This is a genomic window from Streptomyces sp. NPDC048751, from assembly GCF_043198595.1.
Taxonomy (GTDB): Bacteria; Actinomycetota; Actinomycetes; order Streptomycetales; family Streptomycetaceae; genus Streptomyces.
This window is the reverse complement of sequence record NZ_JBICUX010000018.1, coordinates 114615-167169: the sequence shown is the minus strand read 5'-3', so window position 1 is coordinate 167169 and position 52555 is coordinate 114615. Positions and strand designations below refer to the sequence as shown.

Below are 52555 nucleotides of genomic sequence, written 5' to 3'. Positions count from 1 at the left end.
GCGCCCTCCTCACCGCGATCCCCACCCTCATCGTGTACTTCGCACTCCAGCGCCAGTTCGTCAGCGGCCTCACCCTCGGCGCCAACAAGGGCTGAGCCACACGTCTCCCGTACCTCCCACACCTTCCGGAGTACCACCAGTGAGCACCGAACGCCGCCTCCGCCTGCCCGGCATCGCCTACGGCGGTGACTACAACCCCGAGCAGTGGCCCGAGGAGGTCTGGGCCGAGGACATGCGCCTGATGCGCGAGGCCGGGGTGACCATGGTCAGCGTCGGCATCTTCTCGTGGGCGTTGTTGGAGCCCGCCGAGGGCCGGTACGACTTCTCCCGTACGGACCGGCTGCTGGACCTGCTGCACGAGAACGGCATCGCCGCCGATCTGGCCACCCCGACGGCGGCGCCACCCGCCTGGTTCTTCCGGGCCCACCCGGAGGCACTGCCCGTCGACCGCGACGGCCGCACGCTCTCGTACGGCAGCCGCCAGACGTTCTGCCCGTCCAGCGCCGCCTATCGCACGGCCGCCCTGCGCATCACCCGCGCTCTGGCCGAGCGCTACGCCGGCCACCCGGCCGTCGCGATGTGGCACGTCCACAACGAGTACGGCTGCCACAACGCGGCCTGCTACTGCGACGCCAGTGCCGCCGCCTTCCGCACCTGGCTGCGCCGTCGCTACTCCGACGACCTGACGGCCCTCAACCACGCCTGGGGCACCACCTTCTGGAGCCAGTGGTACTACGACTGGGACGAGATCATCCCGCCCCGCGCCACCGGCGCCGACCCCAACCCCACCCACCGGCTGGACTGGCGGCGCTTCTGCTCCGACGAACTGCTGTCCCTGTGCACGGCGGAACGGGACGCTCTGCGGGAGGCGACACCCGGCGTCCCCGTCACCACCAACTTCATGGTGATGCAGAACTTCGACGCGCTGGACTACTGGCGCTGGGCACCCGAGTTGGACATCGTCTCCAACGACCACTACCTGATGTCGGGCGACCCGGAGTCCGAAGTCGACGTCGCGCTCAGCGGCGACCTGGTGCGTTCGCTGGCCGGCGGGCCGTGGCTGCTGATGGAGCACTCCACCGGAGCCGTCAACTGGCAGCCCGTCAACCGCGCCAAGCTGCCCGGCGAGATGCGCCGCAACGCCCTCGCCCACGTCGCCCACGGTGCCGACGGCATCGCCTTCTTCCAGTGGCGGGCCGCCAAGGCGGGCGCCGAGCAGTGGCACTCGGCGATGCTGCCGCACGCCGGCACCGACAGCGCGGTGTGGGAGGACGTCGTCCAACTCGGCTCGGATCTCAAGGCTTTGGCGGAAGTGCGCGGAAGCACTCCGACCGCCCAGGTCGCGGTGGTGTGGGACTGGAACGCCCGCTGGGCCCTTGAACTGCCTTCCCAGCCCAGTGGCGAGCTGCGCTTCCAGGACCTTGTCCGGGACTGGTACCGGCCCCTGTGGCGGGCCGGAGTGGCCGTGGACTTCGTACGCCCCGACGCGGACCTGTCCGCGTACCGCCTGGTGCTCGTGCCCAGCCTCTATCTGGTGGACGACACGGGCGCGGCCAACCTGGCGGGCTTCGCCGAGCGCGGCGGCACGTTGGCGGTGGGGTTCCACAGCGGCGCGGTCGACGAGAACTGCCACGTCCGGCTCGGCGGCTACCCGGCTGCCTTCCGGGACGTCCTCGGCGTGCGCACCGACGAACTCTTCCCCCTGCTGCCCGGGGAGACGCTCCACCTCACCGGGGACGTCCCGGCGGGTGCCACCGCCGACCTGTGGTCCGAGCGCGTCCGGCTCGCGGGCGCGGCGCCGGTCGCCTCCTACGGGGACGGACCACTGGCGGGCGGACCGGCCGTCACCCGGCACACCCCCGGTGCCGGAACCGCCTGGTACCTGGCGACGCGGCCCGACCCCGCGACCCTCGCCGCCCTGCTGGACCGTATCCGCGACGAGGCCGGGGTCCAGCCGGTCCTCGCCGCTCCGCAGCCCGGCGTCGAGGCCGTCCGGCGGAGCGGCGCCGACGCCGACTACCTGTTCCTGATCGACCACAGCGGGAGCGGTGCCGAAGTCCCCGCGGACGGCGTCGAGCTCCTCACCGGCAAGGCCGTCAGCGGTTCCGTGACCGTCCCCGCAGGCGGTGTCGCGGTCGTGCGCGAGGCGCGCTGAGGCACGACGAGCACCCGGACGAGGCAGGCGCTCACCCCGGATCCGCGGCGAGCGGGTTGGGCAGCGGCAGGTAGCGGGCGTCGGCGCCGTCCGCGCCCGTCCAGCGCAGCAGGAGGTTCGTCTTGCCGGGGAGCGTCGGGGCGGTGAGGAGGTCGGTGATCTCGGGGAGGTCGTGGCGGCCGAGGGCGCGGCGGGCGAGGGCGCGGCGGGCGGCGGGCCAGGGGTCGAGGCCCGGGTGGTGTTCGGCGAGGGCGCCGGCGATCTCGGTGAGGTGGTTGACGACCAGGCAGTACACCAGGCGCTCCCAGCCCGCGGCGCGCGAGACGTCCGGCAGCAGCTTGACGCCCTCGGCGTCCCGGAACAGCGCCTGCGCGGGGACGCCGTCGGCGTCGACGGCGACCAGGGTGTTCTGGAGGTGTGCCTCCAGGACGACCCCGTGATCGGCGAAGGCCGCCAGGGCGGGCGGAACGACCGCCTCCAGGTACGCCTCCCACCAGGCGCCCGCGTCGGTGGTGTCCTCCAGGGGATTTCCCGCGAAGCCCTCCACCAGGCCCGCGGCGAGCAGCGGGGTCGTGCCGGGCCGCAGATGGGCGCGCAGGCCGTCCCGCACCAGTACGGCGAGTTCCTCGAAGGCGAAGTCCACCGTGCGGTGGCCGCGGTCGCTCAGCCAGGCCGCCGGGCCGTCGGACTTCGCGAAGGCCTCGCGTGCGGCCCTGTCCGTCCGCTGGAGCTTGCGCAGGTCGTGGCGCCAGAGGCGGCGGATGTCGTTGGTGATGCGGACATCCAGGCTGAACTTCAGGAAGAGGTCGCGGTCGGGGGCGTAGAGCGTGCGGATCGCGGCGGTCGGCCAGGCCTCGAACGCGGTCGTGCCCAGACGGACGAGCCGGCCGTCGGCGAAGGCCTCGGCCAGCTCCGGTCCGAGCAGGTCGAGCTGCCAGGGGTGGGCGGGCAGCAGCCGGTAGCCGGGCGGGGCCTCGCCGAGGGCGTCGAGGGCGGCGGTGTCGCCCTCCTCGACGACGGTGTCCTCGCGCACGCCGAGCAGCACCAGCGGGAAGCGGGCGTACGCCTCGGGGGCGTACGGCAGCCAGGTGGCCACGGGTCCGCCGCCGCGGGCCTTGGGCGCGGGGTGGTAGGGGTGGCCGGTGAGGAGGGACTGCTCGGAGCGCAGATACGGGTCGTCGGGCGGGGTCGCACCCGCGCGTGCGGCCAGCAGCGCGGCGACCGCGTCGCGGCTGTCGATCATCTCGGCGGGCAGTTCGTGGTTGGACAGGCCGGTGTGGTGGCGCAGCTCCTCCGTGACCAGCTTGACGAGTTCGGTGTGGCCGAGCGGGTGCCAGACGCCCGCCGTGTACACCTCCGGCCCGGCGGGCCGCCGCCCGCCCCGCACCCGCAGCAGCCGCCCGCCGGGCAGTCGGTACACCCGGCGTCCGTCTCCGTCCGGCAGGGGCTCGGCCACCTCCCGCAGGAGACAGTTGAGCAGCGGCGCCGCGGCGTACACGTCGGCGCGCCGGGCGAGCCGCGCTGCGGCATCATCGTGCGCCGGGGCGTCGTCGCCTGCGGGCGGGGGCAGGAGGTCCACGCGATCCACTCGTTCCCTACGGTCCAGTCGGACGGAGATGATCAGTATCGCCGTCGTCACGTCACACCGTGACGCCCCATTCGTACCCGAGGAGCCCGCCCGTGCACCCTGCCACCGCCGCCGAGGCCGAGGTCGCGGCCGACCTGGCCGCCGTGCGCCCCGAGCTCGGGGCGCGGTACTCGGCCGAGCTGCCGGGCGCCCGGGCGGCCGTGCTGACCCGTCTGTGGCGGGCGCTCACCCATGAGCCGCTGCCCTGGGTCACGGGCCGTGACCGGGGCCGGGACGGCCTCACCCTGCGCCTCGCCGACGGCCGGCGCCTGCACGGCCCGCACCCGGACCCGTACGCCACCTCCCCCTACGTGACCGCCGTACGGCTGGACGAGGTGGCCCACGACGGTCCGGCACCGTTGATGGCGGACCTCGCGGTGCCGCACGGAGCGGCCTTCGCGGCGGAACTCGGCCACAGCGTGGCGTCGTTGGCGCTGTCGCGGGCCGGGCAGCCGCCCCGCTCGGAGGAGTGGCCCGCGCACGGGTGGCAGTGGGAACAGAGGGTGGTGGACGGGCATCCGTACCACCCCAACTGCCGTTCCCGGCCCGGGTTCTCGGTGGCCGAGCAGCTGGCGTACGGGCCGGAGCACCGGCCGGTGGTGGAGCTGGGGCTGATGCCGGTCCCGGTGGCGGAGTGTCTGGTGGCGGGGGCGTGGCCGGAGGGGATGCGGGACGGGGGGCGGCTGCTGATCCCCGTGCATCCGTGGCAGGCGGCGCATGTACTCAAGATGCCGGCCGCCGAGGGGATTTCGGCGCATCCGCTGATGTCGCTGCGCACCCTCGCCGTGCCGGGCGGGCCGCATGTGAAGACCGCGTTGAGTGCCCGGCTGACGTCGTCGGTGCGGGACATCTCGGTGCGGTCGATCGCGCTGTCCGCGACGCTGTCGGCGTTCGCGGAGTCGCTGGCGGCGCGCACGGACGGGCTGCTGCACGTCACCCGCACCCTGGGTGCGGCCACGGCGAACTCCCCGGATCTGGCGGCGGTGTTGCGGGAGTCACCGGATGCGTACGCTGCGCCCGGCGAGCATGTCGTGCCGGTGGCCGCCCTGGCCGCCACGGGGTTGCCCGGCTCCCCCGGCTGGCTGGCCGACTTCGCGCGGCTCGCCCTCACCGTCGGGCTGCGGCTGCTGGAGCTGGGGGTCGCGCTGGAGGCGCACGGCCAGAACCTGCTCGTCGTGGTGTCGGCGACAGGGGCCCCGCTGCGGCTGGTCTACCGCGACCTGGCCGACGTCCGCGTCAGCCCGGCCCGGCTGGCCCGGCACGGCGTCCCGGTCCCGGAGCTGACCGGGCGGGTCGTCACGGACGATGTGACGACGTTGCGGCGCAAGCTGTTCGGGTCGCTCGTGGCGGGGGCGCTGGCGGGGGCGGCCGGTTCGGGTGAGGCGCTGCGCGCGGCACTGGAGACGGCCGTACAGGACCTGCCGCGCACGCCGGACCTCGGGGCGCTGCGCGAAGAGCCGTTGCCGGTCAAGGCGCTGACGTTGATGCGGTTGTCACCGGGAGTGTCCGGCGACCAGTGGGCGGAGCTGCCCAACCCCCTGGCGTGGACTCGTTTTGAAGCGGGACGCCCCTGATCAATAAGATCCGCCGATGATCAGAACACAACGGCTGGCGGCGGGCGTCTGCGCCCTGCTCGCCGCGCTCGCCGCCGGGATCGCGTTCCCGGCCGCGGCGACCGCCGACGAGACCACAGCCAACGCGCCGAAGGTCGACCTCGTCCTCGACGTGAGCGGTTCGATGCGGGCCAAGGACATAGACGGCCAGTCGCGGATGGCCGCGGCGAAGCAGGCGTTCAACGAGGTGCTGGACGCGACACCGGAAGAGGTGAGACTCGGCATCCGCACCCTCGGCGCCAACTACCCGGGCGACGACCGCAAGACGGGCTGCAAGGACACCGCGCAGCTCTACCCGGTCGGCCCGCTGGACCGCACCGACGCGAAGACGGCGGTGGCCACCCTCACGCCCACCGGCTGGACGCCGATCGGTCCCGCCCTGCTGAAGGCGGCCGACGACCTCGACGGCGGCGAGGGCTCCAAGCGGATCGTGCTGATCACCGACGGCGAGGACACCTGCGCCCCGCTCGACCCCTGCGAGGTGGCCCGTGAGATCGCCGCCAAGGGCATCGGCCTCACCATCGACACGCTCGGCCTGGTGCCGAGCACCAAGCTGAGCCAGCAGCTCAGTTGTATCGCCGAGGCGACCGGCGGCACGTACACCTCGGTGGAGCACACCGACGAACTCACCGATCGCGTCAACCAGTTGGTCGACCGTGCCGCCGACCCGGTGGTGACGCCGGTGGCGACGCAGGGCGCCGACGCGTGCGCGAAGGCGCCCACGCTGAAGTCGGGTCTGTACACCGACCGCGAGGAGTTCGGCCAGGAGCGCTGGTACCGCGTGGACGTCCAGGCGGGCCAGGAGCTGCGTGCCTCGGTGAGTGTGGCGGCCGACCGGGCCGTCAACCCCGACTACGGGACGCTGCTGCGGGCCGTGACCGTGCACGGCCGGGAGATCGTGCGCGGCGAGGCCGCGGGCAACGGCCGTACGGACGTCATCTCCACCGGGCTGCGCTACCCGAAGCCCGAACGGGACGACGACGACAGCGACAAGCCGGCCGCGGAGACCGTGTGCCTGCAGGTGACCAACTCCTTCTCGGCGGCCTCCGGGGTGAAGACCACTCCGGGCATGCCGCTGGAGCTGACGATCGACGTGGTGGACGGGCCGAGCAACGCGAGCGACGTGGCCTCCTTCGGCCTCGGGCGCGGCTGGTGGCTGCTCGGCGTACTGGTGCTGGTGGGCTTTGTCGCGGGTCTGCTGTGGGGCTGGCTGTCGCGCTGGCGGGTCGCGGTCTGGAGGACCAACTGATGAGATTCACACGTGCGTTGAGCGCGGCCCTGCTGACGCTCGGTGTCGCCGCGGGCCCCGCGGCGGCCGACTCCTCGCCGTCCGCGAGCCCTTCGGACGACGGCTCCGCGCCGACCCGGGCGGGCACGTCGTTCCGTACGGCGACGGAGATCGAGCAGGGGCAGACGGCGACGGCGAGCGGCTCCACCGGTGACTACCTGTACTGGTCGTTCCCCGCGGACACCGGGCAGCGCCCGACGGTGAAGGCGACGGTGAAGCTCCCCGAGGCGCATGCCTCGCAGACCTGGCAGATCGACGTGTACGACGGTCTGCGGCGCCGCCAGGCCTGCCAGTACGGGGCCCAGACGCGCACCGCCGCGCAGAGCGCGTCCTCCGTCGAGCTCGCCTGCGTCCTGCGGACCGTCCGCGCCTGGTCGGAGCCGTGGGCCGACGACCCGCTGCCGGGCACCTATTACGTCCGGCTGACCGTCGTCGGTCTGCCCACGTCCGACCTGGGCCTCCCGGTGAGCGCCGAGGTGCGGGCGGACTACAAGGACATCGGCGGGGCGGCGGCGGTGGACGGCTCGCTTTCCGAGCCGCTGGTGCCGGGGATCGCGGTCACGTCGAGCAAGGACGGCGAGGACGAGAAGGACGGGAAGGACTCCGCCGTCCTGTCCGCCATCGAGCCCGACGACGGCTGGTCCTCCGGCTGGTGGTCCGACCGGTGGGTGTGGACCGGCGTGGGTGGTGTGCTGGCCGCGCTGGCGGGCATCGGCGGGTACGCGCTGACGCGCGGCTCGGGACGGCCGTCGAGGGTGCCGCCGGGCGCCTGATGCATCGTCAAGACCACTACTGAGAAGGCCCGCTGCCGTGAGGAGCAGCGGGCCTTCGCTCATGCCTCCCGCAGCATCTTCGCGAGCGTGCCCTCGCCGCTCACCTCGACCCGCCCGTCGCGCACCGCGTCGGTCAGGCGCAACGCCCCCCGGGCCAGCGCCATGCAGGTCCCGCCGTCCAGGGCGAGCCTCGCGTCGGGTTCCGCGGGCGCGGGCCCCTCACCGTAGACCGGGCCGTCCGGGGCGCCGACGTACAGGTGGAACTCCCCCTCCTCCAGCCGCACTTCGACGAGTCCCTCACCCTCCAGGGAGCTCAACAACGGCAGTGCGAACCAGTGGGCCCGGACGGCGTCCGTGGGGCGCCGCTCGCCGAGCTCGGCCCGCCCCCACTCCCCCAGCGCCTGGAGCACCGGCAGCAACTTGCGCCCGTGAGCGGTGAGTTCGTACACGTAGGCCGCGCCGGGCGGGGGCAGTCGACGCCGGGTGGTCAGCCCGTCGCGCTCCATGTCCTTCAGCCGCGAGGCGAGTACGTCCGTGCTCACGCCGGGCAGGTCCGCATGCAGGTCCGTGTAGCGGCGGGGACCGGCCAGCAGCTCCCGGACGATCAGCAGGGTCCAGCGGTCGCCGACGACGTCGAGCGCGCGGGCGGCGGAACAGTACTGGTCGTAGCTTCGGCGAGGTGACATGGAGCGCAGTCTAGACATGTCGTTGGACTTTCCAAGCTGGTACTTGGTAAAACCAAGCAACACACCGAACCGGAGGGCGAGCGCGCATGGAGTTCCGGCAGTCGAACAAGCTCAGCGAGGTCTGTTACGAGATCCGCGGCCCGGTGATCGAGCACGCCGACGCATTGGAGGCGGCGGGCCACAGCGTGCTGCGCCTGAACACCGGCAACCCCGCGCTGTTCGGCTTCGAGGCGCCGGAGGAGATCCTCCAGGACATGATCCGGATGCTTCCGCAGGCGCACGGCTACACCGACTCGCGCGGCATCCTGTCCGCCCGCCGCGCGGTGGCGGGCCGCTACCAGACGCTGGGCCTGGAGGTCGGCGTCGACGACGTCTTCCTCGGCAACGGCATCTCCGAGCTGATCTCGATGGCCGTGCAGGCACTGGTCGAGGACGGCGACGAGATCCTCATCCCGGCCCCCGACTTCCCCCTCTGGACGGCCGTCACGACCCTCGCCGGCGGCAAGGCGGTGCACTACCTCTGCGACGAACAGGCCGACTGGTACCCGGACCTGGACGACATGGCGTCGAAGATCACGGACCGCACCAAGGCCGTGGTGATCATCAACCCGAACAACCCCACCGGCGCGGTCTACCCGAAGGAGATCATCGAGGGCATCCTCGACCTCGCCCGCCGGCACGGCCTGATGGTCTTCGCCGACGAGATCTACGACCAGATCCTGTACGACGACGCCGTGCACCACTCGGTCGCCGCGCTCGCCCCCGACCTGGTCGTCCTGACCTTCTGCGGACTGTCGAAGACCTACCGGGTAGCCGGCTTCCGGTCGGGCTGGCTCGTGGTCACCGGCCCGAAACAGCACGCCAAAAACTATCTGGAGGGCCTGACCATGCTGGCCTCCATGCGGCTGTGCGCCAACGCGCCCGCGCAGTACGCCATCCAGGCCGCGCTCGGCGGCCGGCAGTCCATCCACGAGCTCACGGCGCCCGGCGGCCGTCTGCACGAGCAGCGCAACGTGGCCTGGGAGAAACTCAACGAGATCCCCGGAGTGTCCTGCGTGAAACCGAAGGGCTCGCTGTACGCGTTCCCCCGTCTCGACCCCAAGGTCCACAAGATCCACGACGACGAGAAGTTCGTCCTTGACCTCCTGCTGCGCGAGAAGATCCAGGTGGTCCAGGGCACCGGCTTCAACTGGCCGACCCCCGACCACTTCCGCATCCTCACACTGCCCCACGCGGACGACCTGGACGCGGCGATCAGCAGGATCGGGCGATTCCTGAGCGGGTACCGCCAGTAGCGGCCGCTGCCACGTCCTGACGTAGTGTCCTCGTGCAGGACCACCTGGTCGGGGAGCGTGGCATGACCTTCGGTTCGATGATGTTGCTCGGTCTGGGCCTGATCGTCTTCGTCTCGGTGTGCGTGGGCTCGCTGGGCCTTCATGCCTTCATCCGCAACCGTGTGCCCGGCCGACCGCTGCGCCGCATCGTGCGCAACCCCCGACTGTGGGGGATCGGCCTCCTGCTCCAAGTCGCGAGCCTGCTCACCTACTCCTGGACGCTCCTGATCCTGGGCGTGGTCTGCACCGTCTGCGGCCATGTCGTGAAGCCGACCGGATAAGGGCCGCTGCGGGTGACCGCCGTCCGGTCCAGTACGGCCTGCGTGGGCCGGATGTCCTGTGCCACGGTGTGCGAGGGGTACGACAGGAAGGGCGCACGTGGGCGACCTGTTTCTCGTCCGGCACGGTGAGACCGAGTGGTCGCGGTCCGGGCGGCACACCGGGTGGACGGACGTCCCGCTGACCGAGCACGGGCGGGAGGAGGCGCGGCGGCTGGTTCCGCTGATCCGCTCGCACCGGATCGGCGCCGCGTTCGTCAGCCCCTCGCAACGGGCGCGGGAGACGGCCGAGCTGGTCGGACTGCACGAGGTACGGGTCGACGCGGACCTGCGGGAGTGGGACTACGGCGGGTACGAGGGGGTCACGACCCCCGAGATCCAGCGGACCCGACCGGGCTGGTTCCTGTTCACGGACGGCGTGGCGCCCGGGCCGACGGACCACCCGGGGGAGAGCCCGGACGAGGTCGGGGAGCGCGCCGACCGTGTGCTGGCCAAGGCGGACGCGGCACTCGCCAACACCGAGGGCGCGGTCGTCCTCGTGGCGCACGGGCACTTCCTGCGCGTCCTCACCGCCCGGCGACTGGGGCTTTCGGCGTCGCACGGGGCGCTGTTCCAGCTGGCGACGGGGACGGTGAGCCGACTGGGTACGGAGCACGGGCGGCCGGTGATCGCCGGGTGGAATGTCAGACCCGGGTCGTAGTCTTCCCAGTGGGTGATTCAGGTCTTCGGCGCGGGTGATCCCGTCGGATTCGCCCAGGTCGGCCGAGGACTCCTCGCCGGGAAGGAGCACGCCGTGACGCGACCGCCCACCGCCGCGCAACGACGTGTCATCGACGCCGCCGACCCCGTCACCGGCCGCCTGCGCGGGACGGAGGCGCAGCTGGCGGCCCTGGTGAGGCACGGGCTCGCCTTCCGGCATCCGCGCCCGCCCCACGACCACTTCCTGACCCCGGCCGGACACCGAATACGCGAGGCGACCCCGGACACGCCCGTGCCCTCCCCCGCCGAACCCGCCCCGGCGACCGGCGTCTTCACCGCGCGCGTCGGCGGCGAGGAGGAGACGCCGGACACCTCCCCCGCCCGCATCCGCGAGGTGCACAGCGCCTGGCAGGGCCTGCTGGAGCTGCGCCGGATGACCAACCAGGACGGCGCCACCGACCGGCCGTGCGGCTGGGAGCGCACGCATCTGGTGCAGGCCGCCGCACTCGCCCTGGAGGCCGCCGGACACCACCCCGCCGGGCCGGACGGCGAGGGCTACCGGGTGCGCGCCACCCCTCAGCCGGAGGCCGTGGCCGTGCGCGAACCCGACCCCGAGAAGCTGCGCGCCTACGAGGCCACCCTGGAGGCGGCGGGCTGGCAGGTCGGCGCGCACACGGAGCCGCGTACGAGGGCTCGATATCTACTGGCGTCGCCGCGCCGCGCGAGATGAGCATGCCAAGATCCATCGAAAGGGGAAGTCATGACCGAGCCGTTCTCCGTCCCCGTCACCGTTCGCGGCTACGAGACCGACGTCCAGGGGCATCTCAACCAGGCCGTGTACCTCAACTACGCCGAGCACGCCCGCTGGGCGCTGCTGCAAGCGGCGGGAATCAGCCAGTCCGGGCTCATCGGCAAGGGCGTCGGCCCGGTGGCCCTGGAGACCACCATCCGCTACCACCGGGAGCTGCTCGCCGGCGACGAGGTCCAGGTGACCTGTGCCTTCGAGTGGGGTGAGGGCAAGACGTTCCGTATGCGGCAGGCGATCCGCAAGACGGACGGCACGATGGCGGCCGAGGTCACGGCCGTCGGCGGACTGCTGGATCTGGAGCAGCGCAGGCTGGTGGCGGATCCACGGCAGTACTTCAAGGAACTCGCCGCGGATCCCGGCCTGTTCGGCCTCTAGCGCGACACGACCCGCCCCGAGCAGCGACTGACCGCCCGCCGCCGGCAGGGGCTCGGGAACACGGCACCGACCACCGCGCCACCGCTCTCACTCCGGCGCGAACGCCTTCCTGTGGTCCCAGGCCCACTCCCGGTACGTGCGCGCCGGTCGGCCGAGCACCTCCCGTACGTCCTCGGTGACGACGGCGTTGCCGCCCTCGCGGACGAAGGCGGTGCCGGCCAGGACGCCCTCCGCCTGGGCCTCGTCGAGGCCCCAGGTGCTCAGGAACTCGCGGGTCTCCCGCGGCGAGAGGTCGTTGGTCGTGACCGGGCGGCCGAGGACCGCCGACAGGACGGCGGCCTGGCCGGGAACGCTGATCGTCTCCGGACCGGTCAGCGTGTACGTCCGCCCGGAGTGCCGGTCCTCGACGAGGGCCCGCACCGCCACCTCGGACACGTCCCGTGGGTCGATCACGCCCTGCGGCCCGTCGCCGGTCATGTTCGGCACCGGCTCGCCCGCCGCGATCGGCCGCGCCCAGCTCAGCGTGTTGGAGGCGAAGGAAGAGGGGCGCAGGACCGTCCACTCGGCCCCGCTCTCCCGGAGGGCCCGCTCCCCGGCGAGGTGCCAGGTGCCGGTCGGACCCACCCCGGGGTCACCCGTCGCGATCGCGGAGAGCTTCACCAGCCGGCCCACCCCCGCCGCCCCGGCCGCGGCCACCAGATCCTCGTCGTGCCGCGTGTTCGGGCCCGGCACCCCGACCAGGAAGGCGGCGGTCACGCCCGACATCGCCCCCTCCAGCGAGCCCGGGTCGAGATAGTCCCCGCGCACCACCTCCACCCCGGGCGGCACCTGTGCCCGCGCCGGATCGCGGGTCAGCGCGCGCACCTTCTCACCGCGCGCCGCGAGCTGTCGTACGACATCACTTCCGATGGTGCCCGTGGCACCCGTCACCAGGATCATGCCTCTACGGTGGCGGGCCGCGGTCCCCGGGCTCTAGGAAATTCCGGCACGGTCGCCGTGCCCGCGCGGGCGGTCCGCGCCCTTACCTTGAGAAGGTGACCAACGCCCTTGCCGAGCGCACCCTGACCGTCCCCGACGCGCTGCGTCCCTGGATCGCCGACATCGAATCGACGTCCGTCCGGGGCGAGTTGCCGGAGTCGTTCACCCATGTGCCGGATCCCGCGACGAAGCTGGTGGTGCGGGTCGAGGAGGGCGGCCGCCGTGACACGCTGGTCGTGGGCCCGCGCGCCCGCGCCTCGTACCACACGGACGCGCAACGGCGGGTGCGGTCCTGCGTACAACTGCGCCTGGGCCCGGGCACGGTGCGCCCACTGCTCGGCACCCCGGCGGTCGACCTCGTCGGACAGGCGCTGCCCCTGGCGACACTGCCGACGACCACGGCACGCGAACTCGCGCGGAGGCTGGCCGACTTGACGCCGGAGGACATACCGGCGCACCTGGCGCGGGTGCTGCCCGAGCGGCTGGCCCCGGCCGTCGACCGCTCGCGCACCCTGCTGCTGAGGGCCGCCGTGGACGCGCTGTCGACCCGGACCGGACGTGCCCCGGCCCAGGTGCGGGACGTGGCACGGGACCTCGCGGTCAGCGAGCGGCAGCTGCGCAACCTCTTCTCCGAGGGCGTCGGCCTCTCCCCCAAGCACTACGCCCGCATCGACCGCGTACGGCACGTCCTCACCCACGCGTCGACGGCCCCGTGGGCCGAACTCGCGGCCACCACCGGCTACTACGACCAGTCGCACATGACGTCGGACTTCCGCACCCTGATGGGCGTGCCGCCGCGCTCCTTCTTCACGGGGCGGCTGCCCGAGGCCCGGCCCTGTCAGGCGTAGGGCGCGGAGCGAGGAGTCTGTGTCCGTTGCCGGGGCGCGCGCCGCACGCGCGCCCCGGCAACGGCTTCCGGTCGAGGGCCGTCCCCCTCGGCCGGAGCTCTCGGAGGCTCAGCCCTGCGCGGTGATCCGTGCCAGGCGCCGGGCCTCCTCGCGGGTGGCGTGTGCGATCGCGTCCTCGTCGGCGGTGAGGAGCCGGCCGTCGGCCACGATCTGACGGCCGTTCACGAAGGACGCCGTGACAGGTGCCGCCGCGCCGAAGACCAGCGCGGTGACGGGGTCGGCGATGGAGGCGTGGGCGAGGGTGTCGAGCCTCCACAGCACCAGGTCGGCCAGCTTGCCCGGCTCCAGGGAGCCGATCTCCCGTGCGCGGCCCAGCACCTGGGCGCCGCCGTGGGTGCCGAGGCGCAGCGCCTGACGGGCGTTCAGGGCCGCTTCACGGTGGGCCCCGAGGCGGTTGATGAGCAGCGCGTTGCGCAGCTCGGTGTGCAGTTCGCCGGACTCGTTGGAGGCCGTACCGTCGACGCCGAGGCCGACCGGGACGCCGGCCGCGAGCATGTCGGGGACGCGGGCGATGCCGGCGGCCAGGCGGGCGTTGGACGAGGGACAGTGGGCGACCCCCGTCTTCGTACGGGCGAAGGCGTCGATGTCGGAGTCGTTCATGTGGACGCAGTGCGCCATCCACACGTCCTCTCCGAGCCAGCCGGTGGACTCGAAGTAGTCGGTCGGGCCCATGCCGAACAGCTCGTGGCAGAACTTCTCCTCCTCGACGGTCTCCGAGCCGTGGGTGTGCAGCCGTACGCCGAGGCGGCGGGCCAACTCGGCACCCTGCTTGAGCAGTTCGGTGGAGACGGAGAAGGGTGAGCAGGGGGCGACGGCCACCTGGGTCATCGCGTCGAAGGAGGTGTCGTGGTGCTCCTTGACGGTCCGCTCCGTCGCGGCGAGGGCGCCGTCGAGGGATTCGACGGCGAAGTCCGGCGGCAGACCGCCGTCCTTCTCGCTGCGGTCCATGGAACCGCGGGCGAGGGTGAAGCGTACGCCCATGTCGCGGGCGGCGCCGATGATCGCGCCGGACAGGTCGCCGGAGCCCTCGGGGAACACGTAGTGGTGGTCCATGGCGGTGGTGACACCGCCGCGGGCCATCATCGCGAGCGAGCCCTGGGCGGCGGCACGGACCATCGGCTCGTCGATGCGCGCCCAGGTCGGGTACAGGGCGACGAGCCAGTTGAACAGGTTGTGGTCGGTGGCCAGTCCCCGGGTGATCCACTGGTAGAAGTGGTGGTGGGTGTTGACCAGGCCGGGGGTGACGAGGTGGCCGGTGGCGTCGATGCGCCGTACGACGTTCTCCAGGCCCTCGGGGGCCTGTCCCCCGCCGAGCGACTCGATGCGGTTGCCCGCGAGGACGACGTATCCGGAGGCATGCTCGGTGTCGTTCGCGTCGACGGTCGCGATCGCCGCGTTCTCGATGACGATGCGCTGGGCTGCTGCCATGGTTCGTCCTTCAGAGGTTGGTGAGGTCCGCCGGGATCTTCGCAGCGCACCCGTCCCGCAGGACGGTGGCCTCTATCAGGCCGTAGGGGCGGTCGGCGGCGAAGTAGACAGCTCCGTCGGCGGTGTCGTTCTTCAGCCCGAACGGCTGCAGGTCCACCAGGAAGTGGTGCTGGTTCGGGAGGGAGAAGCGGACCTCGTCGATCTCGGCGCGGTGGTCGATGATGCGTGCGCCCATCTGGTACAGGGTCTGCTGGAGCGACAGCGAGTACGTCTCGGCGAAGGCCTGGAGCATGTGCCGCTTCGTCTGCTCGTAGGACTCGTCCCAGTCGGGCGTCGGGGTCGCGTCGTCGGTCCAGTTGAAGCGCCAGCGGGCGGAGACCCGCGTGGCCAGGATGCGGTCGTGGGCCTCGGGGAGCGTCGTGTACTTGTCCTTGACGTAGCCCCAGAACTCGGAGTCGGTGGAGTTCATGACCACCAGGTCCTTCAGGCCCGAGACGACCTCCCACGACGATCCGTCGTACGTGATCTGCGCGAGCCGCGTCTCCTGACCGGTGCGGACGAAGGAGTGGGCGCCCTCGCCGGAGTGCTCGATGCGCTCCCAGGCGTACTCCTCGATGCGGATCCGGGCCCGGTGGATCGGCTCCTGACTGGTCACGAAGTGGCGGGCGAGGTGGATGCCGAACTGCTCGGCGGACTCGATGCCGTGCTCCTTGGCGAACGCGTACACCGTGTTCTTGGTGGTGTCGGTCGGCAGGACGTTGGCGTTGGAGCCGGAGTAGTGGACCTCGTCCATGTCGCCGGAGAGCGCCACGGAGACGTTCAGGTCCTTGATGTGGTGGGTGGCGCCGTCCCGCGTGATCTTGACGACTCGGTTCTCGGCCTTGCCGTACTGGTTCGGTCCCAGGATGGGCATGTAGCTAGCTCCCTCGGTATACGGAGTAGCCGAACGGGTTGAGCAGCAGCGGTACGTGGTAGTGCTCGCCCGGTACGACGGCGAACGTGATCGCCACCTCCGGGAAGAACGCGCCGGCACCGCTGTCCCGGTTCGCGGGGGCGTCCTGCTGCGCATCGGCTTGCCTGTTCGCGGATGTCTCCCAGTACGGCTCCACCTCGAAGTCGAGCCGTACGTGGGTGGTCCCCTCCGGCAGGGCCGGAAGGTCCTTGCACCGTCCGTCCGTGTCGGTCGCGGAACCGCCGAGCGCCCGCCAGTCCGCTTCTCTGCCGCTGCGGGCCGAGAGGCGGACGGCGACACCCGGGGCGGGGCGGCCGACGCTGGTGTCCAGGATGTGGGTGGACACGGAGGCGGTGGTGCTGGTGCTCATGCTGCTCTCAGTTCTCTTCGTTCGCTTCGACGAGACGGGCGAGCCGGATCCTGTTGATCTTGCCGAGCTCGGTGCGGACGATCTCCCGCTCCCGCTCCGGCGGGTTCCCGATCCGTTCCCTGACCGCGTCGCGCAGCTGCTCGCCGGTCAGGCCGGTGGCACAGATGAGGAAGACGTGGCCGAAGCGGTCCTGGTAGGCCAGATTCAGTTCCAGCATCTCCGCCTTGAGCTCCTCCGTGGCGTCGGCCATGCCGCGCTGTTCGCGCGCCGAGGTCGGGTCGCCCGGCTCGGGGCGGCCGATCGGCGGGTGCCCCGCCATCGCCTCTTCAAGGTCCGCTGTGGTCAGCTCGGCCATGGCGGCGTCGCTCGCGGCGTGGAGGGCGTCGGCGGTGGCGTAGGGGCGGGCCGCGAGCAGGCGCGCCGCCCACGCCGTGGAGGCGCACACCTCGTGGAGGGCGACGAGGGCCGCCGACTCCTCGAGTTCATTGAACCGGGCCAGGCCCATGGGCATGGAGGTCGAAGTCACGGAGCCAGCTAACGCCTCCCCACAACCCGACGTCAACACTTTGTTGAAATCCGCCCCGGGCGGCCGGGCCCTCCGACGGCTCAGCCCTTGTCGCGGTTGAGGTAGTTGTAGACCGTGAAGCGGCTCACCCCGAGCGCGCTCGCCACGGTCTCGACGCCGTGCCGTACGGAGAAGGCGCCGCGCGCCTCCAGCATCCGTACGACCTCCTGCTTCGCCTTGCGGTCCAGGTCGGCGAGGGGCTTGCCCTTCTTGCGCTCCATGGCGGCCAGGATGTGGTCGAGGGAGTCGGCGAGCTGCGGCAGGCGTACGGCGACGACGTCGGCACCCTCCCAGGCGAGGACTACGTCGTCGGGGCCGGCCTCGTCGGGCGGGAGCATCTCGCCCCCCATGGCGTCGACCAGCGGCTTCACGGCCGTGATGAACGGCTCGTCCCCGGAGCCGGTCACTCGCCCTCCCCGAGGACGTTGACCTGCAACGAGATCCGGGTGGCACCGGCCTCCAGGGTCTTGCGCAGCAGGGCGTCCACCGCGGCGAGCACCGCGTCGGCACGCCCTTCCGCGGTGTTGCCGAAGGGGCCCACGTCGACGGCGTCCAGATCCGCCGCCTCGACGACCTCGCGCGCCACCAGCGCATGCGCCGGCACGTCGTCGAGGTCGAAGGGTTCGGTGGTGAACTCCACTCTCAATCGCACTGTTCCCCCTTGACCTCGCCTGTGACCTGCACCATCTCTCGACCCTCCGGCCAATAGGGCAATTCCGGGGGGCACAATCCGTGTCGGGGCCCCGAAAGCCTGCACCGCCACCCTGGGGTGTACCACGACTCGGACAGGTGATGACTGTAGACGTTCAGGGTCGTCGCAGCGTCCGAGTACCCAGTTGCCGACACGACCTCGCTCCCGAAGCGCCAGCCGATCGACAGCAAGGACGGGGAATCGTCCGGATTCCTGCCCGTCCACGGGCTCGATGCGCAAGAGTTGGCCCCATACGCACAGCCTGGAGGCGGCCTCTCATGACGGCATCACGGACCGACGTCGACACGCTGGTCCGTTTCTTCTGCTGTGCGCCACAGAGCGGTCGGTTCGGCCCCTATGCCATGCCCGAAGACCCAGTGGTTTCCCACTGCGGGACGGAGCTGCTGCCGGGCAGCGTATGGCGGTACCGGGTCTCCGATGCGGACGGACTCCCCGTGGACCTGCAGGTTTGCGTCGGGCTGGGACCCGGCGGCGGCACTGTGTGGGACTTCGAGGTACGAAGACTGCTTCAGCTGGGACGCGGATCGTCCGGTCTGCCGGAAGTGCTGGAGGGCGGATTCGTCGGCACGGAGGACCTCCGCCGCATCGCGCCGGGTGTCAACGGGCTGGCCGTGGTGGCCACCCGCGCCGCTGACCGGACGCTCGCCGACCAGGACGTCTTCTCACAGATGGCGCGTGACCGCACCGGCGCCGTCCGCGCCTTCACCCAACTCGCCGAAGCGATGGCCGAACTGCACGACCAAGGGATGGTCCACGGTTCTCTATGGCCGGGAGCCGTACAAGTGACGGTGACGGGCTCGGACGTCACGGATGTCGAGTGCCGACTGGCCCACTTCGAGATGACCTCTCTCGTCGCCAACCACGCACGCCTCGCACGGCGTCCTCTGCCCCTCCACACGCAGGCCGTTCCCTACGCGGCGCCCGAGATGCGCACGGCGGCAACAGCGCTGCCGCCTGACCAGGTCGCCCGGAGTGACGTCTACAGCCTGGCCGCGATCGCGCGGGAATGGTTCGGCAGGGCACAGGAGGAAGCACCTGACGACTCCGCTCCACGGCAGGGGGCGCTGATTCCAGCGGTGCTCCAGGAGCTTCTGACGCGGATGCTCGGCCCCGCTGCCACGCGGCCTCCCGCGGCCGAGGTGGCCGAGCGGCTGCGCGATGTGGAGCACGTCGTCGCGGTAGCCGACGTTCCTCACGCCCAGAGGCCGTACCTGCTGTTCTGTCCTTGGGAGGAGACGGGCCGTTCGCTCGCCAACCTGGGGCTGATCGGGGCGCAGCCCGGCACGGCGCAGGAGCGCTGGGAGACGACGGAAGTGATCGCCGTCGATCTACGGCGGGGGCAGCTCGTGTACTCCCCCCGGGGGGCCGGCCCGTTCCTGCCCGGCGCACCGCCCTGGGCCAGTGAGGCGCGGTACGTCCTGATCGGCGAGTCGGTGGCCTGGTTCTGCGCGCCGTTCCGGCAGCCCGACGTCATCGCACGAAGAGGTGAGCCCCGCGACGATGCTCTTGTGGTGAAGTACCTCGTTGAGCTCCCCTCCCGCGCGCTGGAAGCGCTGCTCCGTGAGAGTCCCCGGGTGAGGATCCCGGCGGTCGACGTCGTCCCGCTCGCCCTGGTCAAGCCGCTGCACGAGTCCACGCTGACGAACCGGCCGTCCTGGGCGGGGCTCTTGCGCACGCCCGCCGACGGTGTCTCGTCCGAGGACACTCTCTTCCACGAGGCCGTCACCTGGCTGCTGCGCTATCAGTCGGTTCTCCTACGGGCCCGGTCCTACGCCTGCACCGCGGCCCGGGAGGGGCCGGTCATGGAAGTACGCCTCGACGAGGAACGCGACCGCGCGCGGCTCTTCGAGAACCCGCTCTTGTTCCAGTACGCCCGATCCCCGGGCAACCGGCCGGAACTCGGCGACCTGCTGGCCCGCCTGGAAGCCGATGGCCCCCCGGTCGTGGAGCTGGTGGGTGACCTGAACGGGCGTCCCGCATCGTCCGAACACAGGTCCCGCTGGTTCGCCACGCCCACCGGTCCCGACCGGGTCTTGCTGCGCCCTGCGGATCCGGGGAACCGGCCGCCCCCCGCGCACTGCTGGATCCGTCCCGCCGAGGACGCCGCGACCGCGGCACAGCTGAAGGCACAGGCCCTGGCCGTGGAGGAACTCGTACGGATGCCGCAGCTGCGGTCGCAACTGCGTGAGCCCATGTCGCACAGCCGGGGCGCTGAGCGATGGGCTTCCGCCGCCGGTGCCCTGCAGAGCGAGTCCGCCGTGGCGGTTCGGGAGATGCTCGCCTCCTCGCCCTTCTACGCACTCCAGGGCCCGCCCGGATCCGGCAAGACCACCATCGCGGCCAAGGCGGTGGCCGCATGGCTGCGAGCCTTCCCGAACAGCCGCATTCTGATCTCCGCGCAGTCCAACGCCGCGGTGGACACCCTCGCCGAACGTATCCTGACCGAGGTCGGCGCTCTGGAGCGGGACGGCCGCCCCACGGGGGAGGACACGGTTCTGGCCTGGCGCCCGACAGTCGCCGACGACAACCGGGTCAGTCCGTCGGCGCGTGCGTGGAGCGGTCCCCAACTCACCGAGCGCGTGATCCGCCACAGCCGTACGGAGGTGACCTCAGCGCTCGCCAGTGGCGTCGAACCCGGCATGCGGGAGGTTCTGCGGCGCTGGCAGGACTTGTCGAACGATCCTCGTACCGTGCTGGAGCTGGCCGACCGTCTGGCACACTCGGCCAACCTGGTGTTCGCCACCTGCGCCATGTCACGGCCCTCGGTGCTGAGCCCGAACCGGGAGAGGGACACCTTCGACTGGGTGGTCGTCGAGGAGGCGGCCCGAGCCTGGCCGACGGAGCTGGCGCTGCCGCTCACTCGGGCGTCGCGCTGGACCCTGCTCGGCGACCACCGCCAGTTGCCCGCCCACGGCAGAGAACAACTGGACCGCTTTCTGAACGGCCTAGACCCCAAGTCCTTGGCAGAGGTGGGAATCCCCCCGGAGGACCGTCACTCCTACGGGCGGGTGTTCGATCTGTTCCGGAATCTCTTCGACACGGAGTTCGGCCTCGGCGCCGAAGAACGTCCGGTACGACGTCTGACGGTGCAGTATCGCATGGCAGGGCCCATCTCCCAGCTGGTCGGCGAGGCGTTCTACCCCATCGACTCCGCGGCCGACGAGCCGCCCAGAAGCGGGCTGCTGTACGGCGGACCGCCCCGGAGCTCGCCGCCCGGGGTCCCAGCCGTGCTGGCGGGACGCTCAGTGGTGTGGCTGAACACGCACGGGCGCCCCGACTGCCGGGACGAGCCCGCGTGGGCCAACCCTGGAGAGGCCGCCCTGACCGCACGGCTGGCCGAACAGGTCATGCCGTCCTCCGCACCCGTCGCACCGGGACACGGGCTCGACCGGCTGGCGGTCCTCACCGCGTACCGCAGACAGCGGGATTTGCTGCTGCGCTGGCCGGCGCTGGCGGGCCGCGTCTGGACCGCTCACTCCTTCCAGGGCCGGGAGGCCGAGACGGTGATCGTGTCGCTGGTACGCGACACCCGGCGGGGGGCTGAAGGGCTCGACGAGGCACGGCCGTGGCTCAGCCTCGGCCACCTGAGCCAACCTCAGCTCGTCAACGTGCTGCTGTCCCGCGCGCGCAGTCTGCTGGTCCTCGTCGGCGACTTCGAGCACTTCGCGGGCTACGGCACAACCGCCTGGAGGCAGATCTGCCGCACCGTCGTGGAGCAACACGCCGTGATCCCGGCCGATGCCCTGTTCCCGGCCGAGGAGGGGTGAATGTCCGACGGCTCCGTCACCCTGTTCCTCCCCTGCGACGTCGTCCGCGTGCGCGCGACGCTCGACTTCGGCCCGGGCGTCTCCGCCGTCGAGGAGATCGTCCTCCGGGCGCTCACCGTCCAGCCGATGCCGGTCCAGGAGCTCGCGAACTTGCTGGCGCTTCCGAGGCCGGTGATCGCCGACATGGTCCACGCCCTGTGGCGCATCGGTCATCTGACGGTCGTACCGGACAGCGGTGACCTGGTCGTCTCCCCCGGCACCGCGGACGCCGTGGCGGCCGGACGTATGAACGAGCTGAGCGGAGCCGTGCGCGAGGAACGCACACTCACGCTGATGATCGACCCGCTGTTGGGACAGGCGCTCCCGGCGGAGCCCGGTCGACGGGCGCCGCAGGACCAACGCGTGGAGCCGCTCCGCGGAGGTGTCGATCCCGTGGAGATCTCCTCCGCCGATCTGCGCCGGGCGGCGGCAGCGGCGTTGCACGGGGAAACGGAACACGGTTCGGCGGTGGCTCAGCGGGCGATGCGGGGTCGCCGCGTCCTGGAGGTGCACGTCCAGCACGGTCCGGCGGTGCGGCACTGGCGCCCCGTCCTGGTGCGGCCCTGGCTGGGGCAGTCCACCGGCACGCTCGGTGTGACCGTCGTCGATCCCCGGGTGCCGCCCGCCGCTCGCGAAGCAGGTTCGACCCGGCTGACCCAGCTGGTGGCGGACCGGCCGGACGCACGGTTCACGCGGCACCTGCGCTCGCACGCGGTGAGCCAGACTCTGACGGCGCCGACCGTCGAGGGGCTGGCCGACAACCTGGCCCGGCGAGCCGGTCGGCTCGCAGGGCTGCAGGCCGGTCAGCGGGCCGGGCACCACGAGCAGCTCACCGAAGCCGCCGTCCAGCTCGGCGAGAGCATGGCCGCACGCATCGAGCACGAGGCCGTGGTCGAACCGTTGCGCGGTGGCAGCCTCGTCGGCGCTGCGGCACAGTTGATCGACGAGGCCCGCACCCAGGTGGTCATCCTCGCCTCCCGGCTCACCCCGTCCTCGTCACGGATACTCGAAGCGCATCTGGCGGGAGCTGTGCACCGGGGCGTTCAGGTGGTACTGCTGCTCGAGAACCTCGAGTCCGTGTCGGCCGGCCTGCTGGCCCTGGCGGGTTCGGAGCACCCGGCTCGCTTGGTGCTGCCCCGGCAGCCCACCACCGCGCAGGCGGGGCTGGTCATCATGGACGACGAGATGGCGCTGGTCCTCGCCGGAACCGTTCTGCGGGGCGACTGCACCCTCGGGCTTCGGCTGGGCGCCCCGGGCGGCGGCGTCTGCCCCGCCGTCCGCGCGCTGCTGTCCTGGGTGCGCACGGTGGCTCCCGACTGGACCACCGCCAAGGCGATCCTGCCCCGCCCTTCCTGGTCGGCCCCCGACACCACCCCGCCCGAGGCCACCGGTGTCGACCGGCTGCCTGAGCCGCCTCCGCCCGACGACACGAGCGGAGCGGCCACCGCGGCGTGGGAGGCGGCGTGGCGGGCCTACGCCGAGGGGCACCGGGAGCTCCTGCGGTCCCGTTCCCTTCCCCAGACCCGCTGGGTCACCGGCGCCCTTCACGACAACCTCCTGTGGCACGCTCTGCGCACGGTAGAGCGGCGTTTGGTGATCGCCTCGAACCGGATCTCCGACCGCGTGGTCGACGACCGTTTCCTCGCCCTGCTGCGCGGCCGGCTGGAGCGCGGTGTGATCGTGACCTTGGCGCACCCGAGCGTGCCCCGCCACCTACGGCCGCCCGGACTCGACGCGCTGTCCGCCGAGTTCCCGGAGACGCTGCTCCTGATCGAGGCCCCCCGAGGTGCTCGAGCCGTCGTGTGGGACGACGACTGCGTGCTGCTGGCGACCGACCCCCTGGCCTCGGTGCCTTCGGCGACTGCCGCCGGGCCCGGGCGGTCGTCGCTCGGGCTGTGGCTGACCGGAGCGGCCATCGCCGACCGGATCGCCACCGCCATGGGTGAACCGGCGATCGTGACCGATCGCGTCACGAGCATCCCGTCGGCTCACTCCGGCCCTCCGCGATCACTCACCCGTATCAGGGCCTTCAATGTCGCGCAGCGCATCCGTAACCGATGGCACGAAGGCAGCACCATGGAGGAGGCTCTCGCGCCGCTGGTCGCCGAGGACGATCCGTGGCCGGTGCTGGACTGCCTCATGGGGATCCCGGCCCACGGTGAACCACCACTCGAACCGGGCGCATCCGAGTTCGCCTCCGACAACGCCGATAATTCCGAGAACTCCGACGACAGTGGCGACACCGACCTCACGGACCGTGCCACCTCGGACATCGGTGTCGCGGTAGACACCGCCGGCACCCCTGACGACCTGCTCTGCTCAGCCGTGGCGTGGTGTCTCACACGCAGTGCCGACCGGACGGACGCGACGACACTCGACCGGTGGCGGGAGTGGCTCATCCAGCGCCTGTGGCTGTCCGGCCGTTTCGCCGAGGCCGCTCTGCTCCGCCTCGGTCACCCGTCCGATGCCTCGCCGCGCTCCTCCCTCACCGTGGTCGCGGCAGCGTTCGGCACCGAAGTCTCCACGATCGCCCTGCTCACCGCGCTGGAGGACACCCCCCGCTCCCCCGCCGAGGACGCCGCCCTGCTCTGTGTGGCAGCGGCCGAATCACTGCGTACGGCTGATGACGACCACACGGACATCCTCAAGAGGCTGGTCCCCCACGTCCCCTCGCCCTGGGGGGACCTGGGAGACGCGGTGCTGGGCTATCACGCCGTGGCACGCGGGCTTCCCCCCGAGCTGTTGCTGCGGCCGGCCGTCGACCGCGCCGCCCGGGCCCGGCGCCTGGGCGTCGCGTGGGAGGAGCTGGCCCGTGCCGTCGACCGGGCTCAGCGCACCCAGCCCGCCTTCATCGACCTGAAGCGTCTCCAGGTGGCTCTGTTCAAGAGGTCGGGCCCCTTCGGCGCCCTCGAAGCGGCTGCCGAGCACCGGGACGTCGACGCCGTCCGGATGTTCCTGGCCTCCCACTCGGCGTTCGACCACTCCGACGGCCGCGCCGTCGATGCGATCATCGACGACATCTGGTTCGGGGTGACGGTCAGCCCGATCGCCCTGCAGGGCTCCCTGCGCAAGGCATTCAGTGTGCGACTCGTGGCGATTCTGGCAGCCGCCCGGGAGGTGCTCGACGCCGAGGAGAGTCTTTCCCGCCATCCGGGGGTCACCTCAGCCTCGGCGCACCAGGACGCGGTGCACGCCCTCGCCACCCGCATCCAGGACCTGTCGGCCGACCTGACCACCGCGGCCCACGGCCTCAGCCACCCCGAGACCGGTCTCGCCGTGCACGCGCTCCAGCAGGTGTTCCGCATGACCGAGCCAGAGGTGCCATGACGACCGATCTGCAGACCGAGATCCTCGTGACCGCCCTGCGCACATGGCCGGCCCGGTGGCGGCACCCCGCGACCATGCTGGCGGTGGCCGATGACCGGGAGACTCCCGGGCCCGACGATCTGGTCCACGCGTTCCTCACCGACCTGAGTCACTTCGACACTCCGGTCACGGCCTGTCGAAAACTGATCGGCGAGGGCGAGTTCGAGACGGCGCGGCAGTTGCTGGCCGAGGAGCCCCTCGATCCCGCCGACCGGGCCGCGCTGGAAGCCGAGCTCGACCAGACCGTGGCACGCCGTGTCACCGACCTCCGCTACCAGCTCGCCTCCCTGCGGCGCCGTGGGGAGCTGGCTGAGCGGCCCGTCAGCCTCGACGCGGTGCAGCTGGAAGAACAGGCCAGGCGGTCGTTCCCGACCGTTGCCGTCGTGCTGGACCACGCCGACCGGCAGATCAGCGACGCGGAGGACAACGTCCGTCGTGAACTGTGGGCGCGGGCCACCGCCGCCGCCGCGGCCGCCGGCCCGGGCGACGCCGCCACCCTCTGGCTCGACGACGTCCGCTCCAGCCTCGCCACCAGAGACCTGTACGCGGCCCGTCGACTGCTGGTGGGCGGCCCGGGCAGACCGGAGCCGCACCCCGACCACGGCGACCCCGTCTCCGGCCTGGACCAGCAGGGCACCGCCCTGGCGACCGCACTGGGCGCGATGGAGGCAGAACTCACCGAGCACACGGCCTTTGACTTCGTACGCGCTCTGGGCGACCTCATCGGTGCGGTGGCTCCCAACTACAACGTACACAGCGCGGCGGGCGGCATCGTCGTCAGCGTTCGTTCCCAGTGGCCGGGGTTGCCACGATGGCTCGCCCTGCCCAACGACGAGGGCCTGATCCTCTGGGTCGCACCCGGTGACCGCCCTCCGTCCGGCGCACCCGCGCCGGCGGCCTGGTTCGTCACGGACGCCGACGTGAGTGACCCCTCACTGCCCGGCCTGGCACGTATCTCCCGCGACCAGTTGCTGGACCTCGCCGTCACCGAAACGGGGTCGAGTGCCCGCTTGCACGGGCTGCTCAGGCTCATCTGCTCGCAGCGCTCCGTCACCGAGGTGGTGAAGGATCAGGGAACCGCCCTGTCACTGTCCGAGGTCACCGATCTGCTCGAACTTCTTGGTCTGCCGTCGACGCCGGACATGACGGCCACCCTCCATTACGAAAGCGGTGGGCGCCCGCGCCTCATCGTCGATCTCCTGGCCGAAGCGCTCTCCCAGCCCGGCGGCCGCGCCGTACTCAGCCCGGCGGTGCTGCAGGAAGCGCGTCGGACCTCCTGGGCCCGTACGTTCGAGGCGCTCCTGGACCCCTACCGCGACGACCATGCGGGGCTGCTGCTCCTGGTGGCCGTCATGTTCCACGCCGACCAGGAGGAGGGCTTCACGGTGGACGATCTCCGCGCGGGGATCGCCGTCGTCGCCGCCGACAAGGAGGCCGCCGCGCACCTGAAGAGCATCCCGAGCCTCCCCGCGGCCGCTGAGCGGCTGGTCCGGGACGGCTTCTTCCAGCGCCGTTCCGAGACCGGCTACTCCCTGGCCGACGACGGCGTGCGGCACCTGCTGCCCCTGGGGCCCGACGGCAACGGGGTACGGCAACATGCTGAGGACGCCGCCGTGGCAGCCCACCGCCGGTACCTCGCCGAGACCGCCCAACAGCGTGCAGAGATCGGTGCCCTGGTCATCCGGGTGATCAGCCACATGATGAGCGGGACCATGTCGGCGATCAGAACCGAACTCACCCTCATCGAGAGGACCCAGGACCCGGAACTGCAGGCCGCCGTGGCCCGGGTACGCCGCTACGCCGACACCGGGCAGCACCTCGACGACCAGTTCGACCGCGCCATGCGGCCACCGGAGCCGTGCGCACTGCGCCCCTTGCTGGACGCCATGGGGGAAACGCAGAGCTGGCGCAGTCAGGGAGTCGTCCGCGTCAGACTGGACTGCCCGCCGAACCTCCATGTGATGGCCAACAGGTGGCTGCTCGGCCAGGCGTTCGCCAACATGCTCGACAACGGGCGTCTGGCCATCCAGGAGACCGGTGCGGATTTCGGCACGATGCGGGTGATCGTCACCTCGGACGGCTCGCACTGCACGGTCGACATCGCCGACTCGGGAGGCGGCCTGCCGCAGGAGCGTCGTCGTCTTCTGGAGGCCAGGCAGCAGGTACCGAGCACCCGCGGCCGTGGCATCGGCCTGTTCCACTCGCGCTTGTGGTTCGAGAACTACGGCGGGGATCTGGAGATCCCCGCCGGGAAAAGCGACCTCGGTGGCGCGTGGTTCCGGGTGCGGCTGCCGCTCTGCGAGGCGTTCGGCGACTGACCGCGGCTCAGAGCACGCCGTCGCCGTCGGTCTTCCAGGTCCGGCAGAACGCCTTGACGAGTACCTCGGCCTCGTCCACCGCCCCGTGCCGTACAGCCATGTCAGCGGCCTGGTACTCCTTGCTCATACGTGTCAGCTCTTCGCCGCAGGTGCGCCGTTCGAACGCGTCACGTCGCCAGCGCCTCTCAGCGTGCATCAGCCAGGTTTCCAGGCGTGCCCGTCGACTGGCCTCGCCCCGGCCCAGCAACAGGCTGACCACGTCGGGGATCTCGTTGAGGTACCGGTTCTCCCGCCCCTTGTCCACGATCTCGACCAGCCGGTACTCGGCCCGCAACTGGGCCCGTTCCCGATCCAGCCCCGAACCGGGTGCGGAACTCACCGCGGCCACGGGAATCTCCGTGTGATCCCGCAGCCATGCGATGATCCCCAGGCCGAGCTTGTCGTCCAACCCGGGATCATTGTTCAGGTGCAGGTCCACGAGGGCCGCCTGGTACTCCGTGCCGACATCGACCTCGCTTCTCAACTCGTCCCATTCGCGGAACGAGGTGATCAATTCGCACCGGCACTCACAGCTGGACGCCAGCGCCTGGTGAGCGACGGTCTCGGCATGCAGATCGTCGATGACGAGGACGCACGGCAGGTCGGCACGGCGTGCGCCCGGTGGGGCAGCGCCCACGAGTTCCGGCGCGAGCCGCCTGAGTACCGCGTCGCGAGGACGCTCGGCACGGGGGAGCTCCTTGATGAGCCGGATCAGGTCGTCGCGAGCCCGCTGGACCCGCCTCCACAACCGGGGGTCGACCGGGTGCACTTTCTCGGGATCGCCCCGCCACAGATGCGCCAACCGGTCGATGTCGTCGGGGGTGGGATCGGCGGTCACGCCCTCGATCAGTTGCCACGCGTCCACCGTCACCTTTCCGGGATCCAGTGAATACCGCTCCGGTTTGGTGCCACGTTGCCTCACGATCCCGGCGTCCCGCAGGGGCTTGAGGTAATGGTGAACGGTCGACATGTCCAGCTCGGGATCGGCACGCAGCTTCTGCGACAACTCCCGCGCGCTGCGTTCGGCGTCCATGGCGAGGACCAACAGGATCAGGACCTCACGGGCCCTGTCTTTCAGGCCGGTCAACGCCGGTGGGTTCGGAACGAACTCCAGCTCGCCCAGCACGTTGATGGCGAGACGGGACTCTTCGGCGGCATCGCTCACGCGTCAACAGTAGAGGTCCGCGGACGTGTCGAGGGCGCAGTCGCCCGACACCGTGACGCCGATCGTGAAGCGGATCGTGAAGTGCCGTCAGACGACCTTCCGGGATTCAGGATTTCAGGCCCTCCTCACTTCAATTCTCGCGCTCCAGCATGGAGTTCGTCAGGCCCCCAGCCTCGAAGGAGAAGAGCAGGTCATGGCACGCGTAAACCCGAACACCGTGAACCTCCGCGGCGCGATGGCCGCGACCGGCGGCACTTCGGTGCTCACCGCGGCCGGCGGCGTCGCCGCCCAGTTCCCCGCGGACGCCGGCCTCATGCCGGTGCTGCTGCTGTACGGCATCAGCGGCACCCTCGCTCTGCTCACCGGCTTGACGAAGCTGTATGAGATCCGGTGCCACCGCACGCCCGAGTACATCGCCGTGACGTCTCTGGCCCGGACCGCCCGCCGCCATCGCGACCCCGACCGTTCCATGCGTCTGGCTCTCATCGACCGAGCCCTGGCACGCGATCCCCATGTACCAGTCACCCATTTCACCGCTCTGCTCACCGACCCGGAGGCCGGCGGCGAACTGCCGCCAGGCCATGGCCGGCCCTCGCACCGCGCGCCACGGGCCGAAGAGCAGACGTCGGACAGTTGACACGCCGCGCACCCACGTGGACTGGTGGGCGAAGAAGCCCCGCCGAGCAGCCCGGCGGGGCTTCTTCGCATCACTCGCCCGACTTGATCGGTGCCACCTTGCGCCGCTCCCTCTTGACAAGCTCCGACAGGCGACGACAATCTTCCAATAAGTAGAAATGAAATTCCGCGATACGGAATCCCGGAAGGGAGCGCCGTCCCCATGCCAGGTTTTGACTGGGACACAGCCGCAGCGCAGCGCTTCAACGTCAACCTGTCGATCCTCTTCACCGAACTCCCGCTCCTGGAACGCCCCGCGGCCGCCGCCGCGGCCGGCTTCACCGCGGTCGAGCTGTGGTGGCCCTGGGTCGGCTCCCCCACCCCCGAGCGGTCCGAGCTGGACGCCCTGAAGAACGCGATCGAGGGCGCCGGCGTGCGGCTCACGGGCCTGAACTTCTACGCCGGACAGCTCCCGGGCCCGGACCGTGGCGCCCTGTCGGTCCCGGGCGAGGAGTCGGAGCGGTTCCGCGCCAACATCGACGTGGCCTCGGACTTCGCGCACTCCCTCGGCTGTACGGCCCTCAACGCGCTGTACGGCAACCGCGTCGACGGCGTCGACCCGGCCGAGCAGGACGCGCTCGCCCTGGAGAACCTGGTGCTCGCCGCCCGGGCCGCCGACCGTATCGGCGCGATCCTGCTGATCGAGGCGCTCAACGCGCTGGAGTCGCCGCGGTATCCACTGGTGAGCGCGCCCGCGGCGGTCGAGGTCGTCGACAAGGTCAACGCGGCGACCGGGCTGGGCAACGCGAAGTTCCTGATGGACCTCTACCACCTGTCGATGAACGGCGAGGACCTGCCCCGGGTGATCGACACGTACGCGGCGCGGACCGGTCACGTCCAGATCGCCGACAACCCCGGCCGTGGCGCACCCGGCACGGGTTCGCTGCCGCTGGCGGACCTCCTCGACCGGCTCGGGAAGGCCGGTTACGACGGCTGGGTCGGCCTGGAGTACAAGCCGGGCGACCGTCCGAGCGCCGAGGCCTTCGACTGGCTGCCCCGCTGATCCCCGTACCGAAAGGCACCCCCCGATGACCCCGATGAGCAGCACCCTTCCCAAGGTCGCCTGGATCGGCCTCGGCATCATGGGCTCCCCCATGTCCGAGAACCTGATCAAGGCGGGTTACGACGTCACCGGCTTCACCCTCGAACAGGACAAGCTCGACCGCCTGGCCGCCGCCGGCGGCACCGCGGCCGGTTCGATCGCCGAGGCCGTGCGCGACGCCGACGTCGTCATCACGATGGTGCCCGCCTCCCCGCAGGTCGAGGCCATCGCCTACGGCCCCGACGGCATCCTGGAGAACGCGCGGTCCGGCGCGCTGCTGATCGACATGTCCTCGATCACCCCGCAGACCTCGATCGACCTGGCGAAGGCGGCCGGGGAGAAGGGCATCCGCGTCCTGGACGCGCCCGTGTCCGGCGGTGAGGCCGGGGCGGTCGAGGCGGTGCTGTCCATCATGGTCGGCGGCGAACAGGCGGACTTCGACGCGGCGGAGCCGATCTTCGAGGCGCTCGGCAGGACGATCGTGCTGTGCGGTCCGCACGGCTCGGGCCAGACGGTGAAGGCCGCGAACCAGCTGATCGTGGCCGTGAACATCCAGGCGTGCGCCGAGGCCGTGGTCTTCCTGGAGCGGTCGGGCGTGGACCTGAAGGCGGCGCTCGACGTCCTGAACGGCGGCCTCGCGGGCTCCACCGTACTGACGCGCAAGAAGGACAACTTCCTCCACCGCGACTTCACGCCGGGCTTCCGCATCGACCTGCACCACAAGGACATGGGCATCGTCACGGACGCCGCCCGCTCCGTCGGCGCGGCCCTGCCCGTCGGCGCCGTGGTGGCCCAGCTGGTCGCGAGCCTGCGCGCGCAGGGCGACGGCGGCCTGGACCACTCGGCCCTGCTTCGGTCGGTGGAACGCCTCTCCGGCGCCCGGGTCTGACACCCCAGAGACCCCGGGCGGCGCCGCAGCCGACACTTGTCTGTCGCGCCCAGGCGGCGGCGTCGCCCGGAACCAACCCCTGCCCCCGTCGGCAACGAACTGTCGAGGTCCGGGGGCGGACCGAACGGGACCGTGGCGGCCTGCGAGCCAGTGCGGTGGTCAAGGTCCGGGGCCCGCTTCTCGACCTGAGGGAAGCCGGCCGCCGGTTCCGTCGCGCCGCCACGGTCCTTCCGGCGTGCGGATCCGCGCCCCGCGCAGCAGCCTGAGGGCATGGGAAATCCGACGCAGTACCCGCACATCGTGGTGCATGCCCCGGCCCTCGACGGATCCCGCCGCGTCACCCTGGGCGACGAGACCCTCGGCATCGCCACGCATCTGGACGACGTCGTGGAGATCCTTCGGCTGGCCGACCTGGACCGGATCGAGGTCGAGGAGAGCGACCTGATCGAGTGGCAGGGCGGCGGCCCGGACGACTGGCCGGGGCTGTCGGAGCACCACCAGGACTGAACCCGCGTACGGCAGAGGTCGTAGGGCGGCTACGGAACCCTCAAATCAACCTCTGAACCGGCCCCGAAAGGCTTCAACCACCCCCGCGGTAGGGCACATTGTCGTCACACGGGGCCCGTCGGCACGGGGGCGACGGGCCCCGCACGGGGGTGATGTGATGGGCGACGCGGTGACGGTCCCCTTGGAGCCGCACGAGATCGCGCTGCTGCGGGGCGGTCCCCGCGCCGCCGTCACGGTCGCCGTGGTGGGCCTGTACCTGCGGGGCGAGGTGGAGCCCGGCCGACCGGGAACGACACGGACGACACGGACGACGGAGCCGGTCGTCACCGACGCGGTCCCCGCACACTCCTCGCCTCCCCTCCCGCCGCTGGAGAGCGCGGTACGCGCCTGCCTCGACGAGCCGCGCGCGCCGCGGAAGCTGGCAAAGCGGTCGGACGTCCAGTTGGCGGTGGCCCTGATGCGTGTCCCGCTCGCAACGGCCGGTCTGCTGCGCTACCCGATGCTCGGCCCGACCCGCGCCGCCCGCCGCCATGTGCGCGACCTTCAGCGGCAGCACCCTCTCCCCACGAGCAGGCGCGGTCTGACGGACCACGACAAGCTGCTCGCCGTCGCACTGCACGGCGAGGCGGCCCTGCGCGCCCTCTTCCCGCGCTTCGCCCTGCGGGCGGGCCTTCTCGCCCGCGCCGAGGTCGCGGACAAGGGGTTCCACGGCCGTCCACGGGGCGGCGGAACGGGCGGGGTCTCCTACTCCTCGTACTACTCCTGTGGCGGCGGGGGCGGCGGCTCGGACTGAGCACACGAAAGGGGTCGGCCCCTCCCCGAGGACGGGCCGACCCAGGCGTGGGCGTTTCAGACCTTCAGCGTCCTGATCGAGGTCGGCGCGTGGCCCGGCTCGGTCGCGAGTTCCTCGAACTCCACGACGTCGCCGATGTCGTTGGTCGTCGACATCGCGATGTTGGTGACGCGCTCCAGGATCACCTCGACGACGACCGGGACCCGGTACTCGGCGGCGAGCTTCTTGGCCTGCTCGAAGGCCGCGCCGAGCTCGTTCGGGTCGGTCACCCGGATCGCCTTGCAGCCGAGGCCCTCGGCGACCTTGACGTGATCGACGCCGTAGACGCCGAGTTCGGGCGCGTTGACGTTCTCGAACTCCAGCTTCACCTGGAAGTCGATGTCGAAGGCGCGCTGTGCCTGCCGGATCAGGCCCAGATAGGCGTTGTTGACCAGGACATGGACGTACGGGATCCGGTGCTGCGCCCCGACCGCCAACTCCTCGATCATGAACTGGAAGTCGTAGTCGCCGGAGAGCGCGACCACCGAGGCCTCCGGGTCGGCCTTGGCCACGCCCAGCGCCGCCGGGACGGTCCAGCCGAGCGGTCCCGCCTGACCGCAGTTGATCCAGTGGCGCGGCCGGTAGACGTGCAGCAGCTGGGCGCCGGCGATCTGCGAGAGGCCGATGGTGGTGACGTACCGGGTCTCGGGGCCGAAGGCCCTGTTCATCTCCTCGTAGACGCGCTGCGGCTTGATCGGGACGTCGTCGAAGTGCGTACGGCGCTGGAGGCGGGCCTTCTTCTCCTGCGCGGCCGCCGCCCAGGCGGAGCGGTCGGGCAGCACGCCCTCGGCCTTCAACTCCCGCGCCAGCGCGACGAAGAGCTCCAGCGCGGCCTTCGCGTCGGAGGCGATGCCGTAGTCGGGAGCGAAGATCCGGCCGATCTGGGTGGGCTCGATGTCGACGTGGACGAAGGTACGGCCCTCGGTGTAGACGTCCACGCGGCCGGTGTGGCGGTTGGCCCAGCGGTTGCCGATGCCGAGGACGAAGTCGGACTCCAGGAAGGTCGCGTTGCCGTAGCGGTGCGAGGTCTGCAGGCCGACCATGCCGGCGTTCAGCGCGTGGTCGTCGGGGAGGGCGCCCCAGCCCATCAAGGTCGGCACGACGGGTGTGCCGGTCAACTCGGCGAATTCGACGAGGACTTCGCAGGCGTCGGCGTTGATGACACCACCGCCGGCGACGATCAGCGGGCGCTCGGCGGCACGCAGCATGCCGAGCGCCTTCTCGATCTGGGCGGGGCTGGCGGCCGGCTTGTGGACGGGCAGCGGCTCGTACGTCTCCGGGTCGAACTCGATCTCCGTCTGCTGGACGTCGGCCGGCAGGTCGATCAGGACCGGACCGGGGCGGCCGGAGCGCATGAGGTGGAAGGCCTGCTGGAAGACGCCGGGCACCTGGGCGGCCTCCAGGACGGTCATGGCCATCTTGGTGACCGGCCTGGCGATGGAGGCGATGTCGACGGCCTGGAAGTCCTCCTTGTGGAGCACGGCGGTCGGGGCCTGGCCGGTGATGCACAGGATCGGTATCGAGTCGCCGATGGCGGAGTACAGGCCCGTGATCATGTCGGTGCCGGCGGGACCCGAAGTGCCGATGCAGACACCGATGTTGCCGGGGCGGGTGCGGGTGTAGCCCTCGGCCATGTGCGAGGCGCCCTCGACATGGCGGGCGAGGGTGTGGTGGATACCGCCGGAGGCCCTGAGGGCGGCGTAGAACGGGTTGATCGCCGCGCCGGGGACGCCGAACGCGTCGGTCACACCCTCGCGCTTGAGGATCTCGACTGCCGCGCGGGCAGCGGTCATACGAGCCATGGAGTACTCCTGCTTCGGCTGCCGGATGGGCTCTCCGTCGCGCCCCGCGATGAGCACTTCCGTATAGTGGAAAATAACTTCTACCATCTGGAAGAAATGTAGGTGCGGGGGCGGAGACCGTCAAGAGTCGGCCGAAGGATGCGGTGAGGGTCGGCCGAAGGGGGCCAAGGGACGGACAGGCGGGGGTTTCGTGGGCGACGATGGGGCCATGTCCGAGAGCGTGTCCGTACGCTGCCCGGCCTGTCGGCGCGAGCATCTCTACGCCGCTCCGACGTACCCGTGCGTGTGCGGCGTCCCCGTCCATCCGCCGCTCGACACCACGGGGACGGCCACGGCGGTCACCCACCAGGTGTGGGACGAGCAGTGGCTCGCCGTGCGCTGCCCGGCCTGCGGCCGCCGCGACGAGTGGCCCCGCCCGGAACTCGGGTGCCCGTGCGGGACGATACTGAGGGTCCCGGTGACGGGCCCCGGCCCCACGACCGAGACCGGCTCCCCCGACGCCACAGCCGAGCCCCGGCCTGCCGGCACCACGGCCGAGGCCCTGCCCTCCGGCTCCGCGACCGAGGTCCCCTCCCCGACCACTGCCAACACCGGGCCCTCGGGCGCCCCGGCGGACGCCCGGCCCCCGGACACCACGGCCGACGCACCGCCCCCCGGCACCACAGCCGACGAACCGCCCCCGACCACGACCGACACCCGGCCCCCGGGCGCCCCGGCCGCACCGGTCCGCGTGCCCCGGGCGCTCCAGCCGGTCACGATCCGTACCGCCCGTGACGCCGTCACCGCCGCCGCGCTGTACCTCCGGAGCCTCGGGTACCAGAACATACGCCGGGCCGACCAGCGCCCCCCGTCCGGCATCGGACTCGCCGCCCGGGGCCTGCTCGCCCAGGTCGACCCGGCCATCCGCCCCGCCTCCCTGCGCGACGTGGAGTGCCTGTGGCTCACCGCCATGACGGAGTCCGCCGCCTGCGTCTACTTCTCCCTCGCCGGCTACACCGCCGCCGCCCGCGCCCGCGCCGACGGCCTGGACATCCCCCTGTTCGTCCTCGACCTCTCAGGCGTCCCGCAACCGGTGAACGCCCCTGCGGGACGGCTGGACGCGACGGGGGCGTAACGGGCGATGCGCGAATCCCCTGGTGGGACGCCCTCCGGCCACAAAACCAGGCGACGCCCGCCCCAGCCCGCCCCGATACTCGGCCCATGCGCATCCGCCCCGCCGCCTCCACCGAACTCCCCGCTCTCCAGGACATCGAGCGGGCCGCCGGCGCGGCGTTCCGGGAGCTCGGCATGGTGGAGATCGCGGAGGACGAGCCGCCGACGGTGGACGTGTTGGAGCGCTTTCGCAGGGCCGGGCATGCCTGGGTGGCCGTCGGTGAGGGGGATCGACCGGTGGCGTATCTGGTCGGGGAGCCGGTGGACGGGGCGTTCCATGTGGAGCAGGTCTCGGTGCATCCGTGTGCCGCCCGCCGGGGCGTGGGCCGCGAACTCATCGAGCACGCCGACGGCCAGGCCCGGGCCGAGGGGCCGGCCGGGCTGACGCTGACCACGTTCAGGGACGTCCCGTGGAACGCCCCGTACTACACCCGCCTCGGTTTCCGCATGCTGCCGGAGGCCGACCTCACCCGCGGCCTGCGCGCGATCCGCGCCGCGGAGGCCGAGCACGGCCTCGACCGCTGGCCGCGGGTGTGCATGCGCAGAGGATGAGAGAGCCGGGCGGGGGCGCGCTCAGTCGGCGTACGTCTCCCGTAGCTCCACCTTTCGCACTTTCCCCGACACCGTCATGGGGAACGACTCCAGGATCCGCAGCCTGCTCGGTGCCTTGTAGTGCGCCAACTGCCCCTCGCAGTAGGCGCGCAACTCCTCGAGGGTCGGCGGGTCGGCCGGGTCGTGTGGGATGACGCAGGCGAGGACCTCCTCGCCGTACCGCTCGTGGGGTACGCCGACGACCTGGACGTCCCTGATCTTCGGGTGGCCGTAGAGGAACTCCTCGATCTCGCGGGGGTAGATGTTCTCGCCGCCCCGGATGATCATGTCCTTGATGCGGCCGACGATCTCGACGTACCCGTCCTCCCGCATCACCGCGAGGTCGCCCGTGTGCATCCAGCGCCCCGCGTCGACGGCCTCGGCGGTCTTCTCGGGCTCGTTCCAGTAGCCGAGCATCACGCTGTAGCCGCGGGTGCACAACTCGCCCGCGCTGCCGCGTGGTCGGGTCACTCCGGTCGCCGGGTCGACGACCTTCACCTCGATGTGCGGGAGGACACGGCCGACCGTGCCCGTGCGGTGTTCCAGGTCGTCGTCCCTGCGCGTCTGCAGGGAGACGGGGGACGTCTCGGTCATGCCGTAGCAGATGGAGACCTCCTCCATGTGCATCTCGGCGACCACCCGCTTCATCACCTCCACCGGACACGGCGAGCCCGCCATGATGCCGGTGCGCAGGGAGGAGAGGTCGTACGCGGCGAAGTCGGGGAGGTTCAACTCCGCGATGAACATGGTCGGCACGCCGTACAGCGAGGTGCAGCGCTCCTGCTGGACCGCCTCCAGTGTGGCCTTGGGCTCGAAGGACGGTGCCGGGATGACGATGCAGGCCCCGTGGGAGGTCGCTCCCAGATTCCCCATCACCATGCCGAAGCAGTGGTAGAAGGGCACCGGGACGCACACCCGGTCCTGCTCGGTGTAGGCGACCAACTCGCCGACCCAGTAACCGTTGTTGAGGATGTTGTGGTGGGAGAGCGTGGCTCCCTTCGGGAAGCCGGTCGTCCCCGAGGTGTACTGGATGTTGACCGGGTCGTCGCAGCTCAACTCCGCCGCGATCTCCGCGAGTCGCTCCGGCGGCACCGAGGCGGCGCCCGCGGTCAGGGCGTCCCAGGAGGGGTCCCCGATGTAGACCGTATCCCTCAACTCGGGGCACTTGCCGCGCACTTGGTCCACCAGCGCCCGGTAGTCGCTCGACTTGTGCGTGAGCGAGGCGATCAGCACCGAGATGCCCGCCTGCTTCAGCACGAACTCCAACTCATGGGCGCGGTAAGCCGGGTTGATGTTCACCATGATCACGCCGAGGCGGGCGGTGGCGTACTGGACGAGGACCCACTCGGGACAGTTGACCGCCCAGATGCCGACGCGGTCCCCCTTCTCCACGCCCTTGGCGAGCAGCCCGCGCGCCACCTCGTCGACCGCCGCGCCGAACTCGGCGTACGTCCAGCGCCGCCCGGACGGCACGTCGACGAGGGCCTCGCGGTCGGGGTGCGCGGCGATCGCGCGGTCGAGGTTGGCGCCGATGGTGTCGCCGAGCAGCGGGGTCCCGCTCGTGCCGTGCGTGTACGACAGGTCGGTCGTCGTCATCGGAAGTCCTCCTCGCGGTACTCGTTCGCCGAGCCCGCGGCCGTGGCCTCGCGCAGCTCGATCCGGCGGATCTTGCCGGAGACGGTCTTGGGCAGGGGCGCGAACTCCAGACGGCGGATGCGCTTGTAGGGGGCGAGGACCTCGCGGGAGTGCTCGAACAGCACCTTCGCGGTGTCGGCCCCGGGCTCCCAGCCCGCGGCGAGGACGATGTACGCCTTGGGGACGGCCAGGCGCAGCTCGTCCGGTGCGGGCACGACGGCCGCCTCGGCCACCGCCTCGTGCTCCAGCAGCGCGCTCTCCAGCTCGAAGGGGCTGATCTTGTAGTCGGAGGCCTTGAACACGTCGTCCGCCCGCCCCACGTACACCAGGTATCCGTCGGCGTCGCGGGTGCCGATGTCCCCCGTGCGGTAGTAGCCGCCGGCCATCGCCTCCGCCGTACGGTCCGCGTCGCCGTGGTAGCCGGTCATCAGGCCGACCGGCCGCTCCGACAGGTCCAGCGCGATCTCGCCCTCGACGGCGCCGGGCGCGCCGGAGACCGGGTCGAGGAGCTCGATGCGGTAGCCGGGGCTGGGGCGCCCCATGGAGCCGGTCTTCAGCGGCTGGCCCGGGCTGTTGGCGATCTGTACCGCCGTCTCCGTCTGCCCGAAGCCGTCCCGGACGGTCACGCCCCAGGAGCGCCGGACCTGCTCGATGACCTCGGGGTTGAGCGGTTCACCGGCGGCCACGACCTCGCGCGGCGGGGTGCGCAGCTGGGTCAGGTCGGCCTGGATGAGCATGCGCCAGACGGTGGGCGGCGCGCAGAAGGTGGTGACGCCCGCCCGGTCCATCTCGGCCATCAGCCGGGCCGGGTCGAAGCGCGTGTAGTTGTGGATGAAGACGGTCGCCTCCGCGTTCCACGGCGCGAAGAGGTTGGACCAGGCGTGCTTGGCCCAGCCGGGTGAGGAGATGTTGAGGTGCACGTCGCCGGGCTCGAGGCCGATCCAGTACATGGTCGACAGGTGCCCGACGGGGTACGAGGTGTGGGTGTGCTCGACGAGCTTGGGCCGGGCGGTGGTGCCCGAGGTGAAGTAGAGCATCAGCGGGTCGTCGGCCAGGGTGGGGCCGTCGGGCAGGAACTCCGGGGAGGCGGCGTGGGCGTCCTCGTACGGCTGCCAGCCCTCGGGGACTCCGCCGACGGCGGTGCGGGTGTAGTCGCCGGGCACGTCGTCGAACTTCGCCGCGTCCTCCGCGCGCACGATCACGTGCCGCACCCGGCCGCGGGCCACGCGGTCGCGCAGGTCGGCGGGGCCCAGCAGCGGGGTGGCCGGGATGACGACGGCGCGCAGCTTCATCGCGGCCAGCGCGGTCTCCCACAGCTCGGCCTGGTTGCCGAGCATCACGAGGATGCGGTCCTCGACGCCGACCCCGCGCTCGCGCAGCAGGTTGGCGACCCGGTTGGAGCGCTCGGCCAGCTCGGCGAACGAGAGCAGGGTCTGCGAGCCGTCCTCCTCGACGATGTGCAGGGCTGTGCGGTCGTTGCCGTCCGCGATGACGTCGAACCAGTCCAGTGCCCAGTTGAAGTGCTCCGGACGCGGCCAGGCGAAGCCCTCGTAGGCCGTGGCGTAGTCCTCACGGTGGGCCAGCAGAAAGTCCCGCGCCCTGCGGAACTGCTCCGTCGCCGTCGTCATCTGTCCTCCGATTTTCTGGCCGGCGCGCCCTTGCGGCTCGCTTCCGGATCGTTGCCGGACCATTGCCGGGCGGCTCTCTGTCATCGTGTAATCCGTGATGCAGGTCTCACTACCCCCATACGGGGGTGTGGGTCACGAGTCGGCCGCATCGAAAGGGCGAACAGGTGACAGCGGACGCGGCCGGGGTGCCGGAGATGCAGGGTGCGCTGGCCCGGCTGCGCCGGACGACCGGCCTCCCGATGGCCTTCGGTGGCCTGGTGGGCGCCGGACGGCAGCAGATGCGTATCAGCGAACTGAGCGGCAACACCACGCTCGCGCTCAGTACCGTCACGGTGACCTCGGGGAACGGCCTCGGCGGCAAGGCGGTGGCGCTGGCCCGCCCGTGCGCGGTGACCGACTACTCGCTCTCACGGCAGATCAGCCACGAGTACGACGCCGCGGTGGCCGCCGAGGGGCTGCGCTCGGTGCTCGCGGTGCCGGTGGTGGTACGGCGCCGGGTGCGCGGGGTGCTGTACGGCGCCCTGCGCACGGCCCAGCCGCTGGGCGACCGCGCGCTGTCGGCGGCCGTGGCGGCGGCGCGGGACGTGGAGCAGGCGCTGGTGGTGCGGGAGGAGGCGGGGTCGCTGCTGACGGCGGTGCGGACGGAGCCCGTCCGCCGGGACTCTGGCCCGGGGGCCGCCTGGGAGCAGGTGCGGGAGGCCCACGCGGCCCTGCGGGCACTCGCCCCGCGCATCGCCGACCCGGCGCTGCGGGCCGAGCTGCTCGCCGCCTGCGGGCTGCTGTCGGGGGGCTCGCCCACGGCGGGAATCAGCCTCGCGCCGCGCGAGGTGGACGTGCTGGCGTGTGTGGCGGAGGGGGCGACGAACGCGGTGGCGGCGCAGCGGCTGGGGCTGCGCGCGGAGACCGTGAAGGGGTATCTCAGGTCGGCCATGCGGAAGTTGGGGACGCACACGCGCGGGGAGGCGGTCGCCGCCGCGCGCCGGGCGGGGGTGCTGCCGTAGTGCCGGGTGGAGGGGGCGCCGTAGCTGTGGGAAGGGGGCGTCGTACGACCTTCCGGGGCCCCAGGGGCGACGACTTTTCATTCATTCACGCAGGCTTTGAATTTCCCTATGCCCCGACGTTGTTATTTGCCTCACCACGCCGTACGTCCTAATTCCAAAGGAGGATTGCCTAATATTGGCCAGGACACGACATACGGAGGGGAGCGGTGACCGTGCGACGGGAGTTCCAGGAGCCTGCGGGATGCCGCCCCGACCTGGTCATCGGCAGGGACGAGCTGACGACGGCGGCGCGTGAGCAGCTCGCGCGCGGCGGCAGCGTGCTGCTCCACGGCCCCGCCGGAATAGGAAAGTCGACCGTCCTGCGGGCATTGGTCGCGGAATACGCCGATACGGCACGGATTGTGTTGCGCTGCTCGGCGACCGAGTCGGAATCCCATCTCCCGTTCCTGGCCCTGGCCGACCTCCTCGGACTGGTCGTCGGCGAGGTCTCCGACCAGTTGCCCCCCGCCCAGCGCACGGCCCTGGAATCGGCGCTCACCGGACGCGGCGAGTCCACCCTGCAGAGCGACGGCCTCGCCCTGCGGCTGGCCGTGCTGTCGGCGCTGCGCGCGCTCGCCGCACACGGCCCCGTCCTGATCGTCGCCGACGACCTGCAGTGGCTGGATTCGGCCAGTGCGGAACTCCTCGGCTTCGCCGCCCGCCGCCTCGGCGACACCCCGGTCCAGCTGCTGTGCGCGGTACGGACCGAGGGGCAGGAGTACGACCGCCATCTACGCGCGTCCCCGCCGGACACTCTGGCCGTACGGCTCAGTCCGCTCTCCCGTGTCCAGGTCTCCGCGCTGCTCGACCACCGCGGCTACACCGACCTGCCGCGCTCCACGGTCCGCGACATCCACCGCACCAGCGGCGGCAACCCGCTCTTCGCCCTGGAGCTGGGCCGCGCGCTGGCGGAGAACCCCACCCCGCCGCGCCCCGGCGAGCCGCTGCCGGTGCCCACGTCCCTGCGCGCCCTGGTCCTCAGCCGCCTGGACATGCTGTCGGACGAGGCCCGCCGCACCCTCCTCGTGGCCAGCGCGGGCGCGCGCCCGACGCTGGCGCTGCTGCACGCGGCCGGGCTGGAGAACGCCGAGGCGGACACCGCGCAGGCCGCCGCGCTCGGGCTGCTGGCGACGGAGCCGGAGGGTCCGGCCCTGCGGTTCGCGCATCCCCTGATCTCCGCGGCGCTGTACGCGGAGGCGAGCGCGCAGGAGCGGCGGACCGCGCACGCGGCGCTGTCCACGGCCGCCTCCGACCCGATCGAGCGGGCCCGGCACCTCGCCCTGGCGACCACCGGAACCGACCCGGAGGTGGCCGCCCGGCTCGCCGAGGCCGCCGCGCTGGCCCGGGACCGGGGTGCCCCCTCGGTGGCGGCCTCGCTCGGGCTGCTCGCCGCCCGGCACACCCCGGCCGACGGTGAACCCGGCCCGGACGAGCGCCGGTTGCAGGCGGCGGAGGACGCGATCACCGCCGGTGAGGTGGACCTCGCCCGGGACATCGCGCGCGAGGTGCTGACCCGGGCGACGGTGCCCGCCGAGCGGGTGCGGGCCTGGGAGGTGGTGATCGAGGCGGCCGGGCAGTCCCTGGGCGACGTCGACGCCGTCTTCCCGCAGGTGCTGGCCGACGCGGGCGACGACCCGCGGCTGCTCGCCCTGGTCCACTACCGGCTGGCCTGGCGCGGCCTGGTCGTCGTCGGCGACTTCGCCGAGGCCCGTCGGCAGGCCGCGCACGCGGCGGAGCTGGCCGCGCGCGGCGAGGACCGCCGCACCGAGCTGATGGCCCTGTCCCTCCAGGCCTCGACCGAGACCCTCATGGGCCACCCGGACGCGCCCGCCACCATCAAACAGGCGTTGCGCGAGCCGCAGGACCCCTACGTGGCGTGCCATCACAACGGCGTCGGCGTGGCCCGGTTCCGCTGGCTGCTGATGAGCGACCAGCTGCCCGAGGCCCGTACGACCATCACCGCGCTGCTGCGTGAGGTGCAGCGGCGCGGCATGGTCGAGAGCGAGGTGCACTTCCAGCGCTTCCTCGCCGAGACCGAACTGCGCTCCGGGCACTGCGGTCGCGCCCTCGACCTGGCCCGCGAGTCCCTGCGGCTGGCCCGGGACTCCGGGATCGGGCTGGGCGCGTCGGCCATGCTCACCTCCCTCGCGGAGGCCTCCGGCGGCGACGTGGACCGGGCGCTGGCGCTGGCCCGGGAGGCGGTCGAGCGCGCCGAGGAGGACGGCGACCAGATGTACCTCTCACGGGCCCTGGCCGCCCTCGGTTACGCCCAGTCGGTGGCCGGCGACGCGGCGGGCGCGGTCGGCTCGCTGCGCCGGGTACGGGAGCTGGAGCTGGGCCTCGGCATCACCGACCCGGCGCGCGGCCGCTGGCAGGGCGACCTCGCCGAGGCCCTCGTACGGATCGGGGAGCCGGGCGAGGCCCAGGACGTGATCGACGTGACGCGCGAACGCGCGCTGCGGCTCGGCCGGGAGAGCATCCTCGCCGTGCTGGACCGGGCGGAGGCGCTGGTGCGGGCGGCGCGCGGGGAGCACGAGGAGGCACTGGCGCGGCTGACGTCCGTACAGGACCGCTTCGCCAAACTGGGCTACGGCCTGGAGGAGGCGCGGGCCGCGTTCGCGCTCGCCCAGCTGCGCACGCGGCAGCCGGGCCCGACGTCGTACGACGAGTCGGCGCGGCTGTTCCGGAGGTGCCGGGCGCTGCCCTGGCTGCGTCAGGTGGACGCGGCGACGACCGCGGTCCAGGCACCGCCGGCCGCCGTTCCCGAGCGGGACACCGCGTCGGGCGCGCTGGAGGGGCTGGCCTCGATGGAGCGTCAGGTCGCCGCGCTGGTCATGGAGGGCGCCACCAACCGGGAGATAGCCGCGCGGCTGTTCATCAGCGTCAAGACGGTCGAGGCGACGCTCACCCGGGTCTACCGCAAGCTGGGGATCCGTTCACGGGTGGACATCGTCCGACTGGCGGCGGGGCGCCGGGCGCAGTGAGGGCGGCGCGGGGTCGACGCCCTCGCGACAGGCAACCCGTTCTCGCGGGTTTCCCGGAGGGTCACCGAGGGTTTTCCCTTCCCGACTCCCTGAGGCGGTAGGGGGTTCCCTCATTGGGATCCGGTGTGCCGGGCCATAGCGTTTGGGACGTGCCGCTCGCCCGGGCACACGGGGGTCGGTCCCGCGACCCCCGTGCACCACCCCCCACGCCCGTGCGACCCCCCACCGGCAAGACCCCCACTGAGGAGACTCATGTTCGGGCTCACCCGTGCCAAGAAGACCGCGGCGGTCCTGGTCGCGACCGCCGCCGCGGCCGCGACCGCGATCGCCGGTGCCCCCACCGCCGTCGCCGCGCCCCAGCCGATCGTGGGCGGCACGACCACGACGACGACCGCGTACCCGTTCGTCATGCAGATCACGGACGCCTCGCAGGACCAGTTCTGCGGCGGCACCCTCGTCTCCCCCACCAAGGTGGTCACGGCCGCGCACTGCATGGTCGACGAGACCACCAGCAGCGTCCGGGTGGTCGGCGGGCGCACCTACCTCAACGGCACCAACGGCACGGTCAGCAGGGTCAGCAAGATCTGGATCCACCCGAGCTACACCGACGTCACCAACGGCGACGACGTGGCCGTCCTGACGCTGTCGACGTCGATGCCGTACACCACGGCGAAGTACGTCTCCTCCTCGAACACGTCCGTCTACGCGGCCGGCACCACCGCCCGCATCCTCGGCTGGGGCACCACCTCGGAGAACGGCAGCTCCTCCAACCAGCTGCGCACGGCGACCGTGCCGATCGTGTCCAACGCCGGCTGCGGCAGTTCGTACGGCTCCGACTTCGTCGCGAGCGACATGGTTTGCGCCGGATACACCTCCGGCGGCACAGACACCTGCCAGGGCGACAGCGGCGGTCCCCTGCTCATCGGGGGCGTCCTGGCAGGGATCACTTCTTGGGGCGAGGGCTGCGCGCAGGCCGGTTACCCGGGTATCTACACCCGGCTGACCACCTTCTCCAGCCTGGTGACCGCACAGGTCAACTCGTGACCCGGAAGAATTCCTGAGCACCCCTCAGGTGAGATACCAGGGGGCGCTGCGAGCCTCCACGAGCGGCCCGCAGCGCCCCCTGTCCATGCACCGGTTCACTGTCGTACGACGGTCCCGAACCGGATGTCGTACGCGTTCCCCGGATGCATCACCGCGAGCATCCGCTCCGCCTCCTCCCGCACCTCGTCCCGCTGGGCCTTCGTGAAGTGACCGAAGGGCTCGACGACCAGGGCGTCCTCCTCCAGCTTCCACACGCCCGCCAGGAAGCCGTCGACGAGGAGGGTGGAGTACGCGAGGTTCCCCTGCCAGCTGCGGCCCCGGTACTCCTCGGGGACCACGCGGGTGCGGTCGGCGTGGGAGAGCAGCAGGTTGTCGAACTCGGGGAGGAAGCGGGGCGGGGCCGGGGTGCCGGGATCGGGGCGCGGTGCGTCGGGGAGGTCGAAGAGCTCCACGCCGCCCGTGTCCCGGAAGGTGACCAATCGCGGGCGCAGCCGCTCGAATGCGGCACGCAGACGGGTCAGACCGGACCAGGTCTGCATGTCCTTGACGGAGGCGGGTCCGAAGGCGGCGAGGTAGCGCAGGACCACCGTGTCCGGGGCGGGCGCCTCTTCGCCGGCGCGGCCGAGCCAGTGCTCCGCGGTGGTGAGCGCGACCTGACTGCTCCTGCCCCACAGGCCGCGCGGGGTGACCTGGACCAGCGGCAGCCTGCAGCGCGCGGCGATGGCGAGGGCCTGCGGATCGGCGTCCGGCCACTCGGTGAGCAGGGCCTCGCGCAGTTGTCTCATGGTGCGCGGCTCGGCCTCGACGAGGTCGCGGGCGAGCGCGGCGAGCCGGTCGAGGTCGACGCCCACGAGCCCCTTGCGGAAGATGCCGATCTCACGGTCCCGGGCGGGCTGGACCAGCGGCCGCAGGGCGAGACAGTCGTCGGCGGTGTGGGTGTGGATGGTCGAGCGCAGGGTGACGATCCGGACGACCCGGCGCTCCGCCATGAGCCCGGACAACTGCTCGGGGGCGAAGGCGTCGAGACGGGCGGCGAGGGCGTAGTACGGCGGCTTCACGTTCTGCGCCTGGAGCCCGACCAGGTGGGTGACGGCCGCCTCGGCGCTCAGCGTCGAGCGGCGCAGCAGCAGTTGCCGGTCGAGGGTCGCGCGGTTCAGGGCGCGGGCGTCGAGCACGGGGGCCGTCCCGGACGTCGTCTTCGTCATGCGGAGCACGTTAGCGGGGGTCGCGGACAGGGGGTGTCCGCAACTCTCCGAGCCTCTGAAGCTCCTCAAGTCGCTTGGCGGGGGCCGGACATGACCGCCACGATGATCCACATGGCAGGGATTACAGGACTGAACAAGAAGCACAACCATGTGCTGCTCATCCGGGACGCGGACCTCGTCGCAGCAACCTTGCGGCAGGCGCTGGCGGACGCCTCGCCCGAGGAACGCCCGGGCCTGGAACGCGCCGCCGCGCTCGTCGAGTCCACCGCCGCCGCCACCGACGGCCGGCTGCGCGCCCACTGGGTCCGCTCCCGGCTGGCCTCGGTCGGCTTCACGGGAGACATCACCTCGATGAGGGCGATCAAAGCGCTGCGCCAGGCGGAGCCCGGGCTGAGCCTGTTGGCGGCGGTGGAACTCCAAAAGGAGGCACTCGCCCACCCGGAGTGATCCGGCGGCCCGGATCCGGGGTCCTCAGGTCACCGGGTCGAGGAAGGTCAGCACCGAGGCGTCCTCCTCGATCAGCGGGGCGAGGGCGGTGTTGAAGGGGCCGCCGTAGGGGGCTTTCAGGTGGGCCTGGAAGGCGTCCTCGTCGCGGTAGGCCTCGAAGATCCAGAAGGCGCGCGGGTGGGACGTCTTGGTGTAGACCTCGAAGGCGAGGTTGCCCTCTTCCTCGCGCACCTTCCGGGCGTAGTCCAGGATCATGCGGGCGACCTCGTCCTGCGCTCCCTCGCGGGCGGTGAACTCGGCGAGCAGGGTCTTGTTCACGGTGTGGTGTCCTTCGTGGTGGATTCGGTCGGGGCGATCTGGGCGACAGGGGTGATCTGAGCGAGCTGGACGATCTGGGCGGCCTGGGCGGTCGTTTCGGTGCGGGATCAGTCGCGGTAGGAGTCGAGGTGCCAGACGCGGGCCCGGTCCAGCCTCACCGAGCCGTTCTCCGCGAAGACCTGTACTCCCTGGGCGGCGGGGTCGGGGAAGACCTGGTCGGTGATCACGGCCTCCCCGCTGCCACCGAAGACCTCGACGGACGACCAGTCGACGAGGATCCGCAGCCTGACCTTGCCGTTCTTCGCCTTCAGGGGGGCGGTCTGGACACCGGGGAAGGTGCTGTTGAAGTCCACGGCTCCGGAGTGGGTGCGGTCGACGTACAGCTCCTGTGCCGTGGTGTCGTAGCCGATGACGGTCTCCTCTCCCCCGGCGCCGGTGCGCACCTTCAGGCCGAAGCGTTCGGCGTCTTCGAGGGAGAAGGTCGCCTCGATGTCGAGTGCCCTGCCCCGGGCCGCGGGGACGGTCAGGGGCTTCGAGGTGCTGGTGACGGTGACGCCGGTCGCCGTCGCGGGGCTCTTGTGCCGCAGGGACTCCAGGCTGTCGACCGGCGCACTCGTCAGTCGTGTACGGCCGTCGACCGTGCGCAGGGCCATCTCGCGCGGGACGCTCTGCGCGCCGCGCCAGGGGGAGGTGGGGACGGCGCCGCCGTAGTCCCAGTTGTTCATCCAGCCGATCATGTACCGCTTGCCGCCGGGAGCGTTCTCCCAGGACACCGCCGCGTAGTAGTCCTTGCCGTAGTCGGCCCAGTCGGCGCGCTGCGGGACGGACCTGGCGGGGGCGTCGGCGGTGGTGAATCGGTCGGCCAGGATGTGGCCCCAGCCCGCGGTGTTCATGTCGACGATCTGGAGGCGGGCCTTCTTGCCGGCGTAGGGGCGCAGGTCGAAGGAGGCCCAGTCCAGGGTCTCGCTGTTGGAGCCGGTCGCGCTGCGGACGACCTGGCCGTCGACGACCAGGTTGACGGACGTCTCGCGGGAGACGGGCCGGGCCTCGGTGTCGGACAGCATGATGTGGTCGACGTTGAGGTGGCCCCAACCGCCGGTGTTGTCGTCGACGATCCTGATCCGCGCCTTCTTGCCGGCGAGGTCGCTGACGTCCCAGGAAGCCCAGTTGAGTGCCTCGGCGTCCTGTCCGGTGGCGCTGCGCGCCACTTGGCCGTCGACGAGGAGTTCCACGGCGGTGGGGTCGGCGGAGCCGGCCGGGTGGTGGCCGCCGCCGATGAGGAGGTTGATGTGCTTCTTGTCGACGGTGAATTCGGGCGAGGTGAGGGTGCCGGTGGTGGAGTCGCCGTTGCGGTAGGTGTCGACCAGGCCGCTTCCCAGGAAGCCGGAGACCTCCTGCTGGTCGGGGAGGGTGCCGGTGGCCGGTGCCGAGCCGAAGGCGTCGCCGGTCGTTGTCCAGTCGCCGTAGGTGCCGCCCTCGAAGTCGGCGAGGACCGTGCCCTCGGGCGGGGGTCCCTGCTCCATGACGGTGCCGGGCTCGTGCGGGTGTCGTCCACCGCCGACCTTGAAGTTCAAGTAGCGGCTGTCCACGGTGAATTCGGGGGAGGTGAGGGTGCCGGTGGTGCCGTCGCCCGCGTGGAAGCTGTTGGCGAGGCCCTTGCCGTCGAAGCCGTCGACGGTTCCCTGTCCGTCCAGCGCCCCGGCCGCCGGTCCCGCGCCGAACGCGGTGCCGGTCGTGGTCCACGTACCGAAGTCGGTGCCCTCGAAGTCCTGCGTCACCGTGCCGGCGGGCGGGGTGTAGGTGCCCTTGTCGTCGGCGGTGAACTTCTTGCCGTCGAAGTCGCCGACGAAGTACTGGGCGGCCGAACCGCCCGCGATGCCACCGGGGTTGATGTTGACGACCAGGACCCACTTGATCCGGCTCTTGTCGCCGTCGACCGCGAGGGGGAACAGGTCGGGGCACTCCCACACGCCGCCCGTCGCACCGGCCGGCCCGAACTCGCTGAGCAGGTCCCAGTCCTTGAGGTTCTTCGACGAGTAGAAGCGCACCTTGTGCTCGGTGGACAGCGACACCGTCATCAGCCAGCTCTTCGTCGGCTCGTACCACTGGACCTTGGGGTCGCGGAACTCCCTGGAGCCGATGTCGAGGACGGGATTGCCGTCGTACTTGGTCCAGGTGCGGCCGCGGTCGGTGCTGTAGGCGAGTGCCTGTGCCTGTACGCCGGTGGACTTGTTGTGACTGGTGTAGATCGCCACCATGGGCGGGTTCTTCCTGGTGCCGAAGCCGGTGCTGTTGTTCCGGTCGACGACCGCGCTGCCGGAGAACACCATCTCCGTGTCGTCGTGCGACAGGGCGAGCGGCAACTCCTTCCAGTGCACGAGGTCCTTGCTGACCGCGTGCCCCCAGGACATGTCGCCCCAGGAGTTGCCGTTCGGGTTGTACTGGTAGAAGAGGTGGTACTCGCCCTCGTAGTACACGAGCCCGTTGGGGTCGTTCATCCAGTTCTTCTGCGGGGTGAAGTGGAACTGGGGCCGGTAGGTCTCGGTGTACGGCGGGTCGTCCGCGGCGGCGGCCGGGGCGGACAGCGGGGTCGCGGACAGGGCGCCCGCGGACAGGGCGCAAACCGTCGCCACCGCCGCGATCATCCGGGTGCGGGCACGGCGGGGTACACGTGCAGAGCTCATGGTGTCTCCGAAGAACGCCTGCCGGGAATGTCATCGTTGACTTGTGTCATCGATGACATCGAGTGGCCCGATGATGGAATCAATCCGTCCCGCACGTCAACAGGTGGGGCGCGGCGCGCTCGGGCGACGGGCAGGATCCGGGGGGATTGCCGCGAGCGTTGCCGATTTGTGACGAGTGCAAGGCATTGACGTTTCCGGGAAACGGAGTCCATCATCCTCGCCATGCAGTGTCAACGATGACATAAGTCAACGATGACACCTCGGGACGGCATGCTCCGATGCCGGCCGCGCCGCTCGTAATCCCGCAGGAGTCGTTCATGTCTCGCACCCCTCGTCTTCCCCTCTCCCTCCTCAGAGTCGCCGCGTGCACGGGCATCGCGGCCCTCACCCTGACGGCCTGCGGTTCCGGCTCCGGATCGGGTTCCGCGAGCACCGGTTCGGGCGAGGTCAAGGTGGGTCTGATCACCAAGACCGACACCAACCCGTTCTTCGTGAAGATGAAGGAGGGCGCGGAGAAGTCCGCCAAGGAGAACGGCGCCCAACTGGTCACCGCCGCAGGCAAGTTCGACGGCGACAACGCAGGTCAGGTCACGGCCATCGAGAACATGGTGGCCTCCGGGGTGAAGGGCATCCTGATCACCCCGAGCGACTCCAAGGCCATCGTGCCCGCGATCGAGAAGGCCAAGGCCAAGGGCGTCATGGTCATCGCCCTGGACACGCCGACCGAGCCGGAGAGCGCGGTCGACGCCCTCTTCGCCACCGACAACCTCAAGGCCGGCGAGCTGATCGGCGAGTACGCCAAGGCGGCGATGAAGGGCAAGACCGCCAAGATAGCCGCCCTCGACCTCGCGCCGGGCGTGTCCGTCGGCGTCCAGCGCCACAACGGCTTCCTGAAGGGCTTCGGCGCCACCGACAAGGACGTCGCCTGCGCCCAGGACACCGGCGGCGACCAGTCCAAGGGCCAGACGGCGATGGAGAACTGCCTCCAGAAGGAGCCCGGCATCAACGTCGTCTACACCATCAACGAGCCCGCCGCCCTGGGCGCCTACACCGCGCTGAAGGCCAAGGGCCGCGAGAAGGACGTCCTGATCGTCTCCGTCGACGGCGGCTGCACCGGCACCACGGCCGTCAAGGACGGCAAGATCGCCGCCACGTCGCAGCAGTACCCGCTGAAGATGGCCGCCGAGGGCGTCAAGGCCGTCGTGACGTACGCCAAGGACGGCAAGAAGGCGTCCGGTTACACCGACACGGGCGTCACCCTGATCTCCGACAAGCCGCAGGACGGGGTCACGTCGAAGGACACCGCCTACGGCCTGGAGAACTGCTGGGGCTGAGCCGCCCCCGGAGCTGTTCGACGCCGTCTTTCCCCTCAGCGGGCGGCCGGCCCCTCCTCCCCGACCGGGGACGGCCGCCCCCTCGTCCTCTTCGCCCTCTTCGCCTCGTTGCCGTCCGGCAAGGACGGGCAAGGGCTTCTGTCTTCCGACAAGGACTCCGCATGACTGCCACGTCCACGCCACCGTCGACGTCCACGCCGTACGCCGAGCTCAAGGCACCGACCACGGCCCGCCGGCTGCTCACGGCACCGACCACCGGCCCCCTGGTCGCCCTCCTCCTGGCCTGCGCCTTCTTCTCCTTCTCGACCGACCAGTTCCTCACGGGCGGCAACTTCTCGCTGATCGTGCAGCAGGTCATGGTCGTGGGCACCCTCGCCATCGGACAGACCCTGATCATCCTCACGGCGGGCATCGACCTGTCGTGCGGTGCCGTGATGGCGTTCGGCAGCATCGTGATCGCGAAGATGGCCGCCGAGGGCTCCGTGCCGCCGCTCGTCGCCATCGCGCTGGGCCTGGTCGTCTGCGGCGGCTTCGGGCTGCTCAACGGGCTGCTGGTGCAGAAGATCCCGCTGCCGCCGTTCATCGTCACCCTCGGCATGCTCAACGTGGCCTTCGCGCTGACCCACATCTACTCCGAGGAGCAGACGGTCAGCAACCTGCCCGGCCCGCTGACGGCCCTCGGCGAGACGTTCCCGCTCGGCCACACCGACATCACCTACGGCTCCCTGGTCACCATCGGCCTGTTCCTCCTCCTCGCCTACGCGCTGAGCAGCACCGGCTGGGGCCGCCACGTCTACGCGCTGGGCAACAGCCAGGAAGCCGCGCGCCTGAACGGCATCCGCACCTCCCGGCTGACCATCGGCGTCTACACCACGGCCGGCCTTCTCTACGGCGTCGCCGCCCTGCTGCTGATCTCCCGCACCGGCGTCGGTGACCCGCAGGCGGGCCAGACCGACAACCTCGACAGCATCACCGCCGTGGTCCTCGGCGGCACCAGCCTCTTCGGCGGGCGCGGATCGGTCCTGGGCACCTTCATCGGCGTCCTCATCGTCGGCGTCTTCCGCAACGGCCTTCAGCTGATGGGTGTCGCCTCGATCTACCAGACCCTGATCACCGGAATCCTGGTGATCCTCGCGGTGACCGTCGACCAGATCTCCCGGAAGAAGGCCCGATGACCGCCACCTCCTCCCCCACGCCCGTGCTGCAGGCCCGCGGTCTGGTCAAGCGCTACGGCCATGTCACCGCCATCGACGGTGCCGACTTCGACCTGATGCCCGGCGAGGTCCTCGCCGTCATCGGCGACAACGGAGCCGGCAAGACCAGCCTGATCAAGGCCCTCACCGGCGCGGTCGTCCCCGACGAGGGCGAGATACGGCTCAACGGCGAACCCATCCAGTTCTCCGGGCCGCAGAGTGCCCGCGCCCACGGCATCGAGACGGTCTATCAGGACCTGGCCGTGGCCGCCTCCATGGACATCGCCTCCAACATGTTCCTCGGGCGCGAGCTCCGCCGTCCCGGCGTCCTCGGCAGTGTCTTCCGCATGCTGGACAAGAAGCGCATGCGTCAGGAGGCCGCCGAGCACATGGCCGACCTGAAGATCGGGCTGCGCTCGCTCACACAGTCGGTCGAGACCCTCTCCGGTGGCCAGCGGCAGGCCGTGGCGGTCGCCCGTTCCGTCGCCTGGGCCCGCAGCGTCGTCGTCATGGACGAACCGACCGCCGCCCTCGGCGTGAAGGAGTCCGGTCAGGTTCTGGACCTCATCCGCCGCGTCCGGGACAAGGGCATGCCGGTCGTCCTGATCAGCCACAACATGCCGCACGTCTTCGAGATCGCCGACCGGATCCACGTCCACCGGCTGGGCCGGCGGGCCGCCGTGATCAAGCCGTCCGACTACTCCATGGCGGAGGTCGTCGCCATCATGACCGGCGCGCTCACCGTCGACGAGGCCGGCGGTACTGTCGTAGCGGATTCCGAGGCGGCGAAGGCCGCGGGAGTCCAGGCCGGCTGACGGCACGACCCCGAAACACTCACAGGTTCCGGCCGGGGCCGCGGCCGGAACCGACAAGCACAGGAGACTGGTTGCTCCATGGCAGCGAACCGCCGCCCCACCCTGGCAGACGTCGCCCGCGAAGTGGGCGTCAGCGCCAAAACGGTCTCCCGGGTCCTCAACGAGGACGGTCCCGCCTCGGCGCAGACGAGGGAACAGGTGCTCGCCGCCGTGGCCAAGCTCGGCTTCCAACCGAACCTGATGGCCCGCAACATCCGCGTCGGCGGACCCGACACCACGATCGGGCTGGTCGTCCCCGACCTCGGCAACCCCTTCTTCGGAGCCGTGGCCCGGAGCATCGAGGACACCGTCCGCGACCGCGGCCTGACCCTGCTCATGGGATCCTCCGCGGACGATCCCGGCCGTGAACGCGCGCTGACGGACACGTTCCTCGCCCGGCGCATCAGCATCCTGATGGTCGTGCCGTCCGTCGGCGCGGACCACGCCCACCTCAAG

The 52555-nt window shown here is 71.4% G+C and carries 44 protein-coding genes and 1 pseudogene (1 of these 45 running past the window's edge); 29 read left to right on the top strand and 16 right to left on the bottom strand.

What is annotated here, in order from left to right; all coding sequences use genetic code 11:
- Positions 1-95, top strand: a pseudogene (locus tag ACGFNV_RS40160) (carbohydrate ABC transporter permease); the annotation flags it as partial.
- A 44-nt stretch (positions 96-139) separates the two neighbouring features.
- Entirely contained in the window at positions 140-2155 is a 2016-nt protein-coding gene (locus tag ACGFNV_RS40155) for a beta-galactosidase (RefSeq protein ID WP_393629749.1), read from the top strand.
- A gap of 31 nt (positions 2156-2186) precedes the next feature.
- On the opposite strand, the gene ACGFNV_RS40150 is transcribed toward ACGFNV_RS40155, so the two are convergent.
- Positions 2187-3743 carry an IucA/IucC family protein gene (locus ACGFNV_RS40150; protein ID WP_393629765.1) on the bottom strand — a complete coding sequence of 519 codons (1557 nt, stop codon included), beginning with the start codon at positions 3741-3743 and terminating at the stop codon, positions 2187-2189.
- Positions 3744-3835: 92 nt separating this feature from the next.
- Between ACGFNV_RS40150 and ACGFNV_RS40145 the strand changes: the two genes are divergently transcribed.
- From ACGFNV_RS40145 to ACGFNV_RS40135, 3 genes are read left to right on the top strand one after another with little or no spacing between them, the layout of a single operon-like run.
- Positions 3836-5356 (top strand): IucA/IucC family protein, encoded by a 1521-nt coding sequence (locus ACGFNV_RS40145; protein WP_393629747.1) that lies wholly within the window; start codon positions 3836-3838, stop codon positions 5354-5356.
- 16 nt (positions 5357-5372) lie between these two features.
- On the top strand, positions 5373-6644 hold the full coding sequence (locus ACGFNV_RS40140) for a VWA domain-containing protein (RefSeq protein WP_393629745.1): 1272 nt from the start codon (positions 5373-5375) through the stop codon (positions 6642-6644).
- Positions 6644-7456 carry a hypothetical protein gene (locus ACGFNV_RS40135; protein WP_393629743.1) on the top strand — a complete coding sequence of 271 codons (813 nt, stop codon included), beginning with the start codon at positions 6644-6646 and terminating at the stop codon, positions 7454-7456. The genes ACGFNV_RS40140 and ACGFNV_RS40135 overlap by 1 nt, the downstream gene beginning before the upstream one ends.
- A 59-nt stretch (positions 7457-7515) precedes the next feature.
- Here the strand turns inward: ACGFNV_RS40135 and ACGFNV_RS40130 are convergent, their stop codons facing one another.
- Positions 7516-8142, bottom strand: coding sequence for a winged helix-turn-helix transcriptional regulator (locus ACGFNV_RS40130; RefSeq protein WP_393629742.1), 627 nt, complete (start codon positions 8140-8142; stop codon positions 7516-7518).
- A gap of 86 nt (positions 8143-8228) precedes the next feature.
- Between ACGFNV_RS40130 and ACGFNV_RS40125 the strand changes: the two genes are divergently transcribed.
- The 5 genes from ACGFNV_RS40125 (at position 8229) to ACGFNV_RS40105 (ending at position 11636) form a co-directional block, all read left to right on the top strand.
- On the top strand, positions 8229-9437 hold the full coding sequence (locus tag ACGFNV_RS40125) for a pyridoxal phosphate-dependent aminotransferase (protein ID WP_393629741.1): 1209 nt from the start codon (positions 8229-8231) through the stop codon (positions 9435-9437).
- Between the two features lie 62 nt (positions 9438-9499).
- A complete protein-coding gene (locus ACGFNV_RS40120) occupies positions 9500-9757 on the top strand; it encodes a hypothetical protein (protein ID WP_393629739.1) in 258 nt (85 codons plus the stop codon).
- Between the two features lie 97 nt (positions 9758-9854).
- Positions 9855-10454, top strand: coding sequence for a histidine phosphatase family protein (locus ACGFNV_RS40115; RefSeq protein ID WP_393629737.1), 600 nt, complete (start codon positions 9855-9857; stop codon positions 10452-10454).
- A 93-nt stretch (positions 10455-10547) separates the two neighbouring features.
- Complete coding sequence (locus ACGFNV_RS40110) at positions 10548-11183, top strand: hypothetical protein (protein WP_393629735.1); 636 nt, start codon at positions 10548-10550, stop codon at positions 11181-11183.
- A gap of 30 nt (positions 11184-11213) precedes the next feature.
- On the top strand, positions 11214-11636 hold the full coding sequence (locus ACGFNV_RS40105) for an acyl-CoA thioesterase (protein WP_393629734.1): 423 nt from the start codon (positions 11214-11216) through the stop codon (positions 11634-11636).
- An 87-nt stretch (positions 11637-11723) separates the two neighbouring features.
- Here ACGFNV_RS40105 and ACGFNV_RS40100 read toward each other — a convergent pair whose 3' ends face one another.
- Complete coding sequence (locus ACGFNV_RS40100) at positions 11724-12575, bottom strand: NAD(P)H-binding protein (protein ID WP_393629732.1); 852 nt, start codon at positions 12573-12575, stop codon at positions 11724-11726.
- 95 nt (positions 12576-12670) lie between these two features.
- Here ACGFNV_RS40100 and ACGFNV_RS40095 point away from each other — a divergent pair, with 95 nt between their 5' ends.
- Positions 12671-13462 (top strand): helix-turn-helix domain-containing protein, encoded by a 792-nt coding sequence (locus ACGFNV_RS40095; protein ID WP_393629730.1) that lies wholly within the window; start codon positions 12671-12673, stop codon positions 13460-13462.
- A 108-nt stretch (positions 13463-13570) separates the two neighbouring features.
- On the opposite strand, the gene ACGFNV_RS40090 is transcribed toward ACGFNV_RS40095, so the two are convergent.
- From ACGFNV_RS40090 to ACGFNV_RS40065, 6 genes are all read right to left on the bottom strand, one after another.
- The gene (locus ACGFNV_RS40090) at positions 13571-14950 is read right to left on the bottom strand and encodes an 8-oxoguanine deaminase (protein ID WP_393629728.1); all 1380 of its coding nucleotides are present in this window, start codon (positions 14948-14950) and stop codon (positions 13571-13573) included.
- Between the two features lie 10 nt (positions 14951-14960).
- Positions 14961-15863, bottom strand: coding sequence for a factor-independent urate hydroxylase (pucL, locus tag ACGFNV_RS40085; protein WP_393629726.1), 903 nt, complete (start codon positions 15861-15863; stop codon positions 14961-14963).
- Between the two features lie 4 nt (positions 15864-15867).
- Positions 15868-16272: a hydroxyisourate hydrolase gene (gene uraH, locus ACGFNV_RS40080; protein ID WP_393629724.1), complete on the bottom strand. Its 405-nt coding sequence runs from the start codon at positions 16270-16272 to the stop codon at positions 15868-15870.
- A gap of 7 nt (positions 16273-16279) precedes the next feature.
- The gene (gene uraD, locus ACGFNV_RS40075; RefSeq protein WP_393629722.1) at positions 16280-16798 is read right to left on the bottom strand and encodes a 2-oxo-4-hydroxy-4-carboxy-5-ureidoimidazoline decarboxylase; all 519 of its coding nucleotides are present in this window, start codon (positions 16796-16798) and stop codon (positions 16280-16282) included.
- Positions 16799-16878: 80 nt separating this feature from the next.
- Complete coding sequence (locus ACGFNV_RS40070) at positions 16879-17244, bottom strand: helix-turn-helix domain-containing protein (protein WP_393629720.1); 366 nt, start codon at positions 17242-17244, stop codon at positions 16879-16881.
- The gene (locus ACGFNV_RS40065) at positions 17241-17489 is read right to left on the bottom strand and encodes a hypothetical protein (protein ID WP_393629718.1); all 249 of its coding nucleotides are present in this window, start codon (positions 17487-17489) and stop codon (positions 17241-17243) included. The genes ACGFNV_RS40070 and ACGFNV_RS40065 overlap by 4 nt, the downstream gene beginning before the upstream one ends.
- A gap of 494 nt (positions 17490-17983) precedes the next feature.
- Here ACGFNV_RS40065 and ACGFNV_RS40060 point away from each other — a divergent pair, with 494 nt between their 5' ends.
- Genes ACGFNV_RS40060 through ACGFNV_RS40050 form a run of 3 tightly spaced genes read left to right on the top strand, consistent with a single transcriptional unit; the run spans position 17984 to position 27039 of the window.
- Positions 17984-21316: an AAA domain-containing protein gene (locus tag ACGFNV_RS40060; RefSeq protein ID WP_393629716.1), complete on the top strand. Its 3333-nt coding sequence runs from the start codon at positions 17984-17986 to the stop codon at positions 21314-21316.
- The gene (locus ACGFNV_RS40055; RefSeq protein ID WP_393629714.1) at positions 21317-24682 is read left to right on the top strand and encodes a hypothetical protein; all 3366 of its coding nucleotides are present in this window, start codon (positions 21317-21319) and stop codon (positions 24680-24682) included. It begins immediately after the preceding gene.
- Positions 24679-27039 carry a sensor histidine kinase gene (locus ACGFNV_RS40050; protein WP_393629712.1) on the top strand — a complete coding sequence of 787 codons (2361 nt, stop codon included), beginning with the start codon at positions 24679-24681 and terminating at the stop codon, positions 27037-27039. The genes ACGFNV_RS40055 and ACGFNV_RS40050 overlap by 4 nt, the downstream gene beginning before the upstream one ends.
- Before the next feature lie 7 nt (positions 27040-27046).
- On the opposite strand, the gene ACGFNV_RS40045 is transcribed toward ACGFNV_RS40050, so the two are convergent.
- Positions 27047-28243: a winged helix-turn-helix domain-containing protein gene (locus ACGFNV_RS40045; RefSeq protein ID WP_393629711.1), complete on the bottom strand. Its 1197-nt coding sequence runs from the start codon at positions 28241-28243 to the stop codon at positions 27047-27049.
- Between the two features lie 64 nt (positions 28244-28307).
- Between ACGFNV_RS40045 and ACGFNV_RS40040 the strand changes: the two genes are divergently transcribed.
- The 5 genes from ACGFNV_RS40040 (at position 28308) to ACGFNV_RS40020 (ending at position 32149) form a co-directional block, all read left to right on the top strand.
- On the top strand, positions 28308-28880 hold the full coding sequence (locus tag ACGFNV_RS40040; protein ID WP_393629710.1) for a hypothetical protein: 573 nt from the start codon (positions 28308-28310) through the stop codon (positions 28878-28880).
- A gap of 201 nt (positions 28881-29081) precedes the next feature.
- Entirely contained in the window at positions 29082-29921 is an 840-nt protein-coding gene (locus tag ACGFNV_RS40035) for a TIM barrel protein (protein WP_393629708.1), read from the top strand.
- 34 nt (positions 29922-29955) lie between these two features.
- Positions 29956-30849, top strand: a complete 894-nt coding sequence (locus tag ACGFNV_RS40030) for a 2-hydroxy-3-oxopropionate reductase (protein WP_393629706.1) — start codon at positions 29956-29958, stop codon at positions 30847-30849.
- A gap of 270 nt (positions 30850-31119) precedes the next feature.
- Positions 31120-31356 (top strand): hypothetical protein, encoded by a 237-nt coding sequence (locus tag ACGFNV_RS40025; RefSeq protein ID WP_393629705.1) that lies wholly within the window; start codon positions 31120-31122, stop codon positions 31354-31356.
- Between the two features lie 157 nt (positions 31357-31513).
- Complete coding sequence (locus ACGFNV_RS40020) at positions 31514-32149, top strand: TIGR04222 domain-containing membrane protein (protein ID WP_393629703.1); 636 nt, start codon at positions 31514-31516, stop codon at positions 32147-32149.
- Between the two features lie 56 nt (positions 32150-32205).
- Here ACGFNV_RS40020 and gcl read toward each other — a convergent pair whose 3' ends face one another.
- Positions 32206-33990 (bottom strand): glyoxylate carboligase, encoded by a 1785-nt coding sequence (gene gcl / locus ACGFNV_RS40015; protein ID WP_393629701.1) that lies wholly within the window; start codon positions 33988-33990, stop codon positions 32206-32208.
- A gap of 208 nt (positions 33991-34198) precedes the next feature.
- Here gcl and ACGFNV_RS40010 point away from each other — a divergent pair, with 208 nt between their 5' ends.
- Both ACGFNV_RS40010 and ACGFNV_RS40005 read left to right on the top strand, forming a co-directional pair.
- Positions 34199-35104, top strand: a complete 906-nt coding sequence (locus ACGFNV_RS40010; RefSeq protein WP_393629700.1) for a hypothetical protein — start codon at positions 34199-34201, stop codon at positions 35102-35104.
- 86 nt (positions 35105-35190) lie between these two features.
- Positions 35191-35694, top strand: coding sequence for a GNAT family N-acetyltransferase (locus ACGFNV_RS40005; protein ID WP_393629698.1), 504 nt, complete (start codon positions 35191-35193; stop codon positions 35692-35694).
- Between the two features lie 21 nt (positions 35695-35715).
- Here the strand turns inward: ACGFNV_RS40005 and ACGFNV_RS40000 are convergent, their stop codons facing one another.
- A complete protein-coding gene (locus ACGFNV_RS40000) occupies positions 35716-37329 on the bottom strand; it encodes an AMP-binding protein (RefSeq protein ID WP_393629697.1) in 1614 nt (537 codons plus the stop codon).
- Entirely contained in the window at positions 37326-38996 is a 1671-nt protein-coding gene (locus tag ACGFNV_RS39995) for an AMP-binding protein (protein ID WP_393629695.1), read from the bottom strand. Before ACGFNV_RS39995 ends, ACGFNV_RS40000 begins: the two co-directional genes overlap by 4 nt.
- Before the next feature lie 164 nt (positions 38997-39160).
- Here ACGFNV_RS39995 and ACGFNV_RS39990 point away from each other — a divergent pair, with 164 nt between their 5' ends.
- The 3 genes from ACGFNV_RS39990 (at position 39161) to ACGFNV_RS39980 (ending at position 44064) form a co-directional block, all read left to right on the top strand.
- The gene (locus ACGFNV_RS39990) at positions 39161-39997 is read left to right on the top strand and encodes a LuxR C-terminal-related transcriptional regulator (RefSeq protein ID WP_393629693.1); all 837 of its coding nucleotides are present in this window, start codon (positions 39161-39163) and stop codon (positions 39995-39997) included.
- Between the two features lie 206 nt (positions 39998-40203).
- The gene (locus ACGFNV_RS39985; RefSeq protein WP_393629691.1) at positions 40204-43020 is read left to right on the top strand and encodes an AAA family ATPase; all 2817 of its coding nucleotides are present in this window, start codon (positions 40204-40206) and stop codon (positions 43018-43020) included.
- Positions 43021-43272: 252 nt separating this feature from the next.
- A complete protein-coding gene (locus ACGFNV_RS39980; protein ID WP_393629689.1) occupies positions 43273-44064 on the top strand; it encodes a S1 family peptidase in 792 nt (263 codons plus the stop codon).
- Between the two features lie 95 nt (positions 44065-44159).
- On the opposite strand, the gene ACGFNV_RS39975 is transcribed toward ACGFNV_RS39980, so the two are convergent.
- The gene (locus ACGFNV_RS39975) at positions 44160-45269 is read right to left on the bottom strand and encodes a winged helix DNA-binding domain-containing protein (protein WP_393629687.1); all 1110 of its coding nucleotides are present in this window, start codon (positions 45267-45269) and stop codon (positions 44160-44162) included.
- Positions 45270-45380: 111 nt separating this feature from the next.
- On the opposite strand from ACGFNV_RS39975, the gene ACGFNV_RS39970 reads away from it, so the two are divergent.
- Entirely contained in the window at positions 45381-45716 is a 336-nt protein-coding gene (locus ACGFNV_RS39970; RefSeq protein ID WP_393629685.1) for a hypothetical protein, read from the top strand.
- A 24-nt stretch (positions 45717-45740) separates the two neighbouring features.
- Here ACGFNV_RS39970 and ACGFNV_RS39965 read toward each other — a convergent pair whose 3' ends face one another.
- A complete protein-coding gene (locus ACGFNV_RS39965; protein ID WP_393629683.1) occupies positions 45741-46034 on the bottom strand; it encodes a putative quinol monooxygenase in 294 nt (97 codons plus the stop codon).
- A 107-nt stretch (positions 46035-46141) separates the two neighbouring features.
- Positions 46142-48718: a GH32 C-terminal domain-containing protein gene (locus ACGFNV_RS39960; RefSeq protein WP_393629681.1), complete on the bottom strand. Its 2577-nt coding sequence runs from the start codon at positions 48716-48718 to the stop codon at positions 46142-46144.
- A gap of 317 nt (positions 48719-49035) precedes the next feature.
- On the opposite strand from ACGFNV_RS39960, the gene ACGFNV_RS39955 reads away from it, so the two are divergent.
- The 4 genes from ACGFNV_RS39955 to ACGFNV_RS39940 form a co-directional block, all read left to right on the top strand.
- A complete protein-coding gene (locus ACGFNV_RS39955; RefSeq protein ID WP_393629679.1) occupies positions 49036-50052 on the top strand; it encodes a sugar ABC transporter substrate-binding protein in 1017 nt (338 codons plus the stop codon).
- Between the two features lie 161 nt (positions 50053-50213).
- Positions 50214-51227, top strand: a complete 1014-nt coding sequence (locus tag ACGFNV_RS39950) for an ABC transporter permease (protein WP_133932392.1) — start codon at positions 50214-50216, stop codon at positions 51225-51227.
- A complete protein-coding gene (locus tag ACGFNV_RS39945; protein WP_393629677.1) occupies positions 51224-52060 on the top strand; it encodes an ATP-binding cassette domain-containing protein in 837 nt (278 codons plus the stop codon). Before ACGFNV_RS39950 ends, ACGFNV_RS39945 begins: the two co-directional genes overlap by 4 nt.
- Before the next feature lie 78 nt (positions 52061-52138).
- Positions 52139-52555, top strand: partial view of a LacI family DNA-binding transcriptional regulator gene (locus tag ACGFNV_RS39940; RefSeq protein WP_393629675.1) — the 5' portion only. 615 nt of this gene lie beyond the right edge of the window; only the first 417 of its 1032 coding nucleotides appear in the window; its start codon is at positions 52139-52141; its stop codon lies off the right edge, out of view.

Bases quoted from the DNA above. Each gene is read 5' to 3' on its own strand.
- pucL (WP_393629726.1), bottom strand. From the start codon at position 15,863: ATGCCCATCCTGGGACCGAACCAGTACGGCAAGGCCGAGAACCGAGTC.
- ACGFNV_RS40100 (WP_393629732.1), bottom strand. From the start codon at position 12,575: ATGATCCTGGTGACGGGTGCCACGGGCACCATCGGAAGTGATGTCGTA.
- ACGFNV_RS40005 (WP_393629698.1), top strand. From the start codon at position 35,191: ATGCGCATCCGCCCCGCCGCCTCCACCGAACTCCCCGCTCTCCAGGAC.
- ACGFNV_RS39995 (WP_393629695.1), bottom strand. From the start codon at position 38,996: ATGACGACGGCGACGGAGCAGTTCCGCAGGGCGCGGGACTTTCTGCTG.
- ACGFNV_RS40135 (WP_393629743.1), top strand. From the start codon at position 6,644: ATGAGATTCACACGTGCGTTGAGCGCGGCCCTGCTGACGCTCGGTGTC.
- ACGFNV_RS39975 (WP_393629687.1), bottom strand. From the start codon at position 45,269: ATGACGAAGACGACGTCCGGGACGGCCCCCGTGCTCGACGCCCGCGCC.
- ACGFNV_RS40035 (WP_393629708.1), top strand. From the start codon at position 29,082: ATGCCAGGTTTTGACTGGGACACAGCCGCAGCGCAGCGCTTCAACGTC.
- ACGFNV_RS39945 (WP_393629677.1), top strand. From the start codon at position 51,224: ATGACCGCCACCTCCTCCCCCACGCCCGTGCTGCAGGCCCGCGGTCTG.
- ACGFNV_RS39955 (WP_393629679.1), top strand. From the start codon at position 49,036: ATGTCTCGCACCCCTCGTCTTCCCCTCTCCCTCCTCAGAGTCGCCGCG.
- ACGFNV_RS40000 (WP_393629697.1), bottom strand. From the start codon at position 37,329: ATGACGACGACCGACCTGTCGTACACGCACGGCACGAGCGGGACCCCG.
- ACGFNV_RS40090 (WP_393629728.1), bottom strand. From the start codon at position 14,950: ATGGCAGCAGCCCAGCGCATCGTCATCGAGAACGCGGCGATCGCGACC.
- uraH (WP_393629724.1), bottom strand. From the start codon at position 16,272: ATGAGCACCAGCACCACCGCCTCCGTGTCCACCCACATCCTGGACACC.
- ACGFNV_RS40020 (WP_393629703.1), top strand. From the start codon at position 31,514: ATGGGCGACGCGGTGACGGTCCCCTTGGAGCCGCACGAGATCGCGCTG.
- ACGFNV_RS39960 (WP_393629681.1), bottom strand. From the start codon at position 48,718: ATGAGCTCTGCACGTGTACCCCGCCGTGCCCGCACCCGGATGATCGCG.
- ACGFNV_RS40010 (WP_393629700.1), top strand. From the start codon at position 34,199: ATGTCCGAGAGCGTGTCCGTACGCTGCCCGGCCTGTCGGCGCGAGCAT.
- ACGFNV_RS40025 (WP_393629705.1), top strand. From the start codon at position 31,120: ATGGGAAATCCGACGCAGTACCCGCACATCGTGGTGCATGCCCCGGCC.
- ACGFNV_RS40120 (WP_393629739.1), top strand. From the start codon at position 9,500: ATGACCTTCGGTTCGATGATGTTGCTCGGTCTGGGCCTGATCGTCTTC.
- ACGFNV_RS40055 (WP_393629714.1), top strand. From the start codon at position 21,317: ATGTCCGACGGCTCCGTCACCCTGTTCCTCCCCTGCGACGTCGTCCGC.
- ACGFNV_RS40105 (WP_393629734.1), top strand. From the start codon at position 11,214: ATGACCGAGCCGTTCTCCGTCCCCGTCACCGTTCGCGGCTACGAGACC.
- gcl (WP_393629701.1), bottom strand. From the start codon at position 33,990: ATGGCTCGTATGACCGCTGCCCGCGCGGCAGTCGAGATCCTCAAGCGC.
- ACGFNV_RS40050 (WP_393629712.1), top strand. From the start codon at position 24,679: ATGACGACCGATCTGCAGACCGAGATCCTCGTGACCGCCCTGCGCACA.
- ACGFNV_RS40030 (WP_393629706.1), top strand. From the start codon at position 29,956: ATGAGCAGCACCCTTCCCAAGGTCGCCTGGATCGGCCTCGGCATCATG.
- ACGFNV_RS39950 (WP_133932392.1), top strand. From the start codon at position 50,214: ATGACTGCCACGTCCACGCCACCGTCGACGTCCACGCCGTACGCCGAG.
- ACGFNV_RS39980 (WP_393629689.1), top strand. From the start codon at position 43,273: ATGTTCGGGCTCACCCGTGCCAAGAAGACCGCGGCGGTCCTGGTCGCG.
- ACGFNV_RS40140 (WP_393629745.1), top strand. From the start codon at position 5,373: ATGATCAGAACACAACGGCTGGCGGCGGGCGTCTGCGCCCTGCTCGCC.
- ACGFNV_RS40125 (WP_393629741.1), top strand. From the start codon at position 8,229: ATGGAGTTCCGGCAGTCGAACAAGCTCAGCGAGGTCTGTTACGAGATC.
- ACGFNV_RS39970 (WP_393629685.1), top strand. From the start codon at position 45,381: ATGGCAGGGATTACAGGACTGAACAAGAAGCACAACCATGTGCTGCTC.
- ACGFNV_RS40130 (WP_393629742.1), bottom strand. From the start codon at position 8,142: ATGTCACCTCGCCGAAGCTACGACCAGTACTGTTCCGCCGCCCGCGCG.